A 57,671-nucleotide genomic window follows, 5' to 3' on the forward strand; every position below is an offset into this window, starting at 1 on the left:
TTCCTTGCCAGTTTTTTTCGTTTGAGGATACTGCTCTTGCAGTGCGTCATCGCAAAGGTCGCTACTCTCCAGGTTTGGTTTGGCTTCATGGTTATCTATCGGATATGTTAGCGGATAAAGCGGTGTTTGTTGATAATTTTGCTCAGAAGAATGATTTGTCCTGCTTACGTTTTGATTACTCTGGGCATGGAGAATCAGGCGGTGATTTTTTTCAAGGAACGATTTCACGTTGGGTGAGCGAAAGTTTAGCGGTTTTTGAAACCTATTGTGAGGGGCCACAAATTTTGGTTGGTTCCTCTATGGGGGGATGGATTGCTTTAAGGCTTGCTAAGTTGCTAGCGCAGAAAAATAAAAAGCTTGCTGGCATGATATTGATTGCTCCAGCACCTGATTTTACAAAAACATTGATAGAATCAGGGTTAGGGGTGAAGAAGTGGAAAATTTTGGAAGAAGCGGAGCATATTGAACGATCCGCAATTAGTTATACAGAGCCTGTTCCTTTTACAAAAGCGTTTATTGAAGATGGCAGAAATAACTGTGTCATGGAGGGATGCATTGATGTTGGGTGCCCAATCCATATTCTACAAGGGATGGAAGATGTGGAGATACCCTATCAGCATACATTGACTTTACTTGATCATTTGCCTCTCCATGATGTAACAATGACACTTGTTCGTGATGCAGATCACCGTTTTTCTCGTCCACAGGATTTAGATTGTCTAGAAACAGCCTTGAGATCTTTAATTAATCAGATTAATGCAAAATAAGGGGCTATTTATTGATGATGAAGATAAACATATGAGTATTTCTGAAAAGCGTTTTATTTTTTCTGATCGTGCTATCCCTATACGAGTGCGGGAAAATAAGCACGCGCGCCGTTTTACCTTACGTATGGATGCCAGAAGCCAGGAGATTTGTGTAACAACACCACCAGCGATAAATCCCTATGTGATTGAAAGTTTTATTGAAAAACATCGGTCTTGGATTGAGGCGCGCCTTAAGCGCATACACATGTCTCATGAAAATATCTGTCTCAAAGAGGGTGCAACAATTCCTTTCTTGGGTGTTTCTCATACCATAAAGCATGAAAAAGGACGTGGAGTAACAAAAATTGTTACAGCAGATGCGGAGCAAGGGCCTAAAATTATTGTTTATGGTCAATTAGAATATCTTCCAAGACGCGTTGCTGATGTTTTAAAAAAACAAGCAGCGCTTATTATAACGCCTTTAGTGGCACATTATGCTCATCAGGTAGAGCGTAAAGTCAAATCCATTTGTTATAAAGATACAAAAAGTCGTTGGGGATCTTGTTCCATCGATAAGCGTCTTTCTTTTTCTTGGCGCCTTATTATGGCACCAAAAGAAGTTGTTGAGTATGTTGTCGCTCATGAAGTTGCTCATCTTGTTGAAATGAATCATGGACCAAGATTTTGGGCTCTTTGTGAAAAACTTTACCCTGATAGTAAAACGTATCGCGCCTGGTTGAAAGAAAATGCTCATAGACTACACGCTATTAATTTCGCTTCATATAAATTAGAGGCGTAAAAAATTTGCAAATATGCAGATAAGAGCAATATTTAACGGAACTTTTTTTTGAGTGTTTCGTTGTATGTGTGCTTCGTCATGCATGATGAGGAAGCCATTGAAGCTCTCAGCACGATTGTCCTCCCCTGCTTGGTTTGCTGAGTGTCTTCAATGTTTTTGCTTTATCTTTTTTGCCATTCAGCGTAATAATCTTAAGTTCCGATGATTATAACAAATGGGAAGGGGTTTTTATGTCTGTTCTTACAGATCCACTTAAGCTATTACAGGCACTTATTCGTTGTCCTTCTGTTACACCTTGTGAAGCAGGGGCTTTATCAACGTTGGAACAATTTTTGAAAAAAATGGCATTTCATGTTGAGCGTCCTATTTTTACGGATAAAAATACAGATAATGTTGAAAATCTTTATGCAAAAATGGGAAGTGAAGGACCCCATCTTATGTTTGCAGGTCATACGGATGTTGTACCGCCAGGTGCATTAGAAGATTGGACTTATCCACCTTTTGAAGCTGTTATAGATCAGGAGAAATTATATGGGCGGGGGGCTGTTGACATGAAAGGCGGTATCGCCTGTTTTATTGCCGCTCTAGCGCGGGTTCTTGAGAAACAATCCATTAAAGGCACAATAAGCCTTTTGATTACTGGTGATGAAGAGGGGCCTGCTATTAATGGCACGGTGAAACTTCTTCAATGGGCAGAAAACAGAGGTGAAAAATGGACTGCAGCTCTTGTGGGTGAACCAACAAGCGTAAAGGCTGTTGGTGATGTTATCAAAATTGGTCGCCGCGGATCGATTTCTGGGATCATTACTGTGAAAGGTCTTCAAGGTCATGTTGCTTTTCCAGAGCGGGCTGCCAATCCTTTGCCTTTAGCAAGTAAACTTATTCAAGCATTAACACAAACGGATTTAGATCAAGGGACAGAGAATTTTCAACCCAGTAATTTAGAGCTAACAACCATTGATACTGGTAATTTGGCGGCCAATGTTATTCCAGCGCAGACAACAGTTCGTTTTAATATACGCTATAATGATCTTTGGACAAAAGAAACCTTGATGGCGAAAATTGAAAAGTGTCTTGCTTTGGTGCAGTCAAAAAATAACAGTGGTCAATATCCCTCTTATCAGCTTGAATGGATTCCAAGTTTAGGGGATGTTTTTTTGACCAAAAATGATAAACTTATTCAAATTTTATCCAATGCTATTAAAAGTGTAACAGGGAATACACCAGAATGTTCTACGTCTGGGGGAACTTCAGATGCGAGATTTATTAAGGACTATTGCCCCGTGGTTGAATTTGGCTTACCAGGGCAAACGATGCATATGGTAGATGAATGTGTTGCCCTTGATGCATTAGAAACGCTTACGGCTGTTTATGAGCGTTTTATTGTTGATTTTTTTGCCTAAAGAAATAATTGCTTGGTTCAATAAATAATGCCGTTATCTTTTGTTACCATAAAACATTGTCGTTTGAGGTTTTAACATCTTAAGTGGTTTTAGAGTAGATGGTGAGTATAAACTGGAACTTTCGCTCGTAAAGCCTTCAGTTCAGTGAATCACATCAGTGGAAAATCAAGTGGAACCTGTTTTAAGAAGTAAAGCCGTTTACAGACTGGATTGGGTTAAGAGTGTTCGTCCTTTAAGGTGCAGGGAAACAATTAGCGTGCAATTCATTGAAGGAATGAACGTTATATCACAATTGATATGATGACAAGTTGAAGCCATAAAGACACATAAAAATAGGTCACTTTTCTAAAAAGTTTCTACAACGTAAATGCATTCATTTTCGCTATATGCCTTAATATGTTTTCACGCAAAAAATTCTTTGTTTTAATGATTCTTTATTAGAAGAAAATCCATAGAAACACACTTCCAGTTTATTTTATCATGCTCTTTTTACTCAAAAGAATCTGCGTTACAGAAAAAATCATGATAAAGTAGAAGGTAAGCTTGTTCAATCAATTTTAATATTTCTGATAATAAAGATATATGAAAAATCTTTTATAGCATCACATTAGCTTTTTTAGCAAAGAAATTCTCTTCAATGTTTGTTATATGCAACGGAATTTATGAATAGTATAATATAAAATCTCCGGCGTATCACTCTCTTTACACTTATGAAAAAGAAAGTTAGACTATCATATACTTTTCTATCTCAAAATATTTCGATAATTTTAGGTGCTTGAAAATAGTCATAAAAAGCATTTTTATACGTCTTTTGTATAGTTTGTATCCACACACTCCGCTATTTTTAAAAAAAGTAAGAATTAATATATTATAAAACTTTTGAAAAAAGTCTTACAATATTTTAGTTTCATTTTTGCTATAAAAAATAATAATTATTATTGAAATCAATATGTTGTTATAAAGGCTTTAGTTTGCAAGTTGGCTGATAATATGATCAAGAATAATACGTCCTTTGGTTGTCACTTTTAGACGTTGGTTATCCACCATTTCTACCAATTCTTGGTGTTGTAAATCGATAAGTTTTTCCATTGGGATGCGTTTTGGGCTTAAAGTTTCATAGCGTGTAAGTTCCAAGCCTTCACAAAGGCGTAACCCCATAAGGAGCATTTCATTCGCCTGTTGCTGAAGAGTTAATCGTTCTGTTTCAATACAGCCATGTCCTGTTTTTTCGACTAATGCAAGCCACTGCTCGGGATTCTTTTCATTGATTGTGACATAACGTTCATGGTTTTCAAGATGTGATAAAGATGTTTTTGAAAAGGTGGAAGAATGATTTGATACATTTTCAATAAAACGACCGTGTGCTCCTGGACCAAAGCCTGCATATTGGTGATAACGCCAATAAAGAAGGTTGTGTGCTGATTCAGCACCAGGCATGGCATGGTTTGAGATTTCATAGGCGGGAAGTCCATACAGAGCTGTTATTTCTTGGGTAAGATGATACAGATCTGCTGCGAGCTCTGATGGAGGAAGGATAAGCCTTCCTGCATCATGAAGTCGTTTAAAGGCGGTTCCTTCTTCGATTGTCAATTGATAAAGAGAAAGATGGTCTGCTGCCAAGTCAATGGCTTGTACAAGTTCAGATTTCCATTGTTCAAGGGTTTGTTCGGGACGAGCATAAATAAGATCAAAGGATAAGCGTGGAAAAATTTTCCTTGCTAAATCAATAGCATAAAGAGCTTGCTCTACATTATGGAGTCGGCCAAGTTTGCGCAATGCTTTATTATTGAGTGCTTGTATTCCTAAAGATAACCGATTAACACCTGCAGCGCGGTATCCGCGAAAACGTTCTGCTTCCACACTGGATGGATTAGCTTCCAACGTAATTTCAACTTTATCATCAAGTATCCACTTTCTTGCAAGTGCTTGCAAAAGGGCATCAACAGTTTGCGGCTCCATAAGAGAGGGGGTTCCCCCACCAATAAAAATACTCGTAATATGGCGTGGACCTATTTTATGATATTGCGTTTCTATTTCGCGCTCAAAGGCGGTGACAAAACGCGGCTGATCAACACCATGGATACGAACATGTGAATTAAAGTCACAATAGGGACATTTAGCAGCACAAAAGGGCCAATGAATGTAAATGCCAAAAGGTTCATTCATGAGAATGCCAAAAGGTTTTCTGTCAAAAGTTTAAAAGCCCGTGCGCGATGTGAAAGAGGGGGAATATCATTGTATTGCCAGCCGTGTTTTTGCTCTGTTGACATTTCTCCAAAGGTATTTTCATATCCATCTGGTAAAAAAATAGGATCAAAGCCAAAGCCTTTATTTCCCCGTGGAGGCCAAATGAATGTTCCTTCAACGTATCCGCGGAAATAATCTGCATGAGTGTCAGGCCACGCGATACAAATGACGGATACAAAACGGCATTTTCGTTGGCTTTTTTCTCGCGCTCCGACTTTTTGAAGCTCATCTTCTATTTTTTGCATCGCTTTTGGAAAATCACGTGTACCATCGGCTTGAATCGCCCAGTCAGCTGTATAAACGCCCGGTGCACCATCCAATGCATCAACTTCTAAGCCTGAATCATCAGAGAGAGCAGGAAGTCCTGTTTTTTTTGCTGCTGCAAAAGCTTTAATGTAAGCATTTTCTTCAAATGTTGTTCCTGTTTCTTCCGGCTCTGGCAAGCCAAGCTCTTTTGCTGATTGTATTATTAAACCGAAAGGTGCAATCAAGGTGGTGATCTCATGTAATTTGCCGGTGTTATGTGTCGCAATGACAACTCTTTTATCTGCTATACTTCTCATATAGATTTCTCCAAAAATGAAAGGGGAACTATTTTTGCGCTAGGAACCAGCTTAAATGCTCATATACACACATATTCTGCTTGATTTTATATGATAGGGTTATTTTACACGTTTTATGATATTTTATTCAAATAAAATTTTTCGTATTTTGTGAAGACAACGATTAAAAAGACATGAGAGACGATTTTTTATGAAAGCTTTCTTATGATAAAAATCTAATTTTATACTCTCGGTGGTTTATAAATAAACAAGCTCCTAAAGAGACCAATTCCTATCTTAAATATCCAATGACACGCTCTAATAAAAACACCTCATACATAATTTATACGTTTATATCATTATTATAAAATGTGGTGTTTTATGGCTCAATAAGATAATATATTTTTATACTACTTTAGATTATTTGACCAAACATTGGCAAAACTTATATAAGAGAAGAGTGTTTTTTAGTAGTGAAACAATTGTGATGAAGCACAAATCTATTGATAATGAACTAAAATATCTTGATGAGCGTTCGCGTGATATTTTTCGCCATATTGTTGAAGCCTATCTTAATGATGGTGAACCTGTAGGGTCACGCAATCTTTCGCGACTTTTGCAACAGACATTATCACCTGCGACGATTCGCAATGTGATGAGTGATCTTGAACATCTCGGTTTGATTTATGCACCGCATGTTTCAGCAGGGCGAATGCCAACCCAATCGGGTTTACGCTTTTTTGTTGATGCATTTATGGAAGCCGGTGATTTGCCAAACGAAGAGCGAGAAAATATTGAAATGCAAGTCAAAGAGGCAGGTCATGCACAATCGGTTGAAAATTTTCTTGTTCAAGCAAGCCGAGTTCTTTCAGACCTCTCCCGTGGGGCAGGGCTTGTTCTCGCAACAAAACAAGAAGGAACATTGAAACATATTGAATTTGTGCGCCTTGATAGGGAGCACGCTCTTGCCGTTTTAGTGACTCAACAAGGTGAGGTTGAAAATCGTATTGTTCATTTGCCAGAAGGGGTTACCCATGCACAATTGACAGAAGCGACGAATTTTCTAAACGCCCATATTCAAGGGCGTACATTGAGTGAAGCTAAAGGGGAAATTGCGTGTCTATGTGCACAAACACGGGCTGCACTTGATGATTTATCACATCATCTTGTTGAAACGGGATTAGCTCTTTGGGGAGGAGAAGGTGCTGATCATAAAATGCACCTCATTGTTCGTGGACGCAGTAATTTGCTTGAAGATGTGAAAGCAGAAGAAGATTTAGAACGGTTACGCCATTTATTTGATGATCTTGAAACACGTGAAAGTATGGCCCAGCTTCTCGATTTAACGGATGAAGGGTCAGGGGTTCGAATTTTTATTGGTTCGGAAAATAAGTTATTTTCACTTTCTGGTTCTTCTTTAGTCGTAGCACCTTATCGTGATTCACAACAAAGAGTCATTGGTGCTTTAGGCGTTATTGGTCCTACACGGCTTAATTATGCAAGGATTGTGCCTATGGTTGATTATACAGCTCAACTTATGTCACAGTTATTGCGTTAAAATGATACGGTTAAGTATTTGTACTATAAAAGCTCATTGTATTATATACATCTATACCCCTTGATTTTTGTCTGTAAAATTTCGATATCGAGAATAACAAATCTTATGAAGGAATAGAATTTTTATGTCTGATGAAAAAAACAAATTTACTGACGCTTCATTTGAAAATTGCGATTTAAAAAAACCAGCTGATCGTAATACACTTAAACAAGCAGCGGATGAATTTTTAAAAACACATAAAACAGAAGCACATGGAGAGGTTGAAGAAGAAAGTAATGAGGTTGATCCTTTAGCGGCTTTGCAGGATGAAAACAAAGATTTGAAAGATCAGCTTTTACGTCTTGCAGCAGATATGGAAAATCTTCGACGCCGTACTGCGCGTGATGTAGCGGATGCAAGGGCTTATTCTATTGCTAATTTTGCACGGGATATGTTATCTGTTTCTGACAATCTCAATCGTGCTTTGGAAGCGATTCCAGAAGGTGCACGAGAAAGTGATGCTGGTTTAAAATCATTGGCAGAAGGTGTTGAAATGACTGAACGTGCCATGATGGCAGCATTAGAGCGTCATGGTGTACAGAAAATTCATCCAGAGGGACAAAAATTTGATCCTCATTTTCATCAAGCGATGTTTGAAATTCCTAATGCCGATGTTCCCGATAACACTGTTCAACAAGTGGTTCAGGCTGGTTATATTATTGGAGAAAGGGTTTTACGTCCAGCGATAGTGGGTGTGGCCAAAGGAAGAACAAAAGAAGCTTCTGTTGAAACTGATTCGGCTTAAAACATATTAATAACAAGTCTCCAGCGTAAAATTCAGCATTTCCTGTGATTTCGCGTATATGGGGTCTTTCCTCAAAGAGTTTTAAAGGGTGTTACAAACACCCTTTTATCTTTGAAGTGACCAACTTCCTTTTACAATATATGGAGCATCGCTTGAGGGAGCTGGCGATGAAAATAAAACAAAATGATCAACATCAAAGGGAGGAAATGAAAAATCACTCCGAGAGGACAGATAAGGAGGAAGATCTTCAGGTTTAATATCGAGCAGTCGCGCAATAGTAATATGCGGTGTAAATTCTTTTTTATCAGGTTCTAGCCTCAAGTGGCTACGAATACATTGCATCTTTTCGTGTAAAAGATTGAGAGCTTCACAAGATTCAATGCGGACAACAAGAAAATGTGGAGCGTTTTCTGAACCAAAAACGTCAAAACCCTTCATTTGTAGCATAAAAGGAGGGAGCTTTATTATGTCAAAGGCATGCCTAAGTGCATCTTCTGTATCACTTTCAACTTCACCGAAAAAAGACAAAGTGATGTGAAAATTCTGCGGATTAATCCACTGTGCATTTGGTAAGCCATTTTGCAACGATACAAGTTGTTGTGTTGTTTGTTGAGGAATCTGAAGGGCACTAAATAAACGGTCCATAATGTTATCTCCTTATAATGAAAAGATGCTATCCCAAGTGCAATAAAAGATAAAAAGTGCAATAACAGATAAATTGAAAGTAAAAAATGTCACGGAAGATAAGGCAATAGTATAGAAAAATAATGTCTAAAAAATGCTTACCATAATTATAAATGTACGAAGATTATTTGTTTGAAGAAAATGGTTATGATATCGATCAAAATAAAAATTGCGTTTTCATAATATGCATTACAATGATCTGAAGGTGGGGATTGCTTGTGTATTATAAAGGCTACAAAGCGAGCAGAAAATAAAAAAAGTTTATCAATTTCTGATTTGTGAAATTATCTTGATATTATTTTTCTTTTGCTTAAAAGCAAACATATTCAATCCAAGTCAAAATTCTCTTTTCTGTAAAGATGTAAATCATATGATTAAGTATGATTAAGTTGGATAAAAACCATAATACACAATAACTATTAAATAGGCCCAATAATGTTAGAACAGCAAACAAAAAAATTCTGCATAATACAATTAGGATAAGCTGTCATATTTATAATAATTGTGCCAATCTACAGTGGATATGAATCTCGGCATAAAAATGAGAGAAGAAATCAAAATTCAAGATAATGATAGAAAATTCTTATTCTCCAAGGATCTTCATTCTTGTTTATTATGAGAAAGGGCTAGTTTTCCTCTCCAAAGTTGTTATTGATGAGCTTTTCAAGAGCATTAAGGGCATCTGTTGCTTCTGGTCCCCAAACACGAATAGTGAGGTTGCAACCGGATGAAGCCGCTAGCATCATGAGTCCCATAATTGATGTTCCACCAACGATTTTTCCATCTTTTTCAACTTCAACAGTGGCATTAAAATTGTCAACAGTTTGTACAAATTTTGCAGAAGCCCTTGCATGCAACCCACGTTTATTACAGATATTAAAATGACGACTAAGTTTAGAGGGGAGGGTATCTTTGGGAAGCATCAGTATTTTATCATCCGCTATAAAATCATACTTGGTACATTAATATATTTACGCCCTGCTTCTTGTGCTATTCTTAACGCGTCTGATAATGAGATATCAGGACATTTGCGAATAGAAATCAATTTAATAAGCATGGGCAAATTAACCCCCGAAATCATTTCAACGCGTCCTTTTTCAATAACAGGAATAGCTATATTTGATGGTGTCCCACCGAACACATCTGTTAATATGATGACGCCATTATCTGTATTTGTATCGGTTACTGCGGCTATAATATCACCTTGGCGCTGATCTATATCGTCATCGGGATAAATACATATTGTTGCGAACTTTTCTTGTGTTCCAACAACATGTTCCACGGCATGTAAAAATTCGACAGCTAGCTCACCGTGCGTTACAAGCACGAGTCCAATCATTTACGCAAACTCCTGTTAACTAATAAGATCCAACCATATTGGTGGGAAGGATATTTTACAAGGCTTTGTCTTGCTGCCAAGAAAAATTTGCAAAAAAAAGGCAAAAAAGTGTGATTTTTTTATATTTGGAAAAAATTAGACAGTTTTATGCCATATTTTTCTGAACAAAAATGCTTCAATAGCTTGACAAATGGCTGTACAATCGGCCTCGTGAAGAGAGGGAAGTTTTAAAAGAGGAATGTGCAAATCTTCAAATTGAAAAGTTTTATTTGTGGAAAAACGTTCGTATTCAGGGCCAAGAAAAATAATACAATCGATAATTGTTTGCTTTTGAAATTCTATCATGTAGAGACCAGCACCACGAATCTCGATACCGCCCTGTAAGTCTTCAGGCGTGTATCCATGAAGTTTTCCATTTTTTACACGTAGCATTGTATAATCATCACTGATAAGTTTTGCTTCACGTTTTGACCACTCAGCGCGGTCGAGCAAAGCAAGGGTAATGGTTGATTTCCCTGATTCCGATGGACCTATAATCAACAGCCCCTTTCCTCCCAGTTGAAGACAATTTGCGTGGAGTATTTCACATTTTATTTTCATGTTCTTTATTTTGTGGTAAAAGATTTATTTAACGAGGGGAAGCATAATAATAAAACGTGCACCAATTTTACATTTTCCAAGTGCTGGATCAATAATATTTTCGGCTGTAATTGTTCCATTATGGGCCTCAATGATTTGCCGACTAATAGAAAGGCCAAGTCCAGAGTTTTGTCCAAAAGCATCTTCATTTGGTCGATCAGTATAGAAACGTTCAAAAATGCGTTCAATATTCTCTGAACGAATACCGGGGCCATTGTCTTCAATGGTTAAAATAAGAGTTGAAGCATGACTTTTCATAGTAATGCAAATTTTTCCCCGATTACGGGGAATAAAGGAACGCGCATTTTCAAGAAGATTGGAAATCACTTGCCCTAAACGGAGTTCATGTCCTAACACCAGATAAGGTTTTCCATAAGGACGTGGGATAATATTCAAGCTTACATCGATGGTTTGTGCATTGCGGTATACTTCCTGAACGGCATGAATAAGACTTTCCAAAAGCGGTGTCATATCAACGATCTCTGCGGTTTCTCGTGCAAGCTCTGCATCGAGCCTAGAGGCATCAGAAATATCTGTAATCAACCGATCAAGACGACGCACATCATGTTGAATAATTTCAAGCAACTTTTCTTGTGCTTCTTCATTTTTAGCCAGAGGGAGGGTTTCAACAGCACTACGGAGAGAAGTGAGGGGATTCTTTAATTCGTGGCTTACATCAGCTGCAAAGCGTTCAATGGCTTCAATACGCATATAAAGAGCATTGGTCATGTCACGAATAGAGGTTGAGAGATGACCAATTTCATCTTCACGCATTGAAAAATCAGGAATTTCTACACGCTGATTATTGCCATTCCGCACTCGGTTAGCAGAGGCAGATAATTTGCTTAATGGATGGGCAATCGTATGGGCTAAAAAGAGCGAAAGAACCAAAAGTACACTGCCTACAACGACAAAGACTTTAAATATAACCAGTCTTTCGGCCTTTACAATGTTATCAATATCGGAGCCAGTTGTTGAAAGAAGAAGGGCGCCAACCACTGCGCGATAGCGTTGAACAGGAACGGCAACAGAAACGATAAGTTGACCTTGTCTGTTGCGTCTTTTTGCGGTAGCAAGAGATCCGTTTAATGCACGGTATACTTCTGGATAAGCAATATCACGGTTTTTTGTTTGTTCTCTATCAAAAGCAATACCTTTTCCATAAAATGTGTTTGAATACCATGAAGTAAGGCGATCCCATATATTTTGTTCTGTTTTAAGTGGGGGTAAATCATATCTAAAAACGTCTCCACTAGAATAAAGAACCCGCGAATCAAGAAGTAAAGTAGCATCACGATCATAGATACGTGCTCTTGTCGTTTTAGGTGTGATGAGACGTCGTAGAAGAGGGGCAACTTGTTCAGGATTAATGGGAAAGTCCCAAGAGTCTGTTGATTGAGGGGCGGGTGTAACGCTTTCACCAGTCTGTAACTCTAAGAGTTTTTGGGGGTCAATGAGGATAGAGTTTGTATCTACTGTTGCAGAAGCTGCAATAGCTCCGGCAATAATTTTTCCTTGGGTACATAAGCTTTTAATTTTTGCTTCAATTAAACCATCGCGAAATTGGTTAAGGTATAAAATGCCTGTAACCAGAACGGCAAGAGCAGCAATATTTAATATAACAATGCGGCGTGTGAGACTGGAAAAAAGCAATTGTCTAAAGAGACGTTGTATTCGAAGGTGTAAATGAGTAAACATAAGAAATGGCGCTGTGGATATACCATTAGGGGCTATTTTTTTTAGAGTTTCCAGTTGAGAATTGTCTGTCATCGATTTGATTGCCATTCAAATTGTTGCGACAAAGCAGTTTTACACCTCGTGAAAACGATAACCCACACCATAAAGTGTTTCAATCATTGCAAAATCATCATCCACTTGTTTAAATTTCTTACGCAGACGTTTAATATGACTATCAATGGTGCGATCATCTACGTAGACCTGATCACTATAGGCAGCATCCATTAAAGCATCACGACTTTTTACAACGCCTGGTCTTTGTGCGAGGGTTTGCAGAATCAAAAATTCCGTAACAGTTAAAATAACAGGTTTATCTTTCCATGTACAGGTGTGACGTTCTTGATCCATCACAAGATCTCCACGTTTGAGGGAAGAGGTAGAAGCAGTTCCTGTAGAAAGCGGTTGGTTACGAGCATTGGAACGGCGCAAAATAGCTTTTACGCGCTCAATGAGAAGACGTTGGGAGAAAGGTTTTGTAATAAAATCATCAGCTCCCATTTTAAGACCAAATAATTCATCAATTTCATCATCTTTGGACGTCAGAAAAATAACTGGAAGATCAGATTTTTGACGTAAACGACGCAAGAGCTCCATCCCATCCATTCGGGGCATTTTAATATCAAAAATAGCTAAATGTGGGGGGTGAAGTGTGAGACCTTTGAGTGCAGATGCTCCATCTGTATAGCTTTCAACCCGATATCCTTCTGTCTCAAGCGCAAAAGATAGAGATGTCAAAATATTGCGATCATCATCAACAAGTACAATCGTTTGCGTGATTGTTGGTGTATCTTTCATGGTTTCTTAGACCTTTCTATTGCTGTGGTAGCAAATTACCCACACTTATTTATATGGGAGTTCACATTTTTTTTGCAAAACAAATATGATACAAATTGTAGCAAAGTAAAAAACCTGTTGTCATTCCTGTAAAATCTTGTTTTGCTTTCATAATTTATAATGTTTCTACGTCTATTAAGATCCCTTCGTTTGAGAGAAAATTTGCATAAAGGCTTTTTTTATTAAAATTTATTGCGAAGTTTATTCTTATTTTTGTCTCAAAATTGAACATGTTTAGTTTTGATTGTTGAAGTTTAGAAAATCCGCCTATGTGTTTTAAGAGCAAAGACAAGAATGTGGCAATATATGCACAAAAATTTGTTTCTGCTATACGATAAGGAGGTCATAATGGGATTTTTTAATTTTATTAAAACCGTAGGGGAAAAGCTAGGTATGGGGGACCATGAACCAAGAGAAAAAGACTTTAAGGCCGCATTTGATCATTTTCAACTCGATACAGAAAAAGTTAATATTCAAATTGAAGACGGTAAAGCTATTTTAAGTGGTGAGGTTCCAGATAGGGAAACACTGGAAAAAGCACTTTTGGTTGTTGGCAATTCACAAGGCATTTCTTCTGTGGATGTTGAGCAATTAAAGGTTATAGATACAACGTTTAGAAAATCTTCTCGTTTTTATGAGGTTAAGTCTGGTGATAATCTTTGGAAAATTGCTGAAGAGGTTTATGGAAAAGGGCAAGGTGATAAAAATACATTTATTTTTGAAGCCAATAAACCAATGCTAAAATCTCCTGATAAAATTTATCCTGGACAAGTTTTGCGTATCCCTGAAGTTGACCCTATTTAACGCATAAAAGAGAATAGTTTTTTGCTTATGTTATGGCATTAAACAAAATGAAGAAGTGTAAAAATTTTACACTTCTTCATTTTATAAAATGTGTGTTTATAATAATTAAATAAAAAGGGCTTAGTGAGCAGGAGTGGGTTTGGAAGGTGAGGTTGTTTTCATAGCTTTTATAGAGAAATCAACATCAATGGTTCCTGCATTCTCAAATGTTAATTTTGCACTAACTTTATCACCTAGCTTGAAGGGTTTTGAAAGTCCCATAAACATAATATGATTACCACCGGGCTTAAGTGTGACTTCGCCATTTCCCGGGATTTCAATGCCATTATGCATTTTTTCCATTTTCATAATATCATTAACAACAGTCATAGTGTGCATTTCTGTTGTTTTTACGCCGTCTGTGGAAATAGAAACTAAACGATCTGGAATATTACTGTGATTAATAATATAAAAATAACCACTACTAACTTTTGCACCTTTAAGTGTTTCGCGTGCCCAAGGATTAAGAATTTCTATGTCACCAAGTTTGTATTGCTGAGCATTTGCTGGTAAGGTTATACTAGCAAAAAGAAAAACACAAATGATATTTGCGATAGCCTTTTTGTATGGATATAGTGCATATATTGTATTCTTATAGTTGAGTTTCGTTATTTTCTTGATAATAGATGCCAGCATTAATTTACCCTCCTTCATAAGATTCATACTCTGAATATTTTTTAATTAGCAGAGTTTTTATTTAAAATAAAAGCAAAGAATTACTAAAATAAAATTGATTTAAATTATGAAAAGAAAAGTCATAGAATTCTTCAATTTTAAAGGAAAACAGTAAGGTTTACAAAGACAAAATATCTCTCAGCATTATTCATATCACAAAAGTATTTGTAAATGATAAAATTCCATGGTCCGCCACTCCTTTACTGAATAAAGATACAATAGAGAAAGATCATAAAATTGATCAACTCTTAGTATTACGACAGATTTTGGTACTTTAAAGCGTTTATACAGAGGTATTATTATATATCTTTCGAATTTTAAGAAGGATATAGTTTAAGAAAAAGCTTTTTTGATAAATTTAAAAGACTGCTTTCAAATAGTAATGAACGATGAGGCTATTAGAAGAAGAATTTTTGAGAGGCGATCGATCAATGATATTGTTATCAATATGAACATTTAGAAAAGCACAGTTTAATACTTGAAGAAGGATCATAAAAACAGATTCATAAGATATGCAGGCTGTTTTAGTTTTTAGGAAGGTTTATAACGTTTTATGATATAAGTTATTCGCCTTTAAACGGTATTTTTAAAAAGCTTTTATATCAGTATTTCTTAATTCATGATGAAAAATCAAGAGCGCGTGTTCAATGATTTTATTTTTATAGATAGATCTATTTTTTGAGGATTGAAAGAAAAATATATTATGATCTTAACCCTTTCATAAATATGGTATTTATGGATTATTAGAGTGCCTACTTTAAAAGATTTTTTTTATTTTGGAGGTGTTTCTCTCATTATTCTCTTGTAGCAATAAAATCCTGTTCTTATATACGAGGCAGCGAGGCTTGTTGGCGACTTGCGATTTATTATTATTTATGTTGCTTAAAGCAGATACGGGCTTTGAGTGTTGTGAGGAGCTATCTTAAAAAGATGCTTTATGAAGGCTGAGGTAGCTTGCTGAATGGAGATTATAATATGGCAAAAGTAATTGGTATTGATTTGGGGACGACGAACTCTTGTGTGGCTGTTATGGATGGCAAAAACGCAAAGGTTATCGAAAACTCAGAAGGAGCGCGAACAACACCTTCTGTTGTTGCCTTTACGGATGGGGGAGAGCGGCTTGTTGGACAGCCTGCTAAACGTCAGGCAGTAACAAATCCTGAAGGGACAGTTTTTGCAGTGAAACGTTTGATAGGGCGGCGTTTTGATGACCCTATGGTTGAAAAAGATAAAGCACTTGTGCCTTATAAAATCGTTAAAGGTGACAATGGCGATGCATGGGTCGAAGAAGCGGGTAAGAAATATTCTCCATCGCAAATTTCAGCGATGATTTTGCAAAAGATGAAGGAAACAGCTGAATCTTATCTTGGTGAAAAAGTTGAACAAGCAGTTATTACTGTTCCTGCTTATTTTAATGATGCTCAACGTCAAGCGACTAAAGATGCGGGTAAAATTGCTGGACTTGAAGTCTTACGGATTATTAATGAGCCAACAGCTGCTGCTTTAGCTTATGGTTTGGACAAAAAGGACGGAAAAACAATTGCTGTTTACGACCTTGGTGGTGGTACATTTGATATTTCAGTCCTTGAAATAGGAGATGGCGTTTTTGAAGTTAAATCAACTAATGGAGATACATTTTTAGGAGGTGAAGACTTTGATATGCGCTTGGTCGGTTATTTTGCCGATGAATTCAAAAAAGAACAAGGTATTGATCTAAAGAATGATAAACTTGCTTTACAGCGCCTAAAAGAAGCGGCAGAAAAAGCAAAGATTGAGCTTTCTTCATCACAGCAAACAGAAATCAATTTACCATTTATTACGGCTGATCAATCGGGTCCCAAGCATTTAACAATGAAATTGACTCGGGCAAAATTTGAATCACTCGTTGATGATTTAGTGCAACGTACCATCGAGCCTTGTAAAGCTGCATTGAAAGATGCTGGATTAAAGGCTGGTGAGATTGATGAAGTTGTTTTAGTGGGCGGTATGACACGTATGCCTAAGATTCAGCAAGTTGTGCAGAACTTCTTTGGCAAAGATCCACATAAAGGTGTTAATCCCGATGAAGTGGTTGCAATGGGTGCAGCCATCCAAGGGGGCGTCTTACAAGGCGATGTCAAAGACGTGTTGCTTCTAGATGTCACCCCTTTATCCTTGGGGATTGAAACATTGGGAGGCGTTTTTACACGTCTCATTGAGCGCAATACCACTATCCCGACGAAAAAATCGCAAGTTTTTTCAACAGCTGATGATAACCAGAGTGCTGTAACGATTCGTGTTTTCCAAGGTGAACGGGAAATGGCGAGTGATAATAAATTGTTGGCTCAATTTGATCTTGTTGGTATTCCCCCAGCACCGCGTGGTGTACCGCAAATCGAAGTTACTTTTGATATTGATGCGAATGGTATTGTTAATGTTTCAGCCAAAGATAAAGGAACGGGTAAAGAGCATCAAATTCGTATTCAGGCATCAGGTGGTTTAAGTGATGCTGATATTGAAAAAATGGTACAGGATGCAGAAGAACATGCAGCTGAGGATAAAAAACGCCGTGAAGGTGTTGAAGCCAGAAATCAAGCGGAAGCTCTTATTCATTCGACGGAAAAATCGCTCAATGAATATGGCGATAAAGTATCAGCTGAAGAAAAGGGGCAGATTGAAACAGCAATATCTGATTTGAAATCTGCGCTTGAAAGCAGTGATACAGAAGAAGTAACAACAAAGATGCAAAAATTAGCAGAAGTCAGTATGAAGCTTGGACAGGCTATGTATGAAGCGTCACAAGCAGCAAGCGCTGACACTGAAACAGAGACAAAGAATGATGATGTTGTTGATGCTGATTTTGAAGAAGTTAATGATAAGAAGAAATAGTGTCAGCATATGTGTTGATTAATTTATAAACCCGGCCTTTGAAATATAAGGCTGGGCTTTATTATTTGAGACAAGTTGCAACTTTGTTGCTAAAAATATAAATTAAAAGAGATATTATCCATAAAGATGGATAATAGAAAAACTATCAGGAATACATGATGAAGGTTGACTATTATGAAATTCTTGGCGTGACTCGTGAATGTGATGATAAAAAATTGAAATCTGCTTTTCGTAAGTTGGCAATGCAATATCATCCTGATCGCAACGCCGGGGATAAAGAGGCAGAGCGAAAATTCAAAGAAATTGGCGAAGCCTATGAAGTTCTTAAAGATCCTCAAAAGCGCGCTGCTTATGACCGATTTGGTCATGCGGCCTTTGAAAATAGCGGTGGTCAAGGGGGTGGCAATCCCTTTAGCGGTTTTGCAGCCGGTGGTGGATTTGCTGATATTTTTGAAGATTTTTTTGGTGAGATTATGGGAGGTGCACACCGTAAGCGTGGTGATGGTCGCGAGCGTGGTGCAGACTTAAGTTATAATATGGAAGTGACCTTAGAAGAGGCCTTTTCAGGAAAAACTGCAGAAATTAATATTCCTAGTTCTGTCACGTGCGATGTTTGTGAAGGTTCAGGAGCGAGAAAGGGCTCTAGTCCACAAGTTTGTGGGACATGTCATGGGTCTGGTCGTGTGCGTGTCGCACAAGGTTTTTTTTCTATTGAGAGAACATGTCATACATGTCATGGACGTGGTGAAACGATTACAGATCCATGCCCCAAATGTCAGGGTACACGGCGTATAGAGAAAAAACGTTCGTTGAGCGTGAATGTTCCAGCTGGTATTGAAGATGGGACGCGTATTCGTCTTTCTGGTGAGGGTGATGCTGGTGTTCGTGGTGGTCCCAATGGTGATCTTTATATTTTCCTTTCCGTTAAACCGCATGAATTTTTTCAGCGAGAAGGAGCAGATCTTCACTGTCGTGTTCCTATTTCGATGGTAACAGCGGCTTTAGGAGGAGAATTTGAAGTTTCTGACCTTGATGGTGTTAAAGCACGTGTTAAGATCCCAGAAGGGACACAAAATGGACGTCAATTCCGCCTTAAAGGTAAAGGCATGCCCATGTTGCGCCGTCAGCAGCTAAGAGGTGATCTGTACATTCATATCACGATTGAGACACCACAGAAGCTCACGCACGAGCAACGTGAACTATTGCAAAAATTTGAAAAGCTCTCAAATCATGAGAACTCACCACAATCACATGGTTTTTTTTCACGGATGAAAGAATTTTTTGAAAATATTTCTGGTTAAAGTAGGTGAATGTTTTCAAAGTAAATGAGAAAATATTTTTGGAAGGTTATTTTCATTAAACTTTCGATTGTCTTATCATCTTTGAAAAGAAAAAAGAGAGACGATTGATTTAGTGTAAGTTCCTGCTGTGCAGAATTTTTTACCATTTTATGGATAAGTTTTACTTTTGAATATTTATAATAGTTTAAAAGGGCTTATCCATAGAAGGATGCACTGAATGATTGATAATATTTCCAGTGTAATAGCCATTTATCTTTTGTACCACAAAAGATCGTCATTTAAGGCGGTAATACAAATGTAAGCCTCTTGTACACATAAAGCGTTTTTAGAAGTGCGAGGTTATTAGGCTTGTTCGTAGAGTCTTATGTGAATAAATCATATAAGCTAATCATCAGGTAGAACCAATCCAGTAAGAATCCAAATTTTTTACAGACAAAATCCCTTTTAAAAGCTCCAACATAAAATTTTAAAATGGCAAAATCTTATCAAGTAGGGCTAAAAAAGCTGTTGGGCAATCTATCTCTTATAACCTTTCATGATTGATTGTATAAGGTGCTATTTCCATATAGTTTTAACCACAGCCTGCTCTAAAATATGAGAACTTTTATTCGAATAATACTTTGATTTACAATAATATTAACTGTTTTATATGTTGAATGAGAGTCCCGAATAACGTAAGATTCTCTCATTTCAAACTTATCTATCTTGAATCAATCAAAATCATTCATTTGCACGTCAAAAGTGGGATGAATGTGTGAATAAAATTTGTATAAGAAAGGACTAAAAATGGCTTTTGTGAACCGTCTTAATGCAAGATCTGTCGCAACATTGGGGGCTGGCAAATATAACGATGGTGCTGGCTTGTTACTTCATAAGTGTAAAGATGAGGCGCTCAATGGATTTATCGTTATACCCTTCACGGGCACTGTCGCGAAATGGGCTTGGGTGGCTTTGAGAGATGTCTCTTTTTAAAACAAGCCCGTGAATTGGCAAATCAATGGTTGTATATATTCCTATTCATTGTTAAGTATCCATAAGGGGAACTGAATGAGTTGATTGTACAGTGCAGCTTAAAAGTTTTGCTCTTCAATTTTATACATCAGATCATAAAATAGTGACGTTTTTTGCGCTTATTTTGTTTAGTTTTTCGCTATTACGTTCATTGAGGAAGTTATTTTCTTGTTTCATCTGGTTATTATTTTTTGTAATTTGAAGGAAAATTGACGATTTTCAGGGGGATGGATAGAGTAAAGCTTTGTTTTTTTGTTTTCACTTTTCCTAAATTTCACTAAGAGATAGTAAAAAGTGATGAGGAGGCTCTATTAATGGATGATGCTAAAAACAGTGCTGTCGATGTTTTGGAAAAACAAGCAGCATTTTTATCGTCTGCTTTGCCTTATATGCAAAAATACGAAAATAAAACAGTCGTGGTAAAATATGGCGGTCATGCTATGGGTGATCCTGCTTTGGGACGAGCATTTGCGCGTGATATTGCTCTATTAAAGCAATCAGGGATTAATCCTGTTGTTGTTCATGGTGGAGGACCTCAAATTGCTGAAATTTTGATGAAAATGGGGATTGAATCACGATTTGAAAACGGTTTACGGGTAACCGATGAGCGGATCATTGAAGTGGTTGAAATGGTTTTAGCGGGTTCCATCAATAAGGAAATAGTTGCTCTCATCAATGCTGAGGGTGAATGGGCAATAGGGCTGTGCGGCAAGGATGGCAATATGGTTTTTGCCGAAAAGGCTTATAGAACTGTCATTGATCCTGATTCGCATATTGAACGTGTTCTAGATTTAGGATTTGTTGGTGAGCCTATTGAAGTTGATCGTACATTGCTGGATCTATTAGCTTGTTCTGAAATGATACCAGTTCTTGCTCCTGTGGCTCCAGGTAGGGATGGTAAAACCTATAATATTAATGCTGATATTTTTGCTGGAGCTATTGCGGGTGCATTAGAGGCTAAACGTCTTTTATTTCTGACTGATGTTCCTGGTGTTTTGGATAAACAGGGTAAACTTTTAAAAGAATTGACAGTTTCTGAGGCTAAGAAACTTATCGAAAATGGAACAATTTCAGGAGGCATGATTCCAAAAGTAGAGACTTGTGTGAAAGCCCTTCAAAATGGTGTGGAAGGTGTTGTCATTTTAAATGGAAAAACCCCTCATTCTGTTTTACTAGAGCTGTTTACCGAACAGGGAGTTGGAACGCTTATTGTTTCATAAATTGTGCGGAAAATTGGAGGAGAAGGCTTTTCATGACGAATATCAAACAGTTTAAATATCCTTTATTAAGCAAACCAGAATTGGCAATATTTGCTGCAACAATATTATGGGGGATTACATTTTTAGTCATTCACATTGCGGTACGCTATAGCGGTCCTCTGTTTTTTGTTGGATTTCGTTTTATTGCTGCATCCCTTATATGTGGAGCAATTTTTTGGCGCTCTATAAAAGGTATAACTGTTTATGAAGTTTTTGCTGGGATGGCAATTGGTTTATCCATGTTTTTGGGGTATGCTTTTCAAGCTGCTGGACTTCAAACGATTATTAGTAGTCAGTCGGCTTTTATCACAGCGCTTTATGTTCCGATGGTTCCAATCTTGCAATGGATTGTTTTTAAAAAACCTCCCCGTTTTGCTTGTTGGATTGGTATTGTTTTTGCTTTTATTGGTCTTGTACTTGTTTCAGGACAAAAGCCGGGAAGTTTTGATTTTTCAAAAGGCGAAATTTTGACTTTGTTGGGAGCCTTAGCAATTGCTGGAGAAGTCATACTCATTGGAATTTTTGCCAACAAGGTTGATAGTCGACGTGTGACCATTATTCAGTTATTCTTTAGTGGTTTTTTTTCATTTTCTTGTATGCCTTTGATGGGGGAAAGCATTCCTGAATTTTCGTGGGTATGGTTTATTATTGGTATGGGATTGGCATTAATGAGTGCGATTATTCAATTGGCCATGAATTGGGCACAAAAATCCATTTCCCCTACACGTGCAACACTCATTTATGCAGGTGAACCAGTATGGGCTGGTATTGTTGGGCGTTTGGCTGGAGAGCATTTATCTCCTTTAGCTTTATTGGGTGGTTTGTTTATTCTAATTGGGATCATTGTTGCTGAATTACAACCTTCACAATGGCGTAAAAAAAATAAAGCAATTGAAAAGATTGATTAGCGATGCACTTTTCCTCTGATGATTTTATTGCATTCGTTTTTTACTTACAGAGTTTTTATTTAAATTACAAAACAATAAACAATCATTATAAATCAATGTGTTATATAATTATTCGAAGAGGATTGATGTTTTTATCTTTAATGGAGGCAGAAAGGAGTTGTATAAAAAGTACATAAAAACTCTATGCAATAGAACTTATTTTTACAGTTTTAAACGTTAAAAAAAACTATCCTTTTGGACATGCATTTATTATATAAGATTGCTAAAAAAGCAAATTATTGCGTACAAATAAAAAGCATTTCTCGCAAATTTCATCGAAAGTTTAAGTGATATACACGTCCACTCTGTATTTATACAACATATAGATTTATAATGAGAATATAGCATTTTGAATTAGAATCCTAAATACCGTAAATTTTTTTCATGTTAAATCAATCCAAATCACTTGTTTACACGCTATAAGCGGATGGGCCATGTGGTAAAATTGCATAAAAAAGGCATGTCCCCTCTAAATTCTTTCAAGTCTCAAGGACTATTGCAACATTGGAGGTTGGTAAAGTGTGTGATGGTAGCGGCTTATCAGCCTATGGAGTCATCAAACAATATGTGAAAAGATCATTTTAGTCTCTTTGGTATTTAATTTATTAAATAAAAGCCTTATTTTTTCAGGTTATGGGAGGTTGTGTTTTGAGAAGCTTTTTTGGTTAATATTCTTTTGAAAGGTTTTCGATAGAACATAATTGGTCTTTGCGTTTTGTGTTATTCTTTGCTAAATCGCCTTATATGACAATAGATCGTAATTATATTCGTAATTTTTCCATCGTGGCGCATATTGATCACGGCAAGTCCACTTTAGCGGATCGTTTGATTCAAATGACAGGAGGGCTTGACACACGTGAGATGAAGGAACAAGTGCTTGATTCTATGGATATTGAGCGTGAACGTGGGATTACTATAAAAGCACAAACAGTACGTTTACATTATAAAGCAAAGAATGGTCAGACTTATATTTTAAATCTTATGGATACACCAGGTCATGTGGATTTTGCTTATGAAGTTTCGCGTTCATTGGCAGCTTGTGAAGGTTCTCTGTTGGTGGTGGATGCAAGCCAAGGTGTCGAGGCACAGACGTTGGCAAATGTTTATCAAGCTATTGATAATTCCCATGAATTGGTTGTTGTACTCAATAAAGTTGACCTTCCGGCAGCAGAACCTGAACGTGTTAAAGAACAAATTGAAGATGTGATAGGCATTGATACCTCTGGGGCCGTGGAAATATCAGCAAAAACAGGTTTAGGTGTCCCTGATGTTTTGGAAGCAATTGTTACACAGTTACCTCCTCCACGTACAGGCGATGTTGCAAATCCCTTGAAGGCAATGTTGGTTGATAGCTGGTATGATGCATATCTTGGTGTCATCGTTTTGGTACGAGTCATTGATGGTGTGCTAAAAAAAGGCCAAACCATTCGTATGATGGGTACGGGCGCAAAATATCCTGTTGAGCGTGTTGGGGTGTTTACACCTAAAATGGTACAAGTTGATGAATTAGGACCAGGTGAGATTGGTTTTATCACTGCTTCTATCAAAGAGGTTGCTGATACACGGGTTGGCGATACAATTACGGAAGAGCGTCGTCCTTGTGAAAATGCTTTACCTGGTTTTAAGCCTGCACAACCGGTTGTCTTTTGTGGACTTTTTCCAATTGATGCTGCCGATTTTGATGATTTGCGTGCAGCCATGGGCAAATTACGCTTAAATGATGCGAGTTTTTCTTTTGAAATGGAAACATCTGCAGCTTTGGGCTTTGGTTTTCGGTGTGGCTTTTTGGGACTTCTTCATCTTGAAATTATTCAAGAGCGATTAGAGCGTGAGTTTAATTTAGATTTAATCGCGACAGCACCTTCAGTTGTTTATCGTATGAATATGAATGATGGTTCAGTTAAAGAGTTGCACAATCCAGCAGATATGCCTGATGTGGTTAGAATTTCTTCTATCGAAGAACCGTGGATTCGAGCGACAATCATGACTCCTGATAATTATCTTGGGTCAATTTTAGAGCTATGCCAAGAGCGGCGTGGGGTACAGGTTGGTTTATCCTATGTTGGAACGCGTGCTATGGTGACATATGATTTACCACTTAATGAAGTTGTTTTTGATTTTTATGACCGCCTAAAATCGATCTCAAAGGGGTATGCTTCTTTTGATTATCAGATGAGGGATTATGCAGAGGGGGATTTAGTTAAAATGTCTATTTTGGTAAATGGAGAGTCTATTGATGCATTGTCCATGCTTGTGCACCGTACGATTGCGGAAAAGCGTGGGCGTTCCATGTGCGAAAAGCTGAAAGATCTTATTCCCCAGCATATGTTTCAGATTCCAATTCAAGCAGCTATTGGTGGTAAAGTCATAGCGCGCGAAACAATTCGAGCTTTGCGTAAAGATGTAACAGCAAAATGTTACGGGGGTGATGTGACGCGTAAGCGCAAATTATTGGAAAAGCAAAAAGAAGGCAAAAAACGGATGCGCCAATTTGGAAAGGTAGAAATTCCTCAGTCAGCTTTTATTCAAGCGCTCAAAATGAATAAATAATGAAAAAGGGTGTATTTTCCTCATTAAATTGTGCTTTTGTTTTTGCCGACTGGTTCAGGTTTTTAAAGAGTGTTTCTTAAATGGAAATTGGGCAGTCCTCACGCTTTTGGGGATAGTGTGCTTTTTCATTGTGTCACGTTGCTCACGTAAAATGGAATGCTTTAAACAAAAATACATTTATGTTGCGTATTGTCCCCCCCCTTTTTTTTAAAAAGAAATATCTCTCTCTCAATGTACCCGAGCCGATTTCACAATGGTGTTCGTCAAAAGGATAATGGTTAAAACTTCCGTAAATAACATAAAACCCATTTGGCATGACAATCTTTACATGTCATAAAGACGCATAGTGCTACCCTCATACTTTTTGCGTGTTCAAAATGTTATGATAGCTCTTGGTTTTTAAGAGCGTTCAATAAAGACATTTTCACTCTTTTATTAAGGTACATCTTACCCAAACACTCTTTACGTTTGTAATGCGCAAGGAAATGAGAGCAATTAATTCAATATAAAAGGGTTTGAAATAAGAAGAATCCTTTTATTTTATAGTGTTATTCAAGTTGAAAACAATAAATGACATTATCAATCAACATTGTGTTTAATCACGTAAAAGCTCATTAATCGATGTTTTTTCTCGTGTTTTTTGATCAACGCGTTTTACAATAACAGCACAGTAAAGGTTTGGTCCTGCTTCACCATTAGGGAGTGGTTTTCCAGGGAGAGACCCTGGTACAACAACTGAATATGCCGGTACTTCACCGATAAAAATTTCCCCTGTTGTACGATCAATAATCTTTGTAGACTTCCCAATAAAGACTCCCATTCCTAAAACAGCACCTTCACGAATAATACAACCTTCAACAACTTCAGAGCGAGCACCAATAAAACAATGATCTTCAATAATGGTTGGATTTGCTTGCAGAGGTTCCAAAACGCCTCCAATACCAACACCACCAGAAAGGTGAACATGTTTGCCAATTTGTGCACAAGAACCAACGGTTGTCCAGGTATCAACCATTGTTCCTTCATCGACAAAAGCGCCAAGATTGATAAAGGATGGCATGAGTATGACGTTTGGTGCAATATAGGCAGAATGACGTACAATCGCTCCAGGAACGGAACGAAACCCCGCTTTTTGAAAATCATTTTCTTTCCAACCAGAAAATTTTGAAGGAACTTTATCCCACCAATATGTTCCATTGATTCCACCAGCAATAATTTTCATTGGGTTTAGCCGAAAAGAGAGCAAAACAGCTTTTTTCAACCATTGATAAACATGCCATTGTCCATTTTTTTTCCGTTCTGCCACACGGATTTCCCCTTTATCAAGAAGGCTCAATATGTGTTCGACACTCTCACGGATTTCCCCTTTTGTGGTAGTATTGATAGAATCGCGATTATCAAATGCTTTTTCGATAATGATTTCAAATTGTGTGAGATGGGTCATGACGAGCGTTCCGTTAAACAAGTTGAAAGCTTCAAGATTTATTCTCTATGACCTACGCGAAGAAATGTTTTTAGTCAATAAAACGATGAGAAAGTAAGACATGTGCATGAAAAAAAGCTGTAAAGAAAAAAGAAAAGAAGAACAAGAAAATTGGACACCACTTCTTCACACGAGAGAAGCTCTCCAACAGATCCATGAAGTTTCTAATTCAACACAAATGTGTTCACCTACTTATCGTTTAGCCTATATCGATCAAGATTTTATGATGCGTCCAGAGCTGCGCTCACAACGTATTGGTCTTGAATTTTTAAAGCCAGAAATAACACTTAAAGAATATGATATCCAATCAACAGTTGTTTTGTTTGGTGGTGCGCGTATTCCTGAATACGGGCAAGAAGCTTGGGCAGCAAAAAATGAAACGCAAAAGAAAAACTTGCATGCTATGTCACATTATTACGATGAGGCAAGGGAATTTGCATGTTTATGCTCACGCTATTCTGCTACCACACAATATCGTGAGTTTGTGGTTGTCACAGGGGGGGGACCAGGGATCATGGAAGCAGGAAATCGTGGCGCTTGTGATGTTGGAGCCCCAACGGTTGGCTTGAATATTATTTTACCGCATGAACAAGAGCCTAATTCATATGTATCTCCGCATTTGTGTTTTAATTTTCACTATTTGGGGATGCGAAAAATGCATTTTCTCATGCGGGCGAAGGCATTAGCTATTTTTCCTGGAGGATTTGGGACTCTGGATGAGTTGTTTGAGACGTTAACTTTGATACAGACGGGACGGATGAAACAGGTTCCAATTTTACTGTTTGGTAAAGAATTTTGGTACAATGTGATCAATTTTGAGTATTTATCAGAACAAGGTACAATTTCTCCCTCCGATATTGATTTAGTAAAATTTGTCAATACTGCAGCAGAAGCCTTTGAAGAAATCCGTTGTTTTTACAAACTACCTTAATTGCTCTTTAAGAAGAAACTTTGCAGAATAATTAATATTCTACTTTGGTTAAATAAAGTCCTGAAGGGGGAGCAACAACACCACAACGTTTACGATCTTTAGCATGAAGAGCTGCTTCAAGATCTTGTGCTCTCCAGCGCCCAACACCAACTTCCATCAGGCTTCCTGCAAAGGAACGGATTTGATGATGCAGAAAAGAGCGTGCTTGTGCATAGAGGAAGATTTCTTCCCCTTCTCTTTTCACATCAAGGCGTTCAAGGGTGCGAATAGGGCTTTTAGCTTGGCAATGTATTGAACGGAAAGTTGTAAAATCATGTTGTCCTACAAGCTTTTGAGCAGCTTCATGCATAGCTTGCGCATCAAGAGGCTTTGGCAACCACCATACGCGTTTGGCATTTAAGGCTGGTGGAGAGCGACGATTGAGAATTTTAAAAAGATAATGACGTTTAATAGCAGAAAATCGTGCATCGAAATCATCAGGGACATTTTCGACATTTAAGATTGAAATATTTTCTCTCCGTTTTTGCAAATGCGCATTCAGAGCATCGCGTATAGTGTGCGTCTGCCAGTTTTTTTCAAAATCAACATGCGCAACTTGCCCCATAGCGTGTACACCAGCATCCGTTCGACCCGCTGTTGTGATGGTCAATTGTTGTCCACAAAAGAGAAAAATGACTTGTTCAAGAGCGCCTTGTATGGTGTGCAGATCTGCTTGACGTTGCCAGCCAGCATAATTTGATCCATCATATTCAAGAGTAAGTTTAAAACGTGGCATATCAAAAAACAGCAGAAATATGAGCACCTCGCAAAAAGGTTGCGTTCTCAAGGACTTTACCACCAGATCTCTGCAGATGGGTTATTTCAAGAAGCCCTTGTCCACAATGGACAATCAAAGAATCTGGTTCTATTCGACCAATTTCAAGAGAAGGGCCTGTTATTAAACGACTTCCAAGAATTTTTACGCGTTCTTCTTGTCCCATGATAATCATGTTACACCAGCAACCAGGAAAGGGAGAGAGTGCGCGAATATATCGATGAATAAATTCAGCAGACTTTGTCCAATCAATGCGGGTTTCTTCCTTTTTGATTTTGGCAGCGTAGGTGCTGCCTTCTTCTGATTGGGGGGTCAGTTTGAGTTGCCCTTTTTCTAAAGTTGATAGAGCTTCTATCATAAGTTCTGCGCCGATATATGAAAGCTTATTTGAAAGTTCATCCGTGGTGGTGGTATCCGTGATGGGAATAGAGCGTGAGAGGGCAATAGGCCCTGTATCAAGCCCTTCATCCATTTTCATAATCATCATCCCCGTTTCCTTATCACCAGCCATAATGGCACGCTGAATAGGTGCAGCACCACGCCAGCGTGGTAAAAGTGAAGCATGGGCATTAAAACATCCAAAACGTGGTGTTTCAAGAATAGCTTTTGGTAAGAGGAGTCCATAGGCAACTACAACAGCAACATCAATACAAAGCGCTGCAAATTGGGCTTGCTGTTCGGCTGTTTTGAGTGTTTGGGGCGTGAATACGGGAATAGACTTTTCTTCTGCTGCACTTTGCACAGGTGAGGGAATGAGTTTAAGACCACGACGTCCTGCTGGGCGAGGAGGTTGACTATAAACGGCAACAACATCATGACCAGATTCCAACAAAGCACGCAAAATGGGAACAGAAAAACTAGGGGTTCCCATAAAACTCAACCGTAATGCCATTACAAAATTGCTTCCTGAGTATTTTTTTCTTTTGCGCGTTTTTTAAATTTTCGTATCACCATATCGCGTTTGATTTTTGAGATATGATCAATAAAAAGACGCCCATCTAAATGATCCATTTCATGCTGCAAGCAAGTTGCCAACAAATCATCTGCTTCAATTTCTGTTTGTTTTCCTTCACGATTCTGATAGCGAACACGCAGACGTTTAGGGCGTTCAACTTCTGCAAAATAGTCAGGAATAGAAAGACAACCTTCTTTGTGAATATTACGCTCTTCTGAAAGCCATAGAATCTCTGGATTGATAATAACAAACGGATTTTTCGGTGCATCATTTGGAGAGACATCCATAACCAGCATGCGTAGCGGTATGCCAATCTGAATAGCAGCAAGACCAATGCCGTGGGCATGATACATAGTTTCCAGCATATTATCTGCAAGCTTTTGGAGGGTTGCATCAACATGCTCGATGGGCTTGGACACTTCCCGTAAAATCGGATCTGGTAAAGTAACTAAAGATCTTATTGACATGGAGCACAGATTAATCAATGCTTGTGTATGGGTCAATATTGAATAATAAATTCTTGCGCTTTTTTGCAATGAGAGCGTTATATTACTTCTCATGTTTGATTCGTTTTTTTCTTTTATACTTGCTGATGAGTCTTTTACGAAATTGAGTGTTCTTCTTTTATTGATACTCGTTTGCTTAGCACTTTTTATAGTGATTTATTCTTATCGGAAAAAGGCATTTTTGGAAAGTGAAGTTGCCAAGCATGCTCGTGAGGCACAAGAGCAGATGGCTACTTTGCTCAAAACACAAGCTGAAATGCAAGGGCGAATGCAAACGATGGCGGAAATTTTTGGTCAACGGCAAGCTGAATTAAATAAATCACTCAGTGAGCAACTCAATGGCATGACAGCCAATATAGGTCAAACACTTCAGGTACAGACCAAATCCACCTATGAAAATTTGAATCGTTTGCAAGAGCGTTTAGCAGTGATTGATGCAGCACAAAATAATATTCAATCGCTTACGGGACAAGTTGTTCAGTTGCAGTCTATTTTAAGCAATAAGCAGACACGTGGTACTTTTGGTCAGGGGCGGATGGAAGCCATTATTGCCGATGCCTTACCAACAAATGCTTACGTTTTTCAGGCTGTTCTTTCCAACGGAAAGCGCCCAGATTGTCTTATTCACATGCCAAATAAAGCACCTTCTCTTGTTGTGGATGCTAAATTTCCTTTGGAAGCTTGGAATGCACTGCGTAAAGCAACATCAGCACAAGAACGTCAAGAGGCAGAGCGTCAATTTCGTACCGATATAGAAGTCCATATTCGTGATATTGAACAAAAATATTTGATTCCTGGAGAAACCCATGACACCGCTTTTCTTTTTGTACCATCGGAATCTATTTTTGCAACAATTTATGAGGATTTTGAGCCATTGGTACAAAAAGCCAATAGAGCTCATGTGATTATTGTTTCACCGTCTTTATTGATGCTCTCTGTTCAAGTTGTACAAACCATTATGAAAGATGCGCGGATGCGTGAACAAGCACATTTAATTCAATCAGAAGTAGCAAAATTAATGGAAGATTTTGGGCGAATGGATATGCGTGTTCGTGCACTACAGAAGCACTTTCACAAAGCAGGTGAAGATATAGAAGGAATTTTAATATCATCATCCAAAATTATGAAACGGGCAAATCGCATTGAAACCTTCGAGTTAAAAGAAAATCACTCTGAAGTAACAAAGCAGCATTAAAGCAATTAGGAATCTGTGTAACGCAAGTATTATTCCACGCTTAGAACTTTTAATGCAAAAAAATTCAAATAGAGACACATATTATCCTTTTTAATGACTCAAAAAGCAAAAGTTTTTATATCTCGTTCTCTATAGATAGAAGTGTTTTCTCGTCTTCGTGTAATTGACCAGTTACTCTAAAACCTAATTTTTTATAAAAGGAAAGGCCTTTGATATTTTTGTTGTTCACTTTAAGATGAATCCTACCTGTATCTTATTACCGCTATGACTTGTTCAAGTAGTTTTTTGTCGATTCCTAAACGCTGATAGGATGGCAACACATAAGGCCTTGCTAAATAGGCTTTATCCTTATCAGAACAATCAAAAGATATATGGCCAGCAATTTTATCCACCCATCTTTCTATCAAAAACAAGGTACCATATTTTTTGATCTGATCACTTATAGCTTCAACATTATGCCATTTATCTGTTTGAGCTGTAACAACTTCTGCATCAAGTACCGCACCATAAGTATCATGCTAAGTTTTAACCAGAAGGCGGCTGACTTCTGACGCGTCAGACAACAAAGTTTGGGTAATTGCAACTTCCATAAACACTCTCCACGAAGATTAATCTATCTTATTGTTTGTTTTAAAAATAGAACCTATTAAGTCCTTCAAGCTTTTAAATTCGTGAATTTATTTCAAAAGAATATAACGCGTTAGATACAGACCACTTATTCCCCCCCCTCACACTCTTCATTCCACAGCGACAAGTTCAGTACTTGGCGTCCGCACCACACCGTTTGTCGCCGACATCTCACACTTAAACGATAACATCTTTTCAGTCGCAAACATTGCATTTTGTTGATGAAAAATAAAGTAAAGTAAGGCAAGTTTTTATATCACAAGACAGATCATCGCCTTTATTGATTGGTAATATTTTTTTAGTATCCCTATCTTGTTTTATTTCTTAAACGAAAGGAATAGGGAATATGCAACACCTTTTGTTTTTAGGAGCACTGGTGTTTTTGCTAGGAGGGTGTGCAACAACCACTCCCATCCACACAAACAATGCTTGCACTATTCTAGCACAAAAAAATGGTTTTTTTGATAATTGGGGTAGGGCATCTCAAAGAGCAGAAATGCGTTATGGGATTCCTATGCCGATTATTCTTGCAACCATTAATATGGAGTCGGGCTTTCGTCACAATGCACGTCCTCCACGTAAAAAACTACTTGGTTTTATTCCATGGAAGCGTCGATCGACAGCTTATGGCTATTCTCAAGCGCTTGACAGTACATGGACAATGTATCTTCGCTCTACGGGTAGATCTTTTGCATGGCGTACCAATTTTGCAGATGCTGCTGATTTTGTTGCTTGGTATCATCGCCAAAGTGTTCAACGCAATGGGGTGAGGTTTGATGATGCCTATAGCCTTTATTTGAATTATCATATGGGGCATGGTGCTTATGCACGGAGTAGAGGAGGGTATGTTAATGCCGGGCTTTCACAGGCAGCACAGCGTATGGCAAGGATGTCTAAGCTCTATGAAAATCAATTGAAGAGATGTGGATGGCGTTAAGGGAAGATTTTTAAAAATCTCAATTAGGGAATTGATGGGATCAAATTGTTCAAGAGTAAAATTTCTTATGGCGCGATAAGGCAGTATCTTTTTTCCGATTATTAAAGAAAAAAAATCGTTATTTTTTTAAATAAATTCAAGCGACAGAAAGTTTTTGTAAGACATAATCTATTTGAATGTACTCTTGATATTTTTGTCCCCCTTAAAAAGGTATATTTATTCAAAAAATTTACAAAGGATACTATCATCCATTGAATGCTGGCATTTAGCTCTAGGAAAAATACCTGAGAGTGTTGAAAGAAACTTTTAGATTTCATTATGCGCATTATTGGCTGATTATGACATGAATAGTTATTTGTTAAGCGTATAAAAGAGCAATTAAAACAAATGTAATTCAAGCATCATAAAAAAAGGTGGAACATTCAATATAAAAAATGAGAAATGTATTAAATCAAAGAGTATTGCTTCATAAAAACATTGCTTCGTATAAAGATATAGTTACAGTCTCCCAAAAGACTAATAGTCTTTAGTATTGTATGAAATGAAGTCTGTTCATATTAATTAAAAAGTTATTTTGTTGTACGACTCTATTGTGTTTAAGGGGGAAGCTATATACCGCTTTCATATAATGAATATTCAAGGCAAGATTTTTCTTTAGTATGAAGTAACATTGGGAGCTAGAAAAATGTGTGATAGCGTTACAACTCAACCTTACTTATGATGCACCAAGGAAATGATTTTCATTGATTTAATATGTGAGGGCTTATGATAAGAAAAGCATACTCTGTTCGGAATTATTATTTAACAGAGTAGATAATTTAATTATGATAAATCAATATGGCTTTTAGGCTTTAATATATCTCAGGAATGAGCTGGTGAACATTATTCAAGTGGGGATTTTTTAAAATTGGTAGGTCATTTGATAAGGCTAAAAACACTGGAAAAAAGTTTTAATTCGCGATGATCGAGAAGAATATCCTGTTCCAGAGCTTTTATCTAAGTAGCTTACATCTGTTAACAAGATATCCATAATCGATGTATTATGATTTTGCAAAAATTTTGTAGCGGAAGGGGAGTTAAAATTTTGTTTTTTTAAAACAATGTGTAAGATAAATAACACACATTTTTATTTTTATGCAAAGCATAAAAAACGTCACTTACTTTCCATTCTTATGACAGTAAAATTTCACAATCCAACAAATGATCACAAGTATATTACAGTGCGGAAAGGAGCGTGCACTAATGGATTAATAGTTACAGCGCATATAATCTTTTTAAATTGATTACACGTTCTTTACTATAAATTGATTCCTTAAGAGAAGAGCTGGTCTTTTTGGTGGAGCTAAGCGGGATCGAACCGCTGACCTCTTGCATGCCATGCAAGCGCTCTCCCAGCTGAGCTATAGCCCCTACAAAAACAAATTTCTCCAAAAGAACAATATATAATTTCGACTTTTTTAAAACGAGAAAAATTGAAGATCAAGAAGAATTTGCATTCAATGAAAAAGATGCCTTCTTTTGCTTCTTTTAAGCATCGTCATCATTAGAAACGCCGCTTCCAAGAATATCGGTAACGTCATCCTCCTCCTCATCATCCTCGTGAGATAAAAATGTATCGTCGTCATCCCCGAGATCGACATCACTATCTTCCAGATCGGGAAGATCGTCATCTTTAGAACCGTCATCATCCTCTTCAAGAAGCATAAAAGCAGACTTTTCAAGTGCTGTATCAAGCTCTTCAGTATCCACTTCTTCTTCGTTGTTTGCTTCAGCAGCCGCAACCTCAAAATAAGAACGCGGATAAGAAATTCCTGTATAAGGTGATACAATAGGGTCGCGATTTAGATCGTAAAATTTTTTTCCTGTTTCTGGATCAACACGTTTCGTTCCAAGTTCCTGTTTTGCCATAAACCGTGCCTCTTTTGATTAACTCTATTCCATTAAAAGATAAATTTTATGGTGCTTAATCGAAAAATAATGCCTTTGTCAAAGACAAATATACTGTTCCACGTAGATTTTTTCATGACGCCCTTTAAAGCATGTGCTAAAGGATGCATAATTTCATACAAGTTAGATAGAATTAAATAGAATTTCCATGCAAAAAGCAATCCCTATAACCGCCTATAAATCGAGTAGTCTCTCTGGAAAAATTAAAATACCAGGAGATAAATCAATCTCCCACCGCTCTCTTATATTGGGAGGGTTAGCAAATGGTGAAACATATATCCATGGATTACTTGAAAGCGCTGATGTACTCAACACAGCTGCTGCTATGCAGGCTATGGGCGCCTATATGATTAAGAAAGACCACCTCTGGATCATACGAGGAACAGGGAATGGTTGTCTCTTAGCCGCACAAAAACCTTTAGACTTTGGAAACTCTGGAACAGGTGCTCGCCTGATTATGGGAATGGTTGGTGCCTATCATATGAAAACAACTTTTATGGGTGATGCTTCTCTCTCTAAACGCCCCATGGGACGTATCCTCGATCCACTGCGTCTTATGGGTGTGGACATTGAGGCAACACACGGCGATCATCTTCCTTTAACGCTTTATGGTCCCAAAATAGCTAATCCGATTCGCTATCGTGTGCCCATAGCTTCCTCTCAAGTTAAATCAGCGGTTCTCCTTGCTGGACTCAATACCGCTGGCATTACAACTGTTATTGAACCGGTTCTTACACGCGATCATACGGAAAAAATGTTAAAAGCATTCGGTGCTAAACTTGAAATAGAAAGAGATAAAGAAGGTGCGCGTTTGATTCATCTTAATGGTTACCCCCATCTTACTGGACAAACGATTCATGTTCCAGGAGATCCTTCTTCTGCTGCTTTTCCACTTGTCGCAGCCCTTCTTGTAGAAGATTCTGATATTACCATTGAAAATGTTTTGATAAACAATTCTCGAATAGGACTTATCGAAACATTATGGGAAATGGGTGCTCAAATTGAACTTTTGAACCAACGCCAAACAGGTGGAGAGGATGTTGCTGATCTACGGATCAAATCATCGATCCTTAAAGGTGTTACTGTACCTAACGAACGTGCTCCATCGATGATTGACGAATATCCCGCTTTGGCGGTAGCAGCAGCCTTTGCTGAAGGCAAAACAGTGATGCTAGGAATTGAAGAATTGCGCGTTAAAGAATCAGATCGGCTCTCTGCTGTTGCTCAAGGATTAAAAATCAATCATGTAGAATGTGAAGAAGGGAAAGATTTCCTCATTGTTCATGGAAAAGGCTCTGCCAAAGGTTTAGGTGGTGGATATGTTACCACTCATCTTGATCACCGAATTGCTATGTGCTTTCTGATCTTTGGACTCGCATCAGAAAAACCTGTTACCATCGATGATAAACGAATGATCGCTACTAGTTTTCCAGAATTTATTTCTTTCATAAAACAACTTGGGGGGAAAATCGCTTGAAACCTTTTGTGATCGCAATTGATGGTCCAGCAGCTTCAGGAAAAGGAACATTAGCACGCAAAATTGCTACGCATTATCATCTTCACCATCTCGATACCGGGCTTACTTATCGTGGTGTTGCCTACGCACTTTTACAACAAAAATTGCCTCTCAATGATGAAAAAAGTGCTCTTGTTTGTGCCAAAGAGCTTGATTTTAACACTTTAAATCCAGTCCTTCTTTCTTCTCATGAACTTGGTGAGGCTGCCTCAAAAATAGCGATTAACCCTGCTGTACGCAACATTCTTGTCGAAAAACAACGTGGTTTTGCTAAAATTTTACCTGGAAGTGTGCTTGATGGTCGCGATATTGGTACTGTTGTCTGCCCCGATGCCGATATTAAATTTTATGTTTTAGCGGATGTTCAAATACGTGCCAAACGTCGCTATCAAGAAATTTTAGAAAAGGGGGGGCAAGCAAATTATCGTGAAATTCTTAGCGATCTTGAACAGCGAGACAGTCGTGATATAATGCGCAAACAAAGCCCACTGCGACCAGCAAAAAACACCCACTTGCTTGATACGTCAGAATTGAGTATAGAAGCAACATTTGCAATTGCATGCGCTTTTATTGATCCAATCATAAAAATGCATATAATTGGATAAAGTTGTAAAGGTGGTTTCCAGCCTAGCGCTAATTTTTCTCCTTTATTCAAGGGAAAAGGCTAAGGAGTCGCCTATGTTAACACTAACCTAGCGCTCATACCTTACAAGGTAAGGTATATATTAGGAGTTCTTATGTCACAATACAATCCCACAACAGCGGATTTTGAAGCCCTTTTAACAGAATCTTTTCAAACCAATGATCTTAATGAAGGATCTGTTGTTAAAGGTCGTGTTATTGCAATCGAAAAAGACATGGCCATTATTGATGCTGGACTTAAAGTCGAAGGACGCATTCCTCTCAAAGAATTTGGAGCTAAAGCAAAAGATGGTTCTTTGCAAGTTGGCGATGAAGTTGAAGTTTACATTGAACGCATTGAAAATGCAATGGGCGAAGCTGTTTTATCGCGTGAAAAAGCACGTCGCGAAGAAAGTTGGGTCCGTTTAGAGGAAAAATTTAATGCTGGTGCACGCGTTGAGGGTGTTATTTTTAGTCAAGTAAAAGGTGGTTTTACAGTCGATCTTGATGGTGCTGTTGCTTTTTTACCGCGCAGCCAAGTTGATATTCGTCCCATTCGTGATGTTTCACCTCTCATGCATAATGCACAATCTTTTGAAATTTTAAAGATGGATCGTCGTCGTGGCAATATTGTGGTCTCACGTCGTACTGTCTTAGAAGAAAGCCGTGCTGAGCAACGTTCAGAAATTGTACAAAATCTTGAAGAAAATCAAATTGTTGAAGGTGTAGTAAAAAATATCACAGATTATGGTGCCTTTGTTGATCTTGGTGGGATTGATGGTCTCTTACACGTTACAGATATGGCATGGCGGCGTGTGAACCACCCATCTGAAGTGCTTACAATTGGTCAAACGATTAAAGTTCAGATTATTCGCATTAATCAAGATACGCATCGTATTTCTCTTGGAATGAAACAGCTTGAAAGTGATCCTTGGGAAAGTATCAGTCTACGCTATCCGATTGGTAAAAAAATCACCGGTGCTGTTACCAACATTACTGATTATGGTGGTTTTGTTGAAATAGAGCCAGGAATCGAAGGATTGATCCATGTCTCTGAAATGAGTTGGACAAAGAAAAACGTTCACCCTGGAAAAATTCTGTCTACTTCACAAGAAGTAGAGGTGGTTGTTCTTGAAATTGATCCTTCTAAACGGCGTATTTCTCTTGGCTTAAAGCAAACATTTGAAAATCCATGGGAAGCTTTTGCCAATAAATTTCCTGTCAATTCACAAATTGAGGGAGAGGTTAAAAATAAAACAGAATTTGGTCTCTTCATTGGGCTTGAAGGCGATGTTGATGGTATGGTTCATCTCTCTGATCTGGATTGGAACCGTCCTGGTGAACAAGTTATTGATACTTACAATAAAGGGGATATCGTTAAAGCTGTGGTTTTGGATGTTGACATTGAAAAAGAGCGTATCTCTCTTGGAATTAAGCAACTTTCTAGTGATAAAGTTGGAGAAGCGGCTGCTTCTGGCGAATTGCGAAAAGGGGCCGTTGTAACCTGTGAAGTGATTGCTGTTAACGACAATGGCATTGATGTGAAATTTATTGACCACAACCTTGAGACAACCATTCGGCGTGCTGATCTTGCACGTGATCGTGATGAACAACGTCCTGAGCGTTTTGCAATTGGACAAAAGGTTGATGCACGCATCACAGCATTTGATAAAAAAACACGTAAAATTTCAGTATCTATAAAAGCACTAGAAATTGCAGAAGAAAAAGAAGCTGTTGCCCAATATGGTTCTACAGACTCAGGCGCTTCTCTTGGCGATATTCTCGGTGCTGCTTTGAAAAAACAAGAACAAGATTAATCATCAATCATTAAAATTAATGGTATTATTAAGGTCACTCATTTTAGGAGTGACCTTTTTATTTTCTAAAGAAATTATTTCCTTAATTTTTAATTATTGCATTAAAAATTATTATAATTACTTGCAAATAAAAAAAACAAAAAGTTTGTTTTTTGTCTATCAACGGTTCACTATTTAGATAAAATGCTTACATTTTAAATAATAAGCAATGTAATTGAATAATAATGGGACATTATGGCGTACACAATACCTTTCATAAAGTACTTTTTTTCTCAAAAGAAGGAAAAAGACCATTTTATTAATACGGCTCTTCCTCTTCGTGCAATTTATAAATCACAGGATGAACTTTATACCCTAGGGCATGATATAGCTTCTGGCAAAGAAATTTTGCTCCCTGAATATAAAGGAGAAAATAATTTTCACAAAAGGTTGGATGAAAATGCTAAACTTATTCTCCGTGTCTTTCACACCTGTTATATTGCTGCTCGAAACGATGAAACCATGGCGCCATCTGCTCAATGGCTGCTTGATAATCATTATACCATTGACAAAACAATACAACAACTCCGTCGTAATTTATCTAAGTCTTTCATTAAACAACTTCCTCTTTATAAACAAAGGGCAGACATACCACGTATCTTTGCTTTAGCTTGGCTTTATATTGCCCATACGGACAGCATATTTTCACAAAAAACACTCACGGCTATGATCAATGGATTTCAAGAAGTTGATGCTCTCAAAATTGGTGAATTATGGGCTCTTCCTTCTGTTATACAGATGTTGCTCATTGAAAATGTCCGTCGTCTTGCACTGCGTATTGAACAAACACGCACTATGCGTCAGCTTGCTTATAAAGTTGCTGATAAAATTTTCCTCACTGATAATGAAACAAAATTACATATTCTTTTTACGCGTTATGCACCATTCACTGTTGATTCAAGTTTTTCAGCTTATTTATTCTATCGTCTGCGCAGTGCATCTATCGATTCAACAACAGCATTAAATTGGCTTGAACAGCAATTACAAAACCAAAGTAGCAGCCTAGAAACCGTCACAACTGATGAACATATGCGCCAAGCAACAGATGGTGTCACCATGGGCAATATTATCCGTGCCCTTAAAGCATTTGGTGACGTTGATTGGACAGCATGGTTTGAAACTGTTAGTTCTGTAGACTCTATTTTGCATGAAAATAGTGATTTTTCTAAAATTGATGCTCATTCACGCAATATTTATCGACAAGTAATTGAAAAAATTGCTCGCTTTTCACCCCTTAGTGAATGGGAAGTTGCACGAAAAGCGATAGAAATAGCACGTTCTTCTTCTGAAAATACACCTCTGCACTCCTCTGTTGGGTGGTACCTTATCGGTGATGGGCAGCATAGTTTTGAAAAAGCATGTGGCTATACTCCACCTTTGCTTATAAAATGGGCACGGTTTTTCTGCTCTTCAAAGATACGCATTATTACTATTCCTGTCTCTTTTCTCACGCTTATCCTTTTGCTTACAATCTACGCTCTCTTACAGACATCTGAAACACTCTGGATATCTCTTCTTTTCACTGCCTTAGCGCTGTTTCCTGCTATGGATGCTGCTTTTGCTTTTTTCAACACTGTTGTTTCATGGATTATTCCCTCAAAACAACTTATTGGTTATGAATATAAAAAGGGGATTCCGGAACATGCACGCACAATGGTTGTTGTGCCTACTTTAATCACCTCACGTGATTATATTGATGAGCAAGTGCGCAATCTTGAAGTGCATTACCTTTCCAATCCCAAAGGCGCCATCCATTTTGCACTTCTCACAGATTGGGTAGATTCTCCCTTAGAGCAAACACAAGATGATCTTGAATTGCTGTATTACGCACAAAAGAGTATCGATAAACTTAATTGTCGTTATCATCGTGATGATATCCCTCTTTTTTTCCTTTTACACCGTCGACGCCTTTATAATACCAGCGAAAAATGCTGGATGGGATGGGAGCGAAAGCGTGGTAAACTTCACGAACTCAATCTGTTATTAAGAGGTGATAAAAACACTAGCTTTTATCCCCCTAACCCACATCTTCCCATGGATTGCCGTTTTGTTATGACGCTGGACGCAGATACACGCCTAACCCCTGAATGTGTCACAAAACTTGTTGGAAAACTGAACCATCCGCTCAACTGTCATACTTTTGATCCGCTCCATGAAAAGATTATAAAAGGTTATAGCATTTTACAACCCCGTATTACGCCATCTCTTACCACAGGAAAAGAAACATCCATTTTGCAACGGGTTTTTTCTACCAATCGCGGTATTGACCCTTATGTTTTTGCTGTTTCCGATACCTATCAAGATCTTTTAGGAGAAGGAACTTTTATCGGCAAAGGCCTTTATAATCTTGATGCCTTTCAACAAGCACTTGATGGCAAAATTAAAGAAAATACTGTTCTTAGTCATGACCTTTTAGAAGGAGGATATGCACGTACTGCATTGGTGAGTGATGTAGAAGTCATTGAGGATTATCCAATAGCTTATAATGTTGATGTTGCGCGTTATCACCGTTGGGTTCGCGGAGATTGGCAACTCTTGCCTTATCTCTTTTTCCCTCGTCAAATTAGCTCTACGACACGTTGGAAAATGCAAGATAATCTGCGCCGTTCTCTCACACCACTTATGTGGCTCATTGCTGCCTTTGCTGGATGGTCTCTTTTGCCATTAAAGAGTGCAATTATTTGGCAAACATTCTTGCTCTTTAGTCTCTTCATTGCACCAATTTTAAGTATCTTACAAACGCTTGTTCCATCCAATATTGATGATTCTTTACGTGGGTATTTTCAATTAATCTTCAATAAAACGACCCTGACAGGCGCAAATATATTTCTTAAAATGACATTTCTTGCTCATGCAGCTTATTTTATGACTGATGCAATTATCCGCACACTTTATCGCATAACGATTTCAAAACAGTACTTGCTTGAATGGAAAACCTCGGCTGCAACAAAATCTATTCCCAATAGTCTGAACTTCTATATCTTTACAATGTGGTCAGCAACGCTTATGGGGCTTCTTGCTATAGCACTTCCTTTCTTTTCCCATAATTTTGCAAGCTTTATTGCCTTACCGTTTGGTCTGTCATGGTTTTTTTCACCCTTAATTGCATGGATTGTGAGTCAACCTTCAACATTTCAAGATACTCTTCATAGTTCTTTTGAAGATAAAAAAACGCTACGCTCTATTGCACGACGGACATGGCTTTATTATGCAACCTTTGTCAATGCGCAAAGCAATTATTTGCCCCCCGATAATTTTCAAGAAGATCCTGAACCTCTGATTGCACAACGCACATCTCCTACCAATATTGGGCTTTATCTTCTTTCTGTTATTGCTGCGCGTGACTTTGGCTGGATTAGTTGTAAAGAAACCATTACCCGCATTGAAAGTACATTAAGCTCTCTTGCAAAAATGGAAAAATTTCGTGGGCATCTTTATAACTGGTATGAAACGGATACTCTCAAACCTCTTTTACCCACTTATGTATCAACTGTTGATTCAGGAAATCTTGCTGGCCATTTACTGACCCTTGCTTCAGCCTTAAGAAAATGGGCTGAAAAACCTTATATTTTTATTCAAAGTGATCTGGACGGCTTGCGTGATGTTCATGCTCTTTTGGAAGAAACTGTCAAAGAAATTCCGGATAATCAACCTATTTTACATTCCTTACGTCAAAAAATCGAAAAGCACATCACCAATTTTGATCATTGTATGAGTACTGTCGTAGAAACACCAAACACCATCATTTCTCAGCTTACCAAGCTATCACTTATCGCTCGTGATCTTATCCACTTAATAGATGAACTTCATCAAAAAGTTCAAACGACAAAATCCTCTCAAACACTTTCTTGGGCAAAATGTCTTTTAGAAACCTGTGAAGCTCACCACCATGACGCTACTAGCGGCTACGACAGAGACAAATTATCGCAAAAATTAACTAGTTTGGCTGTAGAAGCGCGGCAAATTGCCTTCGATATGAAATTTGACTTTTTAGAACAAGCTGAACGGCATCTTTTGTCTATTGGGTATCGTGTTCAAGAAAATAAACTCGATGAAAATTGTTATGATTTACTCGCCTCAGAAGCGCGCCTTGCAAGTCTTTTTGCTATCGCAAAAGGCGATATAAAAGTGAAGCATTGGTTTCATCTTGGTCGACTCCTCGTCCCCATTGGTTGGAAAGGTGCATTGTTATCATGGTCTGGCTCCATGTTCGAATATCTCATGCCATCCCTTATTATGCACGAACCTTTGGGATCTCTCCTCGATCAAACCAATCGACTGATCATTCATCATCAAATACAATATGCCTATAAACGTGGAGTACCTTGGGGCATTTCAGAAGCGGCATTTAACGCTCGTGATCAGTTAATGAATTACCAATATGCTCATTTTGGTGTTCCAAGCCTCGGTCTCCAACGTGGTCTCTCACGCAATACCGTTATTGCTCCCTATGCTAGTCTTTTAGCAGCACAATATGTCCCTGACCAAACCGTGACCAATTTAAAACATCTCCGTAATCTTGGAGCTTTAGGAACATATGGTTATTACGATTCTCTTGATTTTACCCCTTCACGCGTGAAAACAGGCGAAAAATACGCTGTGGTACGCAATTATTATGCGCATCATCATGGCATGTCTATTCTTGCTATCGACAATGTTATTTTTCAAGGGCGGATGCGTGATCGCTTTCACCGTGACCCAATCGTTGAAGCAATCCAATTTTTATTACAGGAAAGAGCACCACATCAAATTCCCATCATTCATAGCAAAGTTATTCATCGCATGCGTAACAATTATCAAGAATTCAACGATGCTCCTTTGCGTATTATCAAGAACCCGCTGCTTAAACCACGTGAAACTTTGCTCTTGTCCAATGGTTCCTATTCTACAATATTGACAGCCAACGGTTCTGGTTACAGCCGTTGGCATGATTATGCGATTACGCGCTTTATTCCCGATGCAACAGAAGATCAACAAGGGATTTTGTTCTTTCTCCGTGATATAGAGAATGGTCGTTGGTGGTCTGTAACTGGTGAGCCAACACGTGTTGTCGGAGAAGAAACAGTCTGCATTTTTACAGATGAAAAAGCTGAATATACAAAAATGGTTGATGGTATCAAATCAACACTTGAATGTCTTATTACATCTGAAGGGTGCGGTGAAGGTAGACGTCTTCAACTTATTAATACAACAAACAAAGAGCGTATCATTGAAGTGACCTCTTATGGTGAACTTGCTCTCGCAACAATAGATGTAGACCAAGCTCATCCTGCTTTTTCGCGATTGTTTATAGAAACAGAAATTGCTAAGGGAAGAAGAACAATTTTTGCTAAAAGGCGCAAACGCTCTCCCAATGACCCTGAAATCCACATTGCCCATTTTGTTACTGGTGATAATATCCAAGAAACAGAAGCTGAAACGGACCGCTTGCTGTTTATTGGTCGAGGACGATCTATTCATCGACCTGCTGCATTTGACAACAATACGCATTTTCGCAACAGTCAAGGTTGTGTGCTTGATCCCATTATCTCACTGCGATGCCGTGTAAAAATTCCAGCACACGAAAAAATTGAACTCATTTTTTGGACTTTTGCTGCTCATGCAAAAGAAACACTGCACAATTATATTAAACATTATCAGCAACCAAATATATTCCAGCAAGAATTTTCAATGGCATGGACACGCTCACAAGTCTCGCTCTATCAAAGTGGTATCGATCTGAAAGAAGCTATTACCTATCAAAAATATGCAACACCACTTATCTATCTCGATCGAACATGGCGTCTTTCTCCAAAAAACTTAGCAAAAAATCTTGGTAAACAATCTGATCTTTGGCCAATGTCACTTTCAGGAGACATTCCGCTCTGTCTTCTCAGATTAGATAATGAGGGAGATATCACTGTTCTACGTGAACTTCTTAAAGCACATGAATATTGGCGTATGCGTGGACTTATTGTTGATCTTGTCATTCTTAATGAACAGGCATTTTCCTACATACAAAATACACAACATGCTATTGAATGGGTATGCGAATCCTATCGCCATCACATTCATGATACAGATGAACGCCAACATATTTTCACACTTCGGCGTGATCAAATGAATGAACAGAGTTTTAAAACCCTTCTTGCCTCAGCACGCGTCATTCTTGATGCGCAAAATGGATCTTTGTCTGAACAACTTAAACACCTTGACAATAATGACTTTGATCTCACCATCCATAAGAGCCATCAAGAATCCTATTATCAATTAAACGACCCAAAACATAATCAAGAACGACAAAGTATAATATCAACGGAGCAAAGCCTTTTTGCTTCTCTTGGTCTTATCGGTCAACAAAAAACTTCACCTCTCCCCATTGAGGGAAATGACCTAAAATATTGGAATGGTTATGGTGGATTTAATCATCATAATCATTATGTAATACGTTTTCATGGGCATACCACCACACCACAACCATGGATTAACATCATTGCTCATAAAAACTTTGGCTTCCATGTCTCTGCTGAAGGAGCACTCTTTACTTGGGCAAATAATAGCCGTGATTATCAACTAACCCCTTGGAGTAATGATCCCATTTCTAACCGTCCAGGAGAAGCACTTTATCTTGTAGACCGCCTTTCTTTAAAACGGTTCTCACCCGTTTCTGCCGTTGAATGTGATGAAAATGTTATCTATGAGGCTTGCCACGGTTTTGGATTTTCAACCTTTAAATCCACACATACAGAGATCGCCTTAGAGCTCACCCATATACTCTATCCAGAAAAAACTGTACGTCTTTCACGACTTACCCTTAAAAATAGTGGGAAAAAAACACGCAGTTTACGCCTTTATAATTATGTTGAATGGGTTTTGGGTAATGTCCGTACAAAATATGCACCTTTCATACTCCCCTGTTATGATCCTATACGTGGTGCACATTTTATCCAAAATCCCTACCACATCGACAAATCGCAACAAGTGGCATTTTTGTCTGCTTCCCAAATACCAACAAGTACGACTACTGATCGCACTGAATTTATCGGTCTAACGGGAACAGTGACACATCCTCACGCGATCCGTAACGCAGATGCTCTTTCAAATACAGTTGAAGCAGGCTGTGATCCTTGTTCAGCATTTTCCTATGATATTGATCTTCACCCAGGGCAAACAAAAGAAATCATTTTCTATCTTGGCAGTGCTGAAAATAGGCAAGAAGCGGAAAATTTACTAGACAACGTGCGTGCAAGCGATTTTGAAATTCTGCTCACACAACAAAAACAGCAATGGGATGATTTTGTTTCCCCATTCCAAGTTAAAACACCTGACCCCTCTTTTGATCTTATGGTCAATCATTGGCTTCCTTATCAAATTTACGCTTGCCGTATGATGGCACGCGCTGCCTTTTATCAAGCAAGTGGTGCATTTGGCTTTCGCGACCAGTTACAAGACAGCTTGTCCTTATTATTATTGAATCCAAAACTGGCGCGTGAACAATTGTTAAACGCCGCAGCACATCAATTTCTCGAAGGCGATGTACAACATTGGTGGTTGCCTGATACAAATGCCGGTGTTCGCACGCGTATTTCTGATGATATTGTGTGGCTTGCTTATGGCACAGCGCTTTATGTCAACACCACTGGTGATAGCATATTTCTTGATACCCCTATTGCTTTTATTGAAGGAGATACTCTCAACAATGAACAACAAGACGCTTATTTTAAGCCCATACAATCCTTAAAGGTCGCCACAATTTATGAACATTGTGCTTTGGCTTTAGATCTTGCTATCAAACGCTGTGGACCACATGGACTTCCTCTTATTTTAGGCGGAGATTGGAATGATGGCATGAATTTGGTAGGTATTAAAGGAAAAGGTGAAAGCACGTGGTTGGGATGGTTTCTTGGTACCACACTACAAACATTTATCCCCCTTGCCAAAAAACAGAGTGACAACACCCGTGTTGCAAAATGGAGTGCATATCTTGAACGTTTAACAAAATCCTTAGAAGAAAACGGTTGGGATGGTGCTTGGTATCGACGTGGTTATTTTGATGATGGCACACCTCTTGGCTCTCAAATAAATGATGAATGTAAAATTGATACCATTGCTCAATCTTGGGCTGTTATTTCGCAAATGGCATCGCTTGAGCGACAAAAACAAGCAATGGCATCAATGCTTGAACAGCTGTATGATGAAAAAAGCGGTCTTATACGTCTTTTCTGGCCACCTTTTGATAAAACAACTCTCGAACCCGGCTATATTAAAGGTTATCCTCCAGGTATTCGAGAAAATGGTGGTCAATATACGCATGGTGCTATTTGGAGTATTTTGGCGCTTGCGCAAATGGGTGAAAGCGATAAAGCTTATGCTTTATTTTCTGCGATTAACCCGATTACTCATGGACAAAATCCTGAAATTTATCGTGTTGAACCTTATGTCATGGCCGCAGATATTTACGCCATTGAACCATATCGTGGGCAAGGTGGTTGGACATGGTATACAGGTTCGGCAGGCTGGTTCTACCGGGCCGCAACACAAGCCATTCTTGGAATTAATCGTCAAGATGATCAATTATTCTTAGATCCACATTTACCTTCTTCATGGTCTGAATATGAAGCAAAAATGAAATTTCATGATGCTGTCTATACCATTACCGTAAAATGGGGAGTTGAAAATATGCTTTGTGTTGATAATAAAAAATATACTCATACTCAAGCAGAAATAAAATTGGAAAAAACAGGAAAACATGAAATCATATGCGTTCTTAAATCCTCAAAACAGAAAAGATAAAAAGCTTTTTTATTCTTGCTCAAGACCTTAGAGTTGTTATAGTTTTTCTCTTTTCTATATGTATTCTGTTGGAGCACAATCATTTTATATTCTACGAGACTGAAAGAACGAGGGTTATGAATCATCCAGATATTGCAAGGCGTGTTTACAACCATACTTGGAAACTTGATCCTATTATTCGTTCATTGCTCGATACGGATTTTTATAAGCTTCTTATGGTACAGATGATCTGGGGGCTTTATCCTCATGTCAATGTTACCTTCTCTCTCATCAATCGCAGCAAAACAATACGTCTTGCCGATGATATTGATGAGGGTGAGCTGCGTGCCCAACTTGATCACGCCTTGAGCTTGCGCTTTACGAAAAAAGAAATGATTTGGCTTGCTGGTAATACATTTTATGGGCGTAAACAAATTTTCGAACCAGATTTTCTTCATTGGCTTGAAAACTTTCAACTCCCAGAATATGAACTTACCCGCAAAGATGGCCAATATATCCTTCATTTTCACGGTCCGTGGGCTCATAGCTCCATGTGGGAAATCCCCGCTCTTGCTATTATCAGTGAATTGCGTTCACGTGCCGCTATGAAAAACCTCGATCGTTTTGCTCTCGATGTACTTTATGCACGCGCCAAAGCAAAAATGTGGAGTAAAGTTGAACGCCTAAAAAAATTACCTGATATTAAAATATCTGATTTTGGTACAAGGCGTCGTCATTCTTTTTTATGGCAACGCTGGTGTGTTGAAGCATTAAAAGAGGGAATTGGTAATTCCTTTACCGGAACTTCCAATGTCCTTCTGGCTATGGATACAGATTTAGAAGCACTTGGAACTAATGCCCATGAATTGCCCATGGTTATTGCTGCTCTTGCCAACAATGATGATGATTTACGCAGAGCACCCTATCAAGTCTTACAAGATTGGAACCGTTATTACGGTGGAAATCTTCTCATTGTTTTGCCTGATACCTTTGGTACAGAAGCATTTTTATGCGATGCCCCAGATTGGGTAGCAGATTGGACAGGTTTTAGACCGGATAGTGCACCTCCTATTGAAGGTGGAGAACGTATTATTCAATGGTGGAAAGAAAAAGGGAAAGATCCACGCGAAAAACTCTTAATTTTTTCTGATGCACTTGATGTCGATACAATTGAAAAAACCTATCACCATTTCCAGGGAAAAGTGCGCATGAGTTTTGGATGGGGTACTGATCTTACCAATGACTTTACAGGCTGTGCTCCTCAAGAAATCGCAACCCTTGATGCTCTTTCCCTTGTTTGTAAGGTAACCCATGCCAATGGTCGACTAGCTGTAAAACTTTCAGATAATCCTGAAAAAACGATTGGTGATTCAAAAGAAGTACAACGTTATCTCAATTTTTTTGGTGATAAAAAGCGCTTTTCTGGACCTATAAAGATGTAGTTTTCGGCTCTTAAACGGATATATTGATTCATCATATTGTTTATAAAGCTAATCTTTTTCCTACCCTGAGAAAAAGGGCTCTTAACCCTTTGAAGGTTTGTAAATCGTTTGGCTTTTTGTTAAGCAGATTCCACTTGGCTTTTCACAAAGGTGTTTTACTTGTACAAGGCGCAATAAGAAAAACTTAAAAATATGCACGATGCACTTAATTTAATCTGCCAAGGAAGTTTAGCGAAAGAAGCTTACATGCTTTACAAAATAAAGCCTCTTAATGAATATAATTTATCATTGTTTACCAAGCAACTTTTTATGAACTCTAAGGGGGTTGTACATAATTTTCTTTGCTCAGAAAAATTATTTCACAAACATAGTATTAATCAATTGCTTTTAAAAATCTTGTTATTGCATATGCATTTTGAATACAGAGAGGTTATATGTAAAACTTGAAGGAAAAGTCTCTTTTACTTGTTTTAACAAATAAATCAAAAGAGCATCTCATAAAGCCTTTTCTATCATTACGAAGATGGACGTGTTACAAGATAAATAGCAATCAACAATAATATAACGGCAACGAGTAAAGAAATCCATAAAGGAGGGTGTACCATTACGAAAAAGGATAATCCCCCTCCTGTCATACTCATCACGGCAAAAATTTTAACAAATGGAGAAATAGCTCTTCTTTCTTCCCATCGTTTAAGAGGGGGACCAAAAATACGATGATTATTCAACCACTGATGAAAATGTGGAGAAGAACGCGTAAAACACCATGAGGCAACCAACAAAAAAGGTACCGTTGGCATAATAGGTAATACCACACCGATAATGCCTAATATAACCATTATCCAACCTGCTATATAATAGCAGAGACGTAAAGGGTGTGATATCTTGAAATATTTCTTCATTCTCTCGTATTACTTTCCTCCACGTAAAACTTTACACAAAAAATTGTATCTGTTTCATTGTTTATATCTTTGAGTGAATAATCCCTCTTTACTATTTCCCCTCTCCACCATTTCTATGTGTAAGTGTCTTTACTGTCATTAAGTTCCTTCAGGATACTAAATCGCTTTGCAATATGATAATTATTTTAAATGGTTTCAAGAAATAAGAAGAGATTTTAGAAAAGTAAAAAATAAAAAGGCTGCAGAATAAATCAATGCAGCCTCTTAATTAAGAATGCAGTGTTGGGGGGAGGAGAAAACGTACTGCATTCATTTGCTAGACATTAGGAGGAAAAATAACCTAGCGATTCAACCTCTAATTAAAATAAACATGAGAAACAATGTATAAAAATGCATGGCTGATATGCATAAATTTTATCACAGTCAAGTTTCTTGAACTGTGTTTCGACGAACGAAAATCATCATAAAAATAGCAATAAAAACCAACGTTAAGATCAAAACAATTGTGGAAGCAGAATCAGAGCCGATAAATAAGCTGAGATAAATCCCTAAAAAACCAGAAAGAGCTGCAACAAGTATCGCAATCATTAACATAAAAGAAAACCGTTTTGTGACAAGATAAGCAATTGCTCCTGGTGCTATGAGTAAAGAAATAACAAGCACAATTCCAACAGCTTTCAAAGCCGCGACAATCGTGAGAGAAATCATTGTTAAGAGAGTATAGTGAAGTAATGATATTCGCAATCCCATCGCACGACCTTGTACTGAATCAAAAATATACAGCATAAAATCGCGCCATTTTGCTCCTAAAATAAAAGTAACAATGGTAGAAATGATTGCTGTCTGTGTAATATCAAGCCAATTAACGCCCAACAGGTTACCAAATAGAATATGATTTAAATCTAGGCTACTATAGATAGATGTTGCCAAAACAAGTCCTAAACCAAACATCGATGAAAAAACAACACCCATCACTGTATCCTGTTTGATACGACTATTGCTTCCTAAAAAACCTGTTGTAAGCGCACAAACCATACCCGCAACAAAAGCACCGCACGTAATCAAAGTCATTGTAATATTCTCTGGACGCATATGCTGGAACCAAGCAAATGGTAAAGAAGTCAAAAATGCTATCACCCACGGCGTTGTCATATAACCAACAACAACACCAGGAAAAACGGCATGGGAAATGGCATCTCCTAATAGTGCCCATCCTTTCAAAATAAGAAAACAAGAAAGCATCGCCATTGGAATAGAAAGGATCATAACAATAAGCATGCCTTTCAGCATAAAAGAAAATTGAAAAGGAAGTAGTAATTGATCAATCATGACAATATCATCCCTTTTTTGGCTGCATTGATCCGTAAACGTGCAGCAATATACCCGTGTTTAGGAGCAAAAATAAAAGCTAACATAAACAAAAATGCTTGGAAAAGCACAACAACACCACCCGTTTGTGCATTTAAAAAGTAACTCACATAAACACCTAATATGCTTGTGAATGTCCCAATTATAACTGCAATAATCAAGATATTCGTAAAACGATCACTTAAAAGATAAGCTGTTGCCCCAGGTGTTACCACAAGGCAAATGACCAAAAATGCTCCAACTGTTTGCATAGCAGCAACCGTACAAGCAGCAAGCAGTGTAAAAAAGAGAATCTTTAAAAACTTTACGTTCAATCCAATGGCACGTGCATGTGTTTCATCAAATAAAGAAACAAGGAGATCTTTCCATTTTAAAAGCAATAGAAATAAAGAGAAAAAACCAATAAAAGCCAATTGTATAATATCTGATGAACTGACTGCTAAAATATTTCCTAAAACAATCGTATCAATATTAACAGCCATTGGTTTTAATGATTTGAGAAATAATCCAAAAGCAAAAAAGGAAGAAAAAATGAGACCAATAATGGTATCTTCTTTCAGTTTTGTCCGCTGATTAAAAAACAGCATCGCTGCTGCAGCAAGACCACCAGAAAAAAAAGCGCCAAGTGAAAATGGTAACCCTAAAAGGTAAGCCCCTGCGACACCAGGAACAATCGAATGGGATAGTGCATCACCAATTAATGACCAACCTTTTAACATCAAAAAAGCTGAAAGGAAGGCACAAACACACCCCACTAATCCAGAAACCCACATTGCATTTATCATATATTGATAGCTCAGTGGCTCAAGCAAAAAAGAAATCATGCAACGTGCTCCACTTTTTCAATATTTTCACAAACTGTAGATTGTTTTCTTCCCATGAAAACATTATTTTTTTTAGTGTTTTGAAGATCAAAAATATGGTGGTGCAAAGATCCTCCAAAAGTTTTCTCCAGATTTTCCTTTGTGAAGATTTTTTCTGTTAACCCAGAAGCTAAAACAGTCCCTTTTATTAAAACCGTATGATCACAAAATTCCGGAACAGAGCCTAAATTATGGGTAGAAACTAAGATTACTGCTCCTTCTTTACGAAGATCTTGTAACAAAGCAACGATTTTATCTTCTGTTGTAACATCAACCCCTGTAAACGGTTCATCTAATAAAATAGCTTTTGCTTTCTGTGCTAAAGCGCGCGCTAGAAAAACACGCTTTTTCTGTCCACCAGAAAGTTCTCCAATCTGGCGCTTGGCAAAAGGCAACATATCTACGCGCTCCAAGGCAACACGAACAGCTTCATAATCTCGTGCGCTGGCATAGCGAAAGAAATTCATATGACCATACCGCCCCATCAAGACAACATCTTCAACCAGAACAGGAAAATTCCAATCCACATCTTCACTTTGAGGAACATAAGCAATAAGATTTTTTTTCAAAGCGACATCAACGGGCAAATCAAACATGCGAATTTTCCCCTTTGAAGGACTTACAAACCCCATAATTGCTTTAAATAATGTTGATTTACCTGATCCATTAACGCCAACCAATGCTGTAATAGATCCCTTTGGACTTTCAAAATTCACTTCGCGTAAAGCTGTATGTCCATTACGGTAAGTTACCGTTACCCCTTGGGCAAATATTCCACATTCCGTCATTGTTTTTTTACTCCCTCTAATAAGGCATTGCTAATACGCCCACTCGTAACACGTAATAAATCAATATAAGTGGGGACTTCACCATTTTTCTCACTTAGAGAATCAACATAGAGAACACCACCGTATTTAGCCCCTGTTTCTCTTACGACTTGCTTAGCAGGTGCTGGAGAAATAGTGCTTTCAGAAAAAACAGCATGGATATTATATTTACGGACCATATCAATAACATGCTTAACCTGCTGTGGTGTTCCTTGCTGATCAGCGTTAATGGGCCATAAATAAAGTTCTTTTAGATCAAAATCACGTGCTAAATAGCTAAATGCCCCCTCACTGGTGACAAGCCAACGCTTATCTTGAGGAACTTCTGCCAATTCAGCTCTAATGGGATCAATGGTGGCGCGAATTTTTTGTTTATAAATCTCAGCATTTTCTTTATAAATAGCAGCATTCTCAGGATCATACTTTACAAAAGCGTCGCGAATATTATCAACGTAGATCAGAGCAGAAGTGGGTGACATCCAAGCATGAGGATTGGGTTTACCGCTAAAGGGACCTTCACCAATTTTAATGGGTACAACACCTTTTGAAACGACCACACTTGGAACATCCTTGATATTTTGAAAAAACTTTTCAAACCAAAGCTCCAATTCTAACCCATTCCATAGGATAAGATTTGCACCTTGCGCACGCATAAGATCACGAGGGGTGGGTTGATATTCATGAATTTCAGCACCTGGTTTTGTGATTGATTCAACATCAGCCACATCACCTGCTACATTTCGCGCCATATCGGCAATAATAGTGAATGTGGTAACAGCCTTAAATTTACCAGCACATACCGCTAAATTGGGAGTAAGAAAAATAAAGCTTACCAGAATGAGAGTAGAAATTTTTTTTATATTCATTAATTTTCTCTTTGTTTTATTGCGAATGATTTGCATTATCATTTAGGAATAACAGTTATCTTTTACATTTGCAATGAAGGATTTTTACAAAAATTAACTTTTCAAGTCCTTTAAAAAAATTTTTCTTTTCTTGAAAATTCACCTTGAAAAAAGCGAATAATTAAAAAAATTGTTTTGTCGTTTTGCAAAGCATTTGATAAAAAGCTGAGATATCTTTCTCATTCGTTGCTGGTAAGCTTGTGTTTTATGGCACTTTTTATTTCATAAAGCCTGTGACTTTTCTGTTACAACTGAATCAACAGCTTATTTCAATGATAATATATTAATTTATAAGGATAACGTATCGTTTTATTGAGTTAATGATCCAAATATCATAGGGGCTTATCATTTTAAACTTTCTTATTATGACGCAATGACTATCTTTTACTTGATCATTACAAACAGAATAAGTCTGTGAACAAAAACGATAAAAAGGAATGAAAATCCTTTTTATGGTCTCTCGCCAATACAAGGTTTAGTCGATTATATGGAAGCTAGAAAAGAGAAAGTATGATGGAGCCAATTTGCTTTTTATTAAGCATAAAGAGAATGAAGCGTAATAAACTTTAATTACACTATTCACAGATGCTGTCGTAAAATAGACTTAGAAGCATTGAAATATGTTTCTTAAAAAGCGCACATTTGAAAAAATACTACGTATATCTGTTTGGTCTATCTCTGAAATGAAGCGCAGCTTTTTTAGAAGAGAATACCAAGATATAAAGTAAAAAAACATCTTCCGATGATCTTCCTTTTTAATTCAGCTTTATATTAAATGAATTTTAAAAATTCAAAGGGTTTTAGTCTATTATTGGTGGTTCTAGTAGATCAGGTTAGTCAAGTTATTTACAGACGTTATGCAGTTTTTGCGATTTTATAAAGAATCTCAAGAAATACTTTTTAATTCATAGAATGCCTATTGTCCCATGTTTTTACTCTCATTTTCTAATGAGATATACATCTCTCATAAAAAAAATAAAACGCTCAAAACAGAGACTTATTATGTTATTTATGCGACTTTTTTTACACAACCCCTTATATCCATTTCATGGGCTTGAACTGAAAGATATAGGTCCCAAAGGGATGAGCTTCATCATTGATTTTACAAAATGCGGTATCATTATTTTCTTTATTTATGGTTTCTAAACAACTTCTCCACTTTAAGGTAGGAGAATAAATGATTTTGATTCATTCAAAGAGGATTTGAAATGATAAGCCTCATAATATTGGGGATTCTTATTTAAGACAAAAATTATCAGTGGATAGATTGTCGTAAAACTCTTTTTCAAAAACTCCATAGAATTCGAACCTTTAAAAAATAAAGGAGCATTCGTACTCCTGTCTTTATAAAAATCATTTGAAAATAGTCAATGACGAAGATAAGCGCCTGTCATTTTAGTGACTTTTTCTATTACTTTTGCAGCAATTTCTTCTAGGTCTTTATCTGTCAAAGTGCGTTCAATCGGTTGAATAACAATCTCAATGGCAACAGATTTTTTATCTTCACCAAGGCTTTGCTCTTCAAAAAGATCAAAAACCTGGACGGAATGAATAAGTTTTTTATCAGCTCCTTGAGCAGCACGAACAATAAGAGAAGAAGCAACTTTCTTGTCAACAATAAATGCAAAATCACGCCGCACCATTTGAAACGGCGATAATTTCAAAGGAGGACGGCTTTTCGTTGTTTTTTTCTTTGGTTCTGGAATTTGATCAAGAAAAATTTCAAAACCGCATAAAGGACCACTGATATCTAATTTTTCTAAGGTCGCTGGATGAAGAACACCAAAAAAACCAAGAATAATTTTTGAACCAAGTTTTACGACACCTGAACGACCTGGGTGATACCAATCAGGGGCTCCAACTTCAATTTGTACTTTCCCAACATCTATATCACATGCTTCTAAAATGGCTAAAGCATCTGCTTTGGCATCAAAAACATCAACAGCTGTTGCATTTTCATTCCAAAAACGCCCAGCACCTTCAAATTTCTCTGTGCCACGACGAATCCCACTTACAACACGTTTTTGTTTATCAGGGGTATCACCTTCATAAATGCTGGAAACTTCAAACAAAGCAAGATCAGAAAAACCACGATCAGCATTTCTCTGTGCCGCCATAAGCAAACCAGGTAAAAGAGAAGGACGCATCACTGACATATCAGCGGCAATAGGATTGATCAATTTAAGCTGTTTAAGCTGTGCTTGACCTCCCCCAAAAGCAAGAGCTTGATTTTCAGAGATAAAAGACCACGTTACGGCTTCTTTCATACCACGATGTGCTAAAGCCAAACGGCTAGCGCGTGAACGAATTTGTACGCATGTTAAGACTTGATCTTTATCTTTTGCGAAATTTTCCAAAGGAATAGGTTTAATTTTATCTAACCCATAAATCCTCATGACTTCTTCTACCAAATCGGCTTTACCCATAATATCAGGACGCCATGATGGTACTTTTACTGTAATGACATCTCCTTTTCCCACAATGCGAAATCCAAGTTTCGTTAAAATAGAGATGACTTTTTCAGGCTCTATTTCCAAATGTGTTAAACGTTTAATCTCAGAAAAAGGAAAAGCGATCTGTTTGGTTTCTTGTTGCTGATAGCCAACAATTTTTGCCTTGGATATTTCACCACCACAAAGGCGTAAGGTGAGTTCTGTTGCAATTTCAAGCCCTGTTTCCGTAAAAGCCGGATCAACACCCCGTTCAAACCGATAACGTGCATCACTGATAAGACCTAATGTTCGCCCTGTTTGTGCGATGCTTTGCGCATCCCAAAGCGCCGATTCAATAATAACGCGCCGCGTCGTCTCATCACAGCTTGTTCTCTCACCACCCATGATACCAGCAATGGAAATAACACCTTCTTCATCGGCAATAATACAATCCTGAACGCTCAAATGATAGATTTTTCCGTTCAGTGCTTGAAGTTTTTCCCCTGCACGAGCACAACGCACATACAAATTTCCTTTAATTTTATCAGCATCAAAAACATGGAGTGGACGACCAAGATCAAAACTAATATAATTGGTCATATCAACCAGCGCATTAATCGGTCTTAGACCAATTGTACTTAAACGCTGTTGCATCCATTGCGGTGATGGACCATTTTGAACATTGCGCACTTCACGCCAAGCAAAACCTAAACATAAGGATGTGCTTTGCGAAAAATCTAACGAAACATCAAGTGGTGTCTCAAAACGCGCTTTGAATTGTGGTAAGGATAATTCTTTTAATTTTCCTATTCCAGCAGCAGCAAGATCACGGGCAATACCGCGAACACCTGTGCAATCAGAACGATTTGGAGTCAAACCAATATCAATAATTGGATCATCTAAACCGCTGTAAACCGCAAAGGATTCCCCAATAGGTGCATTTTCTGGAAGTTCGATAATGCCATCGTGCTCATTGGATAATTCAAGCTCTGCCCATGAACACATCATCCCAAAACTTTCAACACCACGGATTTTTCCTACGGATAATGTGACATCGAGTCCTGGAACATAAGTGCCTGGTAATGCAAGAACTCCGACAAGGCCTGCACGTGCATTTGGTGCTCCACAGATAACTTGAACAGGTGTATCAGAGCCTGTATCCACGGATAAAATCTGGAGTTTATCTGCATCTGGGTGTTTATCTGCTGTTAAAACTTTCGCAATCATAAAACCTTTTAAAGAAGAACGATCATCAACATGGTCAACCTCAAGGCCTATAGCTGTTAATTTTTCACAAATTTTATCTAAAGATGCATCTGTTTCTAAGTGATCTTTTAACCACGACAAAGTAAATTTCATTTTAAAACCTCACATGAAAGCTTCTGATAAGATCACACATTTCTATTAGGAAAAAAAGCAGGCATATCAAAGCAACGAAAGCCATAATGGTCTAGCCAACGCAGATCAGCATCAAAAAAAGCGCGTAAATCAGGCATGCCATATTTCAACATGGCAATACGATCAATGCCCATTCCCCATGCAAAACCTTGATATTCATCGGGATCTAAACCAACATTTTTCAACACATGAGGATGCACCATCCCACAGCCTAAAATTTCCAACCAATCCTGCCCTTCGCCAAACTTTACTTCTGAACCAGAACGATCACACTGAATATCCACTTCCATAGATGGTTCGGTAAAAGGGAAAAAAGAGGGACGAAAACGCATTTTTACTGAAGAAACTTCAAAAAATTCTTTACAAAAAGTCTCATGAAGCCACATCATATGGGCAATGGTAGAGGTTTTATCAATAACAAGACCTTCTACCTGATGAAACATAGGGGAATGCGTTGCATCTGAATCCATACGATAGGTTTTCCCAGGAATAATGATACGTATCGGAGCCTTCTGCTTTTCCAGTGTGCGAATTTGTACAGGTGAGGTATGGGTGCGTAATAATTTCCGCTCCCCTGTTTTATCAACATCAAAAAAGAAAGTATCATGCATTTCACGTGCTGGATGACC

Annotated in this window: 40 protein-coding genes, 1 tRNA gene and 2 pseudogenes (2 of these 43 running past the window's edge); 20 read left to right on the forward strand and 23 right to left on the reverse strand. The window is 37.9% G+C overall.

From position 1 onward, the window contains the following. The 3 genes from PVV65_RS00440 to dapE all read left to right on the forward strand — a co-directional run. Nucleotides 1–767 carry the 3' portion of a carboxylesterase gene (locus tag PVV65_RS00440; RefSeq protein ID WP_273753917.1) on the forward strand. Its footprint begins 13 nt before the window's first position, so 767 of the gene's 780 nt are visible here — the last part of the coding sequence; its start codon lies off the left edge, out of view; its stop codon occupies nt 765–767. Nucleotides 768–798: 31 nt separating this feature from the next. Then, a complete protein-coding gene (locus tag PVV65_RS00445) occupies nt 799–1,545 on the forward strand; it encodes a M48 family metallopeptidase (RefSeq protein WP_273788804.1) in 747 nt (248 codons plus the stop codon). Between the two features lie 230 nt (nt 1,546–1,775). Continuing rightward, the gene (gene dapE / locus PVV65_RS00450; RefSeq protein WP_273788805.1) at nt 1,776–2,948 is read left to right on the forward strand and encodes a succinyl-diaminopimelate desuccinylase; all 1,173 of its coding nucleotides are present in this window, start codon (nt 1,776–1,778) and stop codon (nt 2,946–2,948) included. 966 nt (nt 2,949–3,914) lie between these two features. Here the strand turns inward: dapE and hemW are convergent. Together hemW and rdgB are read right to left on the reverse strand one after the other, a co-directional pair. Then, nucleotides 3,915–5,114, reverse strand: a complete 1,200-nt coding sequence (hemW, locus tag PVV65_RS00455; RefSeq protein ID WP_273753914.1) for a radical SAM family heme chaperone HemW — start codon at nt 5,112–5,114, stop codon at nt 3,915–3,917. Then, the gene (gene rdgB / locus PVV65_RS00460) at nt 5,111–5,758 is read right to left on the reverse strand and encodes an RdgB/HAM1 family non-canonical purine NTP pyrophosphatase (protein ID WP_273788806.1); all 648 of its coding nucleotides are present in this window, start codon (nt 5,756–5,758) and stop codon (nt 5,111–5,113) included. The genes hemW and rdgB overlap by 4 nt, the downstream gene beginning before the upstream one ends. Before the next feature lie 466 nt (nt 5,759–6,224). Here rdgB and hrcA point away from each other — a divergent pair, with 466 nt between their 5' ends. Further along, nucleotides 6,225–7,295, forward strand: coding sequence for a heat-inducible transcriptional repressor HrcA (gene hrcA, locus PVV65_RS00465; protein WP_273753912.1), 1,071 nt, complete (start codon nt 6,225–6,227; stop codon nt 7,293–7,295). 124 nt (nt 7,296–7,419) lie between these two features. Further along, complete coding sequence (gene grpE, locus PVV65_RS00470) at nt 7,420–8,079, forward strand: nucleotide exchange factor GrpE (RefSeq protein WP_273753911.1); 660 nt, start codon at nt 7,420–7,422, stop codon at nt 8,077–8,079. A 105-nt stretch (nt 8,080–8,184) separates the two neighbouring features. On the opposite strand, the gene thpR is transcribed toward grpE, so the two are convergent. The 6 genes from thpR to PVV65_RS00500 all read right to left on the reverse strand — a co-directional run bounded on the left by thpR (nt 8,185) and on the right by PVV65_RS00500 (nt 13,273). Further along, on the reverse strand, nt 8,185–8,724 hold the full coding sequence (gene thpR / locus PVV65_RS00475; protein WP_273788807.1) for an RNA 2',3'-cyclic phosphodiesterase: 540 nt from the start codon (nt 8,722–8,724) through the stop codon (nt 8,185–8,187). Between the two features lie 665 nt (nt 8,725–9,389). Continuing rightward, nucleotides 9,390–9,686, reverse strand: a complete 297-nt coding sequence (locus PVV65_RS00480; protein WP_273753909.1) for an HPr family phosphocarrier protein — start codon at nt 9,684–9,686, stop codon at nt 9,390–9,392. Between the two features lie 17 nt (nt 9,687–9,703). Further along, nucleotides 9,704–10,102: a PTS sugar transporter subunit IIA gene (locus tag PVV65_RS00485; RefSeq protein WP_273788808.1), complete on the reverse strand. Its 399-nt coding sequence runs from the start codon at nt 10,100–10,102 to the stop codon at nt 9,704–9,706. 135 nt (nt 10,103–10,237) lie between these two features. Beyond that, entirely contained in the window at nt 10,238–10,702 is a 465-nt protein-coding gene (locus tag PVV65_RS00490) for an HPr kinase/phosphatase C-terminal domain-containing protein (RefSeq protein WP_273788809.1), read from the reverse strand. 24 nt (nt 10,703–10,726) lie between these two features. Next, nucleotides 10,727–12,511, reverse strand: a complete 1,785-nt coding sequence (locus tag PVV65_RS00495) for a sensor histidine kinase (RefSeq protein WP_273788810.1) — start codon at nt 12,509–12,511, stop codon at nt 10,727–10,729. 39 nt (nt 12,512–12,550) lie between these two features. After that, a complete protein-coding gene (locus tag PVV65_RS00500; protein ID WP_039759370.1) occupies nt 12,551–13,273 on the reverse strand; it encodes a response regulator transcription factor in 723 nt (240 codons plus the stop codon). Between the two features lie 387 nt (nt 13,274–13,660). Here PVV65_RS00500 and lysM point away from each other — a divergent pair, with 387 nt between their 5' ends. Continuing rightward, nucleotides 13,661–14,116 carry a peptidoglycan-binding protein LysM gene (gene lysM / locus PVV65_RS00505; protein WP_273788811.1) on the forward strand — a complete coding sequence of 152 codons (456 nt, stop codon included), beginning with the start codon at nt 13,661–13,663 and terminating at the stop codon, nt 14,114–14,116. Nucleotides 14,117–14,236: 120 nt separating this feature from the next. Here lysM and PVV65_RS00510 read toward each other — a convergent pair whose 3' ends face one another. Then, nucleotides 14,237–14,791, reverse strand: a complete 555-nt coding sequence (locus PVV65_RS00510; protein ID WP_273788812.1) for a copper chaperone PCu(A)C — start codon at nt 14,789–14,791, stop codon at nt 14,237–14,239. A gap of 1,014 nt (nt 14,792–15,805) precedes the next feature. On the opposite strand from PVV65_RS00510, the gene dnaK reads away from it, so the two are divergent. The 6 genes and pseudogenes from dnaK (at nt 15,806) to lepA (ending at nt 24,766) form a co-directional block, all read left to right on the forward strand. Then, entirely contained in the window at nt 15,806–17,698 is a 1,893-nt protein-coding gene (dnaK, locus tag PVV65_RS00515; RefSeq protein WP_273753904.1) for a molecular chaperone DnaK, read from the forward strand. A gap of 158 nt (nt 17,699–17,856) precedes the next feature. Then, nucleotides 17,857–18,999, forward strand: a complete 1,143-nt coding sequence (dnaJ, locus tag PVV65_RS00520; protein ID WP_273788813.1) for a molecular chaperone DnaJ — start codon at nt 17,857–17,859, stop codon at nt 18,997–18,999. 786 nt (nt 19,000–19,785) lie between these two features. Then, a pseudogene (locus PVV65_RS00525) lies at nt 19,786–20,000 on the forward strand (integrase arm-type DNA-binding domain-containing protein); the annotation flags it as partial. A 324-nt stretch (nt 20,001–20,324) separates the two neighbouring features. Next, nucleotides 20,325–21,230 carry an acetylglutamate kinase gene (gene argB / locus PVV65_RS00530; protein WP_273753903.1) on the forward strand — a complete coding sequence of 302 codons (906 nt, stop codon included), beginning with the start codon at nt 20,325–20,327 and terminating at the stop codon, nt 21,228–21,230. Between the two features lie 32 nt (nt 21,231–21,262). Next, a complete protein-coding gene (locus PVV65_RS00535) occupies nt 21,263–22,177 on the forward strand; it encodes a DMT family transporter (protein ID WP_273788814.1) in 915 nt (304 codons plus the stop codon). 783 nt (nt 22,178–22,960) lie between these two features. Next, a complete protein-coding gene (gene lepA, locus PVV65_RS00540; protein WP_273753901.1) occupies nt 22,961–24,766 on the forward strand; it encodes a translation elongation factor 4 in 1,806 nt (601 codons plus the stop codon). A 595-nt stretch (nt 24,767–25,361) separates the two neighbouring features. Here lepA and dapD read toward each other — a convergent pair. Beyond that, nucleotides 25,362–26,210, reverse strand: a complete 849-nt coding sequence (gene dapD / locus PVV65_RS00545) for a 2,3,4,5-tetrahydropyridine-2,6-dicarboxylate N-succinyltransferase (RefSeq protein ID WP_273788815.1) — start codon at nt 26,208–26,210, stop codon at nt 25,362–25,364. 106 nt (nt 26,211–26,316) lie between these two features. Between dapD and PVV65_RS00550 the strand changes: the two genes are divergently transcribed. Further along, nucleotides 26,317–27,180: an LOG family protein gene (locus PVV65_RS00550; RefSeq protein WP_273788816.1), complete on the forward strand. Its 864-nt coding sequence runs from the start codon at nt 26,317–26,319 to the stop codon at nt 27,178–27,180. 31 nt (nt 27,181–27,211) lie between these two features. On the opposite strand, the gene truA is transcribed toward PVV65_RS00550, so the two are convergent. Genes truA through def form a run of 3 tightly spaced genes read right to left on the reverse strand, consistent with a single transcriptional unit; the run spans nt 27,212 to nt 29,416 of the window. Continuing rightward, nucleotides 27,212–27,955 carry a tRNA pseudouridine(38-40) synthase TruA gene (gene truA, locus PVV65_RS00555; RefSeq protein ID WP_273788817.1) on the reverse strand — a complete coding sequence of 248 codons (744 nt, stop codon included), beginning with the start codon at nt 27,953–27,955 and terminating at the stop codon, nt 27,212–27,214. A 1-nt stretch (nt 27,956) separates the two neighbouring features. Next, nucleotides 27,957–28,886 (reverse strand): methionyl-tRNA formyltransferase, encoded by a 930-nt coding sequence (fmt, locus tag PVV65_RS00560; protein ID WP_273788818.1) that lies wholly within the window; start codon nt 28,884–28,886, stop codon nt 27,957–27,959. Next, nucleotides 28,886–29,416: a peptide deformylase gene (def, locus tag PVV65_RS00565; RefSeq protein WP_273753896.1), complete on the reverse strand. Its 531-nt coding sequence runs from the start codon at nt 29,414–29,416 to the stop codon at nt 28,886–28,888. The genes fmt and def overlap by 1 nt, the downstream gene beginning before the upstream one ends. Before the next feature lie 91 nt (nt 29,417–29,507). Between def and PVV65_RS00570 the strand changes: the two genes are divergently transcribed. Continuing rightward, the gene (locus tag PVV65_RS00570; protein WP_273788819.1) at nt 29,508–30,650 is read left to right on the forward strand and encodes a DNA recombination protein RmuC; all 1,143 of its coding nucleotides are present in this window, start codon (nt 29,508–29,510) and stop codon (nt 30,648–30,650) included. Between the two features lie 242 nt (nt 30,651–30,892). Here the strand turns inward: PVV65_RS00570 and PVV65_RS00575 are convergent. Then, a pseudogene (locus tag PVV65_RS00575) lies at nt 30,893–31,105 on the reverse strand (GNAT family N-acetyltransferase); the annotation flags it as partial. Nucleotides 31,106–31,623: 518 nt separating this feature from the next. Here PVV65_RS00575 and PVV65_RS00580 point away from each other — a divergent pair. Further along, nucleotides 31,624–32,214, forward strand: a complete 591-nt coding sequence (locus PVV65_RS00580; protein ID WP_273788820.1) for a hypothetical protein — start codon at nt 31,624–31,626, stop codon at nt 32,212–32,214. A gap of 1,334 nt (nt 32,215–33,548) precedes the next feature. On the opposite strand, the gene PVV65_RS00585 is transcribed toward PVV65_RS00580, so the two are convergent. Then, a tRNA-Ala gene (locus PVV65_RS00585) sits at nt 33,549–33,624 on the reverse strand. A gap of 117 nt (nt 33,625–33,741) precedes the next feature. Further along, nucleotides 33,742–34,122: a TIGR02300 family protein gene (locus tag PVV65_RS00590; protein ID WP_273788821.1), complete on the reverse strand. Its 381-nt coding sequence runs from the start codon at nt 34,120–34,122 to the stop codon at nt 33,742–33,744. A 187-nt stretch (nt 34,123–34,309) separates the two neighbouring features. Between PVV65_RS00590 and aroA the strand changes: the two genes are divergently transcribed. The 5 genes from aroA to pncB all read left to right on the forward strand — a co-directional run bounded on the left by aroA (nt 34,310) and on the right by pncB (nt 48,347). Next, nucleotides 34,310–35,638, forward strand: a complete 1,329-nt coding sequence (aroA, locus tag PVV65_RS00595) for a 3-phosphoshikimate 1-carboxyvinyltransferase (protein ID WP_273788822.1) — start codon at nt 34,310–34,312, stop codon at nt 35,636–35,638. Further along, nucleotides 35,635–36,282, forward strand: coding sequence for a (d)CMP kinase (gene cmk, locus PVV65_RS00600; RefSeq protein ID WP_273788823.1), 648 nt, complete (start codon nt 35,635–35,637; stop codon nt 36,280–36,282). The genes aroA and cmk overlap by 4 nt, the downstream gene beginning before the upstream one ends. Before the next feature lie 132 nt (nt 36,283–36,414). After that, nucleotides 36,415–38,115: a 30S ribosomal protein S1 gene (gene rpsA / locus PVV65_RS00605; protein ID WP_273753890.1), complete on the forward strand. Its 1,701-nt coding sequence runs from the start codon at nt 36,415–36,417 to the stop codon at nt 38,113–38,115. 234 nt (nt 38,116–38,349) lie between these two features. Continuing rightward, nucleotides 38,350–46,926, forward strand: coding sequence for a GH36-type glycosyl hydrolase domain-containing protein (locus PVV65_RS00610; protein WP_273788824.1), 8,577 nt, complete (start codon nt 38,350–38,352; stop codon nt 46,924–46,926). A gap of 116 nt (nt 46,927–47,042) precedes the next feature. After that, on the forward strand, nt 47,043–48,347 hold the full coding sequence (gene pncB / locus PVV65_RS00615) for a nicotinate phosphoribosyltransferase (protein WP_273788825.1): 1,305 nt from the start codon (nt 47,043–47,045) through the stop codon (nt 48,345–48,347). Between the two features lie 515 nt (nt 48,348–48,862). Here pncB and PVV65_RS00620 read toward each other — a convergent pair. From PVV65_RS00620 to pheS, 7 genes are all read right to left on the reverse strand, one after another. Then, nucleotides 48,863–49,249 carry a YbaN family protein gene (locus PVV65_RS00620; RefSeq protein WP_273788826.1) on the reverse strand — a complete coding sequence of 129 codons (387 nt, stop codon included), beginning with the start codon at nt 49,247–49,249 and terminating at the stop codon, nt 48,863–48,865. Nucleotides 49,250–49,672: 423 nt separating this feature from the next. Further along, nucleotides 49,673–50,578, reverse strand: a complete 906-nt coding sequence (locus PVV65_RS00625; protein ID WP_273788827.1) for a metal ABC transporter permease — start codon at nt 50,576–50,578, stop codon at nt 49,673–49,675. After that, a complete protein-coding gene (locus PVV65_RS00630) occupies nt 50,575–51,441 on the reverse strand; it encodes a metal ABC transporter permease (protein ID WP_273788828.1) in 867 nt (288 codons plus the stop codon). Before PVV65_RS00630 ends, PVV65_RS00625 begins: the two co-directional genes overlap by 4 nt. After that, nucleotides 51,438–52,268 carry a manganese/iron ABC transporter ATP-binding protein gene (locus tag PVV65_RS00635; protein WP_273753884.1) on the reverse strand — a complete coding sequence of 277 codons (831 nt, stop codon included), beginning with the start codon at nt 52,266–52,268 and terminating at the stop codon, nt 51,438–51,440. Before PVV65_RS00635 ends, PVV65_RS00630 begins: the two co-directional genes overlap by 4 nt. Next, entirely contained in the window at nt 52,265–53,173 is a 909-nt protein-coding gene (locus tag PVV65_RS00640; protein WP_273788829.1) for a metal ABC transporter substrate-binding protein, read from the reverse strand. The genes PVV65_RS00635 and PVV65_RS00640 overlap by 4 nt, the downstream gene beginning before the upstream one ends. A gap of 1,406 nt (nt 53,174–54,579) precedes the next feature. Further along, entirely contained in the window at nt 54,580–57,003 is a 2,424-nt protein-coding gene (pheT, locus tag PVV65_RS00645; protein ID WP_273788830.1) for a phenylalanine--tRNA ligase subunit beta, read from the reverse strand. 32 nt (nt 57,004–57,035) lie between these two features. Continuing rightward, nucleotides 57,036–57,671, reverse strand: the 3' portion of a protein-coding gene (gene pheS / locus PVV65_RS00650; protein WP_273788831.1) for a phenylalanine--tRNA ligase subunit alpha. Its footprint extends 447 nt past the window's final position; only the last 636 of its 1,083 coding nucleotides appear in the window; its start codon lies off the right edge, out of view — the gene reads right to left on this strand; it ends in the stop codon at nt 57,036–57,038.

The organism is Bartonella sp. ML70XJBT (assembly GCF_028618425.1).
Taxonomy (GTDB): domain Bacteria; phylum Pseudomonadota; class Alphaproteobacteria; order Rhizobiales; family Rhizobiaceae; genus Bartonella.

Coding starts and splice junctions, on each gene's coding strand:
- PVV65_RS00625 (WP_273788827.1), bottom strand. CDS start 50,578: ATGATTGATCAATTACTACTTCCTTTTCAATTTTCTTTTATGCTGAAA.
- PVV65_RS00495 (WP_273788810.1), bottom strand. CDS start 12,511: ATGACAGACAATTCTCAACTGGAAACTCTAAAAAAAATAGCCCCTAAT.
- PVV65_RS00570 (WP_273788819.1), top strand. CDS start 29,508: ATGTTTGATTCGTTTTTTTCTTTTATACTTGCTGATGAGTCTTTTACG.
- dnaJ (WP_273788813.1), top strand. CDS start 17,857: ATGAAGGTTGACTATTATGAAATTCTTGGCGTGACTCGTGAATGTGAT.
- hemW (WP_273753914.1), bottom strand. CDS start 5,114: ATGAATGAACCTTTTGGCATTTACATTCATTGGCCCTTTTGTGCTGCT.
- PVV65_RS00640 (WP_273788829.1), bottom strand. CDS start 53,173: ATGAATATAAAAAAAATTTCTACTCTCATTCTGGTAAGCTTTATTTTT.
- hrcA (WP_273753912.1), top strand. CDS start 6,225: ATGAAGCACAAATCTATTGATAATGAACTAAAATATCTTGATGAGCGT.
- dapD (WP_273788815.1), bottom strand. CDS start 26,210: ATGACCCATCTCACACAATTTGAAATCATTATCGAAAAAGCATTTGAT.
- PVV65_RS00510 (WP_273788812.1), bottom strand. CDS start 14,791: ATGCTGGCATCTATTATCAAGAAAATAACGAAACTCAACTATAAGAAT.
- PVV65_RS00630 (WP_273788828.1), bottom strand. CDS start 51,441: ATGATTTCTTTTTTGCTTGAGCCACTGAGCTATCAATATATGATAAAT.
- PVV65_RS00635 (WP_273753884.1), bottom strand. CDS start 52,268: ATGACGGAATGTGGAATATTTGCCCAAGGGGTAACGGTAACTTACCGT.
- aroA (WP_273788822.1), top strand. CDS start 34,310: ATGCAAAAAGCAATCCCTATAACCGCCTATAAATCGAGTAGTCTCTCT.
- PVV65_RS00620 (WP_273788826.1), bottom strand. CDS start 49,249: ATGAAGAAATATTTCAAGATATCACACCCTTTACGTCTCTGCTATTAT.
- rdgB (WP_273788806.1), bottom strand. CDS start 5,758: ATGAGAAGTATAGCAGATAAAAGAGTTGTCATTGCGACACATAACACC.
- pheT (WP_273788830.1), bottom strand. CDS start 57,003: ATGAAATTTACTTTGTCGTGGTTAAAAGATCACTTAGAAACAGATGCA.
- lepA (WP_273753901.1), top strand. CDS start 22,961: ATGACAATAGATCGTAATTATATTCGTAATTTTTCCATCGTGGCGCAT.
- PVV65_RS00590 (WP_273788821.1), bottom strand. CDS start 34,122: ATGGCAAAACAGGAACTTGGAACGAAACGTGTTGATCCAGAAACAGGA.
- def (WP_273753896.1), bottom strand. CDS start 29,416: ATGTCAATAAGATCTTTAGTTACTTTACCAGATCCGATTTTACGGGAA.
- dnaK (WP_273753904.1), top strand. CDS start 15,806: ATGGCAAAAGTAATTGGTATTGATTTGGGGACGACGAACTCTTGTGTG.
- fmt (WP_273788818.1), bottom strand. CDS start 28,886: ATGGCATTACGGTTGAGTTTTATGGGAACCCCTAGTTTTTCTGTTCCC.
- argB (WP_273753903.1), top strand. CDS start 20,325: ATGGATGATGCTAAAAACAGTGCTGTCGATGTTTTGGAAAAACAAGCA.
- rpsA (WP_273753890.1), top strand. CDS start 36,415: ATGTCACAATACAATCCCACAACAGCGGATTTTGAAGCCCTTTTAACA.
- PVV65_RS00535 (WP_273788814.1), top strand. CDS start 21,263: ATGACGAATATCAAACAGTTTAAATATCCTTTATTAAGCAAACCAGAA.
- dapE (WP_273788805.1), top strand. CDS start 1,776: ATGTCTGTTCTTACAGATCCACTTAAGCTATTACAGGCACTTATTCGT.
- PVV65_RS00500 (WP_039759370.1), bottom strand. CDS start 13,273: ATGAAAGATACACCAACAATCACGCAAACGATTGTACTTGTTGATGAT.
- grpE (WP_273753911.1), top strand. CDS start 7,420: ATGTCTGATGAAAAAAACAAATTTACTGACGCTTCATTTGAAAATTGC.
- thpR (WP_273788807.1), bottom strand. CDS start 8,724: ATGGACCGTTTATTTAGTGCCCTTCAGATTCCTCAACAAACAACACAA.
- PVV65_RS00610 (WP_273788824.1), top strand. CDS start 38,350: ATGGCGTACACAATACCTTTCATAAAGTACTTTTTTTCTCAAAAGAAG.
- PVV65_RS00580 (WP_273788820.1), top strand. CDS start 31,624: ATGCAACACCTTTTGTTTTTAGGAGCACTGGTGTTTTTGCTAGGAGGG.
- PVV65_RS00550 (WP_273788816.1), top strand. CDS start 26,317: ATGAAAAAAAGCTGTAAAGAAAAAAGAAAAGAAGAACAAGAAAATTGG.
- lysM (WP_273788811.1), top strand. CDS start 13,661: ATGGGATTTTTTAATTTTATTAAAACCGTAGGGGAAAAGCTAGGTATG.
- PVV65_RS00445 (WP_273788804.1), top strand. CDS start 799: ATGAGTATTTCTGAAAAGCGTTTTATTTTTTCTGATCGTGCTATCCCT.
- truA (WP_273788817.1), bottom strand. CDS start 27,955: ATGCCACGTTTTAAACTTACTCTTGAATATGATGGATCAAATTATGCT.
- pncB (WP_273788825.1), top strand. CDS start 47,043: ATGAATCATCCAGATATTGCAAGGCGTGTTTACAACCATACTTGGAAA.
- PVV65_RS00490 (WP_273788809.1), bottom strand. CDS start 10,702: ATGAAAATAAAATGTGAAATACTCCACGCAAATTGTCTTCAACTGGGA.
- PVV65_RS00485 (WP_273788808.1), bottom strand. CDS start 10,102: ATGATTGGACTCGTGCTTGTAACGCACGGTGAGCTAGCTGTCGAATTT.
- PVV65_RS00480 (WP_273753909.1), bottom strand. CDS start 9,686: ATGCTTCCCAAAGATACCCTCCCCTCTAAACTTAGTCGTCATTTTAAT.